The 57,671-nt window shown below is 39.1% G+C and carries 47 protein-coding genes, 1 tRNA gene and 1 pseudogene (1 of these 49 running past the window's edge); 23 read left to right on the forward strand and 26 right to left on the reverse strand.

Annotated features, from left to right (window positions below; all coding sequences use genetic code 11):
- Window positions 1–238 precede the first annotated feature (238 nt).
- The 3 genes from HVN35_05510 to HVN35_05520 all read right to left on the reverse strand — a co-directional run bounded on the left by HVN35_05510 (window position 239) and on the right by HVN35_05520 (window position 3,031).
- On the reverse strand, window positions 239–493 hold the full coding sequence (locus HVN35_05510; GenBank protein NYB51995.1) for a UPF0147 family protein: 255 nt from the start codon (window positions 491–493) through the stop codon (window positions 239–241).
- A 203-nt stretch (window positions 494–696) separates the two neighbouring features.
- Complete coding sequence (locus HVN35_05515; protein NYB51996.1) at window positions 697–1,698, reverse strand: cobalt-precorrin 5A hydrolase; 1,002 nt, start codon at window positions 1,696–1,698, stop codon at window positions 697–699.
- A 280-nt stretch (window positions 1,699–1,978) separates the two neighbouring features.
- On the reverse strand, window positions 1,979–3,031 hold the full coding sequence (locus HVN35_05520) for a cobalamin biosynthesis protein (protein NYB51997.1): 1,053 nt from the start codon (window positions 3,029–3,031) through the stop codon (window positions 1,979–1,981).
- A gap of 1,343 nt (window positions 3,032–4,374) precedes the next feature.
- On the opposite strand from HVN35_05520, the gene HVN35_05525 reads away from it, so the two are divergent.
- Window positions 4,375–5,523: an AAA family ATPase gene (locus HVN35_05525; GenBank protein ID NYB51998.1), complete on the forward strand. Its 1,149-nt coding sequence runs from the start codon at window positions 4,375–4,377 to the stop codon at window positions 5,521–5,523.
- Between the two features lie 192 nt (window positions 5,524–5,715).
- On the opposite strand, the gene pyrB is transcribed toward HVN35_05525, so the two are convergent.
- The 4 genes from pyrB to HVN35_05545 form a co-directional block, all read right to left on the reverse strand.
- Window positions 5,716–6,627: an aspartate carbamoyltransferase gene (pyrB, locus tag HVN35_05530; GenBank protein NYB51999.1), complete on the reverse strand. Its 912-nt coding sequence runs from the start codon at window positions 6,625–6,627 to the stop codon at window positions 5,716–5,718.
- Between the two features lie 201 nt (window positions 6,628–6,828).
- On the reverse strand, window positions 6,829–7,557 hold the full coding sequence (locus HVN35_05535; GenBank protein NYB52000.1) for a tRNA (adenine-N1)-methyltransferase: 729 nt from the start codon (window positions 7,555–7,557) through the stop codon (window positions 6,829–6,831).
- Window positions 7,558–7,570: 13 nt separating this feature from the next.
- Entirely contained in the window at window positions 7,571–9,922 is a 2,352-nt protein-coding gene (locus HVN35_05540) for a DEAD/DEAH box helicase (protein ID NYB52001.1), read from the reverse strand.
- Between the two features lie 175 nt (window positions 9,923–10,097).
- A complete protein-coding gene (locus tag HVN35_05545; protein NYB52002.1) occupies window positions 10,098–10,250 on the reverse strand; it encodes a hypothetical protein in 153 nt (50 codons plus the stop codon).
- Window positions 10,251–10,703: 453 nt separating this feature from the next.
- On the opposite strand from HVN35_05545, the gene HVN35_05550 reads away from it, so the two are divergent.
- A complete protein-coding gene (locus HVN35_05550) occupies window positions 10,704–11,606 on the forward strand; it encodes a hypothetical protein (GenBank protein ID NYB52003.1) in 903 nt (300 codons plus the stop codon).
- Between the two features lie 102 nt (window positions 11,607–11,708).
- Here the strand turns inward: HVN35_05550 and HVN35_05555 are convergent, their stop codons facing one another.
- The 4 genes from HVN35_05555 to HVN35_05570 all read right to left on the reverse strand — a co-directional run bounded on the left by HVN35_05555 (window position 11,709) and on the right by HVN35_05570 (window position 15,463).
- Window positions 11,709–12,908, reverse strand: a complete 1,200-nt coding sequence (locus tag HVN35_05555; GenBank protein NYB52004.1) for an aconitase X catalytic domain-containing protein — start codon at window positions 12,906–12,908, stop codon at window positions 11,709–11,711.
- Between the two features lie 120 nt (window positions 12,909–13,028).
- Window positions 13,029–14,384: a DHH family phosphoesterase gene (locus HVN35_05560; protein ID NYB52005.1), complete on the reverse strand. Its 1,356-nt coding sequence runs from the start codon at window positions 14,382–14,384 to the stop codon at window positions 13,029–13,031.
- Entirely contained in the window at window positions 14,350–14,751 is a 402-nt protein-coding gene (locus tag HVN35_05565) for a 30S ribosomal protein S15 (GenBank protein ID NYB52006.1), read from the reverse strand. Before HVN35_05565 ends, HVN35_05560 begins: the two co-directional genes overlap by 35 nt.
- Window positions 14,752–14,899: 148 nt before the next feature.
- Window positions 14,900–15,463: an XTP/dITP diphosphatase gene (locus HVN35_05570; protein NYB52007.1), complete on the reverse strand. Its 564-nt coding sequence runs from the start codon at window positions 15,461–15,463 to the stop codon at window positions 14,900–14,902.
- Between the two features lie 276 nt (window positions 15,464–15,739).
- Between HVN35_05570 and acs the strand changes: the two genes are divergently transcribed.
- Complete coding sequence (gene acs / locus HVN35_05575) at window positions 15,740–17,641, forward strand: acetate--CoA ligase (GenBank protein ID NYB52008.1); 1,902 nt, start codon at window positions 15,740–15,742, stop codon at window positions 17,639–17,641.
- A gap of 168 nt (window positions 17,642–17,809) precedes the next feature.
- Here acs and HVN35_05580 read toward each other — a convergent pair whose 3' ends face one another.
- On the reverse strand, window positions 17,810–19,504 hold the full coding sequence (locus tag HVN35_05580) for a bifunctional N(6)-L-threonylcarbamoyladenine synthase/serine/threonine protein kinase (protein NYB52009.1): 1,695 nt from the start codon (window positions 19,502–19,504) through the stop codon (window positions 17,810–17,812).
- A 250-nt stretch (window positions 19,505–19,754) separates the two neighbouring features.
- On the opposite strand from HVN35_05580, the gene HVN35_05585 reads away from it, so the two are divergent.
- The 3 genes from HVN35_05585 to HVN35_05595 all read left to right on the forward strand — a co-directional run bounded on the left by HVN35_05585 (window position 19,755) and on the right by HVN35_05595 (window position 22,460).
- Window positions 19,755–20,822: a TIGR00303 family protein gene (locus tag HVN35_05585; GenBank protein ID NYB52010.1), complete on the forward strand. Its 1,068-nt coding sequence runs from the start codon at window positions 19,755–19,757 to the stop codon at window positions 20,820–20,822.
- A gap of 113 nt (window positions 20,823–20,935) precedes the next feature.
- The gene (locus tag HVN35_05590; GenBank protein NYB52011.1) at window positions 20,936–21,664 is read left to right on the forward strand and encodes a stage II sporulation protein M; all 729 of its coding nucleotides are present in this window, start codon (window positions 20,936–20,938) and stop codon (window positions 21,662–21,664) included.
- An 82-nt stretch (window positions 21,665–21,746) separates the two neighbouring features.
- Window positions 21,747–22,460, forward strand: a complete 714-nt coding sequence (locus HVN35_05595; GenBank protein NYB52012.1) for a cyclase family protein — start codon at window positions 21,747–21,749, stop codon at window positions 22,458–22,460.
- Window positions 22,461–22,518: 58 nt separating this feature from the next.
- Here the strand turns inward: HVN35_05595 and HVN35_05600 are convergent, their stop codons facing one another.
- Complete coding sequence (locus tag HVN35_05600; GenBank protein ID NYB52013.1) at window positions 22,519–23,358, reverse strand: undecaprenyl-diphosphate phosphatase; 840 nt, start codon at window positions 23,356–23,358, stop codon at window positions 22,519–22,521.
- Window positions 23,359–23,828: 470 nt separating this feature from the next.
- Window positions 23,829–24,749 (reverse strand): branched-chain-amino-acid transaminase, encoded by a 921-nt coding sequence (gene ilvE / locus HVN35_05605; protein NYB52014.1) that lies wholly within the window; start codon window positions 24,747–24,749, stop codon window positions 23,829–23,831.
- Window positions 24,750–24,958: 209 nt separating this feature from the next.
- Here ilvE and HVN35_05610 point away from each other — a divergent pair.
- A tRNA-Val gene (locus tag HVN35_05610) sits at window positions 24,959–25,030 on the forward strand.
- 270 nt (window positions 25,031–25,300) lie between these two features.
- Here the strand turns inward: HVN35_05610 and HVN35_05615 are convergent.
- Window positions 25,301–26,170 (reverse strand): annotated as a pseudogene (locus HVN35_05615) (restriction endonuclease).
- Window positions 26,171–26,283: 113 nt separating this feature from the next.
- Here HVN35_05615 and surE point away from each other — a divergent pair.
- The 3 genes from surE to HVN35_05630 all read left to right on the forward strand — a co-directional run bounded on the left by surE (window position 26,284) and on the right by HVN35_05630 (window position 27,779).
- The gene (gene surE / locus HVN35_05620; protein ID NYB52015.1) at window positions 26,284–27,057 is read left to right on the forward strand and encodes a 5'/3'-nucleotidase SurE; all 774 of its coding nucleotides are present in this window, start codon (window positions 26,284–26,286) and stop codon (window positions 27,055–27,057) included.
- Between the two features lie 124 nt (window positions 27,058–27,181).
- The gene (locus tag HVN35_05625) at window positions 27,182–27,421 is read left to right on the forward strand and encodes a hypothetical protein (GenBank protein NYB52016.1); all 240 of its coding nucleotides are present in this window, start codon (window positions 27,182–27,184) and stop codon (window positions 27,419–27,421) included.
- A gap of 49 nt (window positions 27,422–27,470) precedes the next feature.
- On the forward strand, window positions 27,471–27,779 hold the full coding sequence (locus HVN35_05630; protein NYB52017.1) for a DUF2098 family protein: 309 nt from the start codon (window positions 27,471–27,473) through the stop codon (window positions 27,777–27,779).
- Between the two features lie 316 nt (window positions 27,780–28,095).
- On the opposite strand, the gene HVN35_05635 is transcribed toward HVN35_05630, so the two are convergent.
- From HVN35_05635 to HVN35_05650, 4 genes are all read right to left on the reverse strand, one after another.
- The gene (locus HVN35_05635; GenBank protein ID NYB52018.1) at window positions 28,096–29,088 is read right to left on the reverse strand and encodes a methanogenesis marker 12 protein; all 993 of its coding nucleotides are present in this window, start codon (window positions 29,086–29,088) and stop codon (window positions 28,096–28,098) included.
- Window positions 29,089–29,173: 85 nt separating this feature from the next.
- Window positions 29,174–30,160 (reverse strand): ketol-acid reductoisomerase, encoded by a 987-nt coding sequence (ilvC, locus tag HVN35_05640; GenBank protein ID NYB52019.1) that lies wholly within the window; start codon window positions 30,158–30,160, stop codon window positions 29,174–29,176.
- Between the two features lie 268 nt (window positions 30,161–30,428).
- A complete protein-coding gene (gene ilvN / locus HVN35_05645; protein NYB52020.1) occupies window positions 30,429–30,929 on the reverse strand; it encodes an acetolactate synthase small subunit in 501 nt (166 codons plus the stop codon).
- Window position 30,930: 1 nt separating this feature from the next.
- The gene (locus HVN35_05650) at window positions 30,931–32,667 is read right to left on the reverse strand and encodes an acetolactate synthase large subunit (protein ID NYB52021.1); all 1,737 of its coding nucleotides are present in this window, start codon (window positions 32,665–32,667) and stop codon (window positions 30,931–30,933) included.
- Window positions 32,668–33,009: 342 nt separating this feature from the next.
- On the opposite strand from HVN35_05650, the gene purD reads away from it, so the two are divergent.
- The 3 genes from purD to argF all read left to right on the forward strand — a co-directional run bounded on the left by purD (window position 33,010) and on the right by argF (window position 36,117).
- Window positions 33,010–34,320, forward strand: a complete 1,311-nt coding sequence (gene purD / locus HVN35_05655; GenBank protein NYB52022.1) for a phosphoribosylamine--glycine ligase — start codon at window positions 33,010–33,012, stop codon at window positions 34,318–34,320.
- Window positions 34,321–34,378: 58 nt separating this feature from the next.
- Window positions 34,379–34,942 (forward strand): hypothetical protein, encoded by a 564-nt coding sequence (locus HVN35_05660; protein NYB52023.1) that lies wholly within the window; start codon window positions 34,379–34,381, stop codon window positions 34,940–34,942.
- 275 nt (window positions 34,943–35,217) lie between these two features.
- Entirely contained in the window at window positions 35,218–36,117 is a 900-nt protein-coding gene (gene argF / locus HVN35_05665) for an ornithine carbamoyltransferase (GenBank protein ID NYB52024.1), read from the forward strand.
- Window positions 36,118–36,291: 174 nt separating this feature from the next.
- Here argF and HVN35_05670 read toward each other — a convergent pair whose 3' ends face one another.
- The 4 genes from HVN35_05670 to ilvD all read right to left on the reverse strand — a co-directional run bounded on the left by HVN35_05670 (window position 36,292) and on the right by ilvD (window position 41,015).
- On the reverse strand, window positions 36,292–36,840 hold the full coding sequence (locus HVN35_05670) for a TetR/AcrR family transcriptional regulator (GenBank protein NYB52025.1): 549 nt from the start codon (window positions 36,838–36,840) through the stop codon (window positions 36,292–36,294).
- 251 nt (window positions 36,841–37,091) lie between these two features.
- Window positions 37,092–38,786 (reverse strand): arginine--tRNA ligase, encoded by a 1,695-nt coding sequence (locus tag HVN35_05675; GenBank protein NYB52026.1) that lies wholly within the window; start codon window positions 38,784–38,786, stop codon window positions 37,092–37,094.
- Window positions 38,787–38,859: 73 nt separating this feature from the next.
- Window positions 38,860–39,279 (reverse strand): signal peptidase I, encoded by a 420-nt coding sequence (locus HVN35_05680; GenBank protein ID NYB52027.1) that lies wholly within the window; start codon window positions 39,277–39,279, stop codon window positions 38,860–38,862.
- Between the two features lie 80 nt (window positions 39,280–39,359).
- Window positions 39,360–41,015 (reverse strand): dihydroxy-acid dehydratase, encoded by a 1,656-nt coding sequence (gene ilvD / locus HVN35_05685; protein ID NYB52028.1) that lies wholly within the window; start codon window positions 41,013–41,015, stop codon window positions 39,360–39,362.
- A 217-nt stretch (window positions 41,016–41,232) separates the two neighbouring features.
- Here ilvD and HVN35_05690 point away from each other — a divergent pair, with 217 nt between their 5' ends.
- The 5 genes from HVN35_05690 (at window position 41,233) to HVN35_05710 (ending at window position 47,582) form a co-directional block, all read left to right on the forward strand.
- Window positions 41,233–42,471, forward strand: a complete 1,239-nt coding sequence (locus tag HVN35_05690) for an MgtC/SapB family protein (protein NYB52029.1) — start codon at window positions 41,233–41,235, stop codon at window positions 42,469–42,471.
- A gap of 600 nt (window positions 42,472–43,071) precedes the next feature.
- The gene (locus HVN35_05695) at window positions 43,072–44,907 is read left to right on the forward strand and encodes a threonine--tRNA ligase (GenBank protein NYB52030.1); all 1,836 of its coding nucleotides are present in this window, start codon (window positions 43,072–43,074) and stop codon (window positions 44,905–44,907) included.
- Window positions 44,908–45,015: 108 nt separating this feature from the next.
- Complete coding sequence (locus tag HVN35_05700) at window positions 45,016–46,206, forward strand: aminopeptidase P family protein (protein NYB52031.1); 1,191 nt, start codon at window positions 45,016–45,018, stop codon at window positions 46,204–46,206.
- A gap of 165 nt (window positions 46,207–46,371) precedes the next feature.
- Complete coding sequence (locus HVN35_05705; protein ID NYB52032.1) at window positions 46,372–47,193, forward strand: ParA family protein; 822 nt, start codon at window positions 46,372–46,374, stop codon at window positions 47,191–47,193.
- Window positions 47,193–47,582: an AAA family ATPase gene (locus tag HVN35_05710; protein NYB52033.1), complete on the forward strand. Its 390-nt coding sequence runs from the start codon at window positions 47,193–47,195 to the stop codon at window positions 47,580–47,582. Before HVN35_05705 ends, HVN35_05710 begins: the two co-directional genes overlap by 1 nt.
- A 276-nt stretch (window positions 47,583–47,858) precedes the next feature.
- Here HVN35_05710 and HVN35_05715 read toward each other — a convergent pair whose 3' ends face one another.
- Window positions 47,859–48,983: a radical SAM protein gene (locus tag HVN35_05715; GenBank protein ID NYB52034.1), complete on the reverse strand. Its 1,125-nt coding sequence runs from the start codon at window positions 48,981–48,983 to the stop codon at window positions 47,859–47,861.
- Between the two features lie 237 nt (window positions 48,984–49,220).
- Between HVN35_05715 and cfbB the strand changes: the two genes are divergently transcribed.
- From cfbB to HVN35_05740, 5 genes are all read left to right on the forward strand, one after another.
- Complete coding sequence (gene cfbB / locus HVN35_05720; GenBank protein NYB52035.1) at window positions 49,221–50,573, forward strand: Ni-sirohydrochlorin a,c-diamide synthase; 1,353 nt, start codon at window positions 49,221–49,223, stop codon at window positions 50,571–50,573.
- A 512-nt stretch (window positions 50,574–51,085) separates the two neighbouring features.
- A complete protein-coding gene (locus HVN35_05725) occupies window positions 51,086–52,246 on the forward strand; it encodes an oligosaccharide repeat unit polymerase (protein NYB52036.1) in 1,161 nt (386 codons plus the stop codon).
- 289 nt (window positions 52,247–52,535) lie between these two features.
- Window positions 52,536–53,366, forward strand: coding sequence for a F420-dependent methylenetetrahydromethanopterin dehydrogenase (locus HVN35_05730; protein NYB52037.1), 831 nt, complete (start codon window positions 52,536–52,538; stop codon window positions 53,364–53,366).
- A 424-nt stretch (window positions 53,367–53,790) separates the two neighbouring features.
- Window positions 53,791–55,260: a PD40 domain-containing protein gene (locus HVN35_05735; GenBank protein ID NYB52038.1), complete on the forward strand. Its 1,470-nt coding sequence runs from the start codon at window positions 53,791–53,793 to the stop codon at window positions 55,258–55,260.
- Window positions 55,261–55,553: 293 nt separating this feature from the next.
- Window positions 55,554–56,750, forward strand: a complete 1,197-nt coding sequence (locus HVN35_05740) for an HD domain-containing protein (protein NYB52039.1) — start codon at window positions 55,554–55,556, stop codon at window positions 56,748–56,750.
- 25 nt (window positions 56,751–56,775) lie between these two features.
- On the opposite strand, the gene HVN35_05745 is transcribed toward HVN35_05740, so the two are convergent.
- Entirely contained in the window at window positions 56,776–57,261 is a 486-nt protein-coding gene (locus HVN35_05745; protein ID NYB52040.1) for a flavodoxin, read from the reverse strand.
- Window positions 57,262–57,350: 89 nt separating this feature from the next.
- Window positions 57,351–57,671, reverse strand: the final stretch of a protein-coding gene (locus tag HVN35_05750) for a DUF1211 domain-containing protein (GenBank protein ID NYB52041.1). It continues 339 nt past the right edge of the window; the window shows 321 of its 660 coding nt (coding positions 340–660); its start codon lies beyond the right edge, outside the window — the gene reads right to left on this strand; it ends in the stop codon at window positions 57,351–57,353.

Below are 57,671 nucleotides of genomic sequence, written 5' to 3' on the forward strand. Positions count from 1 at the left end.
CCTAAAAGTGTTAAGCGTTTAATGAAGATTAAAAAGGGAGTAATGTCACGTATAAATATCAGAATTGATATTTGGAACCAAAGAAAAGTTTTTGATGGTTATCCCCCAAGTTTTTGACAGTCCCAAATCTTTCTTGATATAAATCTTGATATAAAAAAAGGATTAAATAAATATAGTTTTTTTATAATTGAGAACCAGAAGTTGGTTTAAATAAAAAAAATATGACTAGATTTTTTTATTATTCACGAACTGATTCTAATTCGCTTAAAACATTCCAGATAAGAGTTCGGGCATGAATTGGAATATTCGGGTCGTTACTGATCTCATCTAAAATAGAAATAACCGTACTGGCCCGTACAGTAGGCTCATCATCATCCTGAGATAATAAATTCTTTGATTCCTCAGCAGCTCTTCTAATATTTCTAGGGACACTCGTATCCCCCATAATATGTTTTAAAATTTGATTACAACGTTCAAATGCTTCTGTGCTCATAATAGCGCCTCCGTTAATAAATTGTGCTTGTGATTTAGTTGTGCTTAAAATGGTAATTCATAAAAAGCCTTATCCAAATTTCTTTATGTTTTGAGCTTTAAAAAGGTTTTGATCGAAAATTCATGAAACAGAAGGAAAGGAATTTTTAAATCCTTTAAAGATGATTTAAGGAGTTAAAGGTAAAACCAAAATATTATATTTTTTTAAAGCTTTCTACTTCCACCTACGGCAAGCGCAACCGTAACTCCGTTGAATGCAGTTTTTTTCAAAATTAATTCAGCACCAACCCCCGCCTGAATAAGTGCTGTGGGTTCTGATACACCAACAACACCAAATTCACGTTGCACCAGTTCAGAAGGGGTGCAATCTGAATGCTCAAATTCTTTAATAGCTTTTAGAGGAACAATTTCTAAGGGCAGATCTGTTTTAACAGCAACGGCTTTGATACTTTCTTCATCTTTCTTCATCTCACCCGTGGCCAAGGCATCCAACCTTTCTAGGGGAATATGGATATGCTGCAAGGCAGAGCGCAGTGCAAAAAAAAGTTGATCCTCGTCAACACCTTTACGACTTCCAATACCTGCCACCATCTTTTTAGGATACATATCCAAAAAATAATCATCTAAAGTGGCTCTTAGGAATGATTCATCCCATAAATGAGTATTATATGACAAGCTGATCCTGGGATGATTTTCTAAAAACTTGAAACGTGAAGGTAAGTACAGATCTATTTTATCACCTTCAGCTAGATACTGGTTAAACATTTTTACCAGATGCTTCTGCTCTATTTCAAGCCACATATAATTTGCCAAGGTATCAAGGCCTATTTTGCCCTGTAAATCTGTTGCAGTGGTGATGACTGGGACTGCGCCAACAATACCTGCTATTTTAACAGCGAAAGCATTAGCTCCCCCCATATGTCCAGATAATAAACTAATCACGTGTTTACCATTCTCGTCCATAACCAGGACCGCAGGATCTTTGAATTTCGATTTGATTAGAGGACATATAGTTCTTACCATGATACCAGTGGCCATAATACCAACCCAGCAGTTATATTCATTGAAATGCGCGTTTAATGTTTCTTTAACGTTTTTATGAAAAACATCAACACCTAAAACAGTGGGATCGTTTTCAAGAATAGATACCATGTTACTGGCAATGTTTTTACCATTTTCAGTGACTGTTATTATCCCAAACTTCATGAAACCATTCCTAAACCCATTTCGAAAACTAATATTTAATGAAATGAATATCTGATTAAATTCTAATTAATGAATGAACATGTTTATCGTTTCTTTAAATTTTAAAAGAACTTGGATTAATGAATATGGATTTATGAATAATTTTGATTGATGATCTCTTTCGAAGATATTCTTATTAAGTTAGTGTTAATATTGAGAGATAATGCTTATTTTACTTCCTACGTTCTTGAATAAGTACAATGTTACTAACATTTATTTAAACATTTTTCCCGTAGAACAATTATGTGAAATATAAATAAATAAAGACCATAATTGATAAAATGATGATTAAATAAATAGCAATTGTGGTGATGGTGAGTTTTAAAGCTTCTATTATTTTTTCAAGTGTTAAATCATCATACTTTTCACCCAATGTATAAGTTCCAGGTTTTTCAAGTTGCACATTCAGAGCACCTGCTGCTGCAGCCATAGGATAACCGGAATTGGGGCTGGGTGTGTTATTAGCATCATTAATCATGACTTTCCATGAATTTCTATAGTTATATCTCAATAAAAAGGAAGAAATCACTATTAAAACACCAGTAAACCTGGCAGGGAAATAATTGAGAAAATCATCAACTCGAGCAGAGAACCATCCAATATCAATATTTTCTTCATCTTTATACCCAACCATAGCATCCAATGTATTTATCACCCGATAAGAAACCCCAGCCAGAATAGCTATTACAATGGGAAAATAATTCTGCATGAAAAATTTATTAAACGAAATATTAAACAATAAATTAGTATATAAAGCATTGAAGATTGTTATACTGCTAAAAACAATTGCTAAAAGACCAAAAATGAAAATATAAGTAAGGGGGGAGATAACTGAGTCGGTAATGTTTTCAGTAAGCGTTTCAATAGCTGCAGAAACCAAATCTTCTAAGGAAAGATTTTCAGTGTTCCTACTTACCAAGAAAGAAAGTTTTAACCTACCCTGATCTAAATCAAGCTTCATCTTATTGTAAACATCATAAACCGATTTTAAGAGAGATTTAATGGCAAATGTAGTTGATAATAAAATTGATGATACGATTAAGAATAAAATGTGGTTGAAATTAGAAAGCATCAATAAAAAAATAAATGAAAATCCGAAAATGAAAATCAATACAACAGGTAAAAAAATTCCAGAAATACGGTTTTTTATTGGTGAACTGCTTAAAACTTTTTTTTTAAATATAATAATGCATCTGCCCATTAAAGCAACAGGGTGAATAAAAGAGGGTAATTCGCCAAGAAGTAGATCTATTAATATAGACATGAAAAATACTATGAAAAATTCTAATAGCATAATTTTTCCCTCAGTTACCTCACTTTTACATCTACAAAAACATAATCTAAATTATTCCTATTAGGCTGTATTTTTCTTATTTTGTATATCAATTTGTTGATCCTCTGGTTTTTTAATGGAATTATTATTTCCATATCTTTATTTTCTTAAAATTATTGATTTTGATTGGATGTTGAATAATCAAGACTCATACCAATTAATTTCTAAATGATCAACAAGTGAGACCTTTATTGCAAGTGTAAAAGTATGGGAAAAATATGAAACTATCTGATTTTTTTTGGCTTGAAACTATAATGATGATATCAGCATGTCTGATTGCATAATTTATAATAGACTAAATAAAGAGTAAGACATGAATTACAAGTGTAAAAATGTAAAGTGGGAATGGAAAAAAGAAAAAATACTAGAGACAATAATTTCAAGTGTAATCATTTTTTTAAGTTCTTTGGTCCTGAAAAAATAAAAATCAATCTTAATAGTAAAAAGTGTATATTTAACATTGTGAGAGGTTTATTTCAAGTGTATTATTAATATATAATAATTAAAAAGTATGATTATAGAAATAACATTAATTATTTCTAAATTTTTATACTTATTTTTAAATATTTAATTTAAACCATTTTTTACCAAAAATAAAGATTTTCACTTATTAAAAAAAAAATTAAATGAGTTTGAATTTTTTAATACAAAAATTGATTTTCAACTTCTATTTCTAATCTTGAGATATAATTTTTCATAAACTGATGTTCAGATTAATCTTTATTTACATGAGACAATTGGAATTTTAATATTTTGTGTTTGCTTTTTTAATATGAAAGTATTTTTTTTCCTTTTTTATGTTAAATACTTATCAAATCCAATTTTTGTATTTACAGTGGAAATTGATCTCTCTATTATTAAAAACATTTTTTACAACATTTTTTCTATACAAGAATTTACACTGGAAATGGACCTCTCACCATATCATTAATATAGGATTAGTAACTTACACTTGAAATACAACTTATCTTCGTCAAAAGTTGCAATTTTACACTTGAAACATACCTCCGTTGGATATTTAATCTGTTGCCAAAAGTTCCAACAGGAATATAAAAACAAGGATATGCGAAATTTCTCTCTAATAATGTTTTTTGACGAAGTATAAGTTTGAATTTAACTGCAGCATTTATTTTGCTGTGTTTTCACTGTTAAATTTCCACTCTTAAAGTATTGTAAATCGATAAAACCATCACCACTCCATAAATACTATTATTTCGGAGTTTTATACTTTAATTGTGGCTATTATAAATAAAAAAATAAACTAGGGCGGGCTTTGGATATATTTTCGTTAGAGTGTGGTATTTATGAACATCTTTGAGGAATTGGGCGAGAAAAATTCGGTTTTCAAATGTAAAAAATTTTTGGATCATAGATTTTTACCGGATAATTTACCTCACCGTGAGGATCAGATTAAGGCTGTGGCTAAGTACTGGGTTGAGGCCTTGAAAAATGTAACTCCTCCAGATGTTACCATTTATGGGAAAACAGGCACTGGGAAAACAGCTGTTGCTAAATTTGCCAAAAAACAGCTCAGCGAAGTTTCTAAGGAAAAAAATGTGAACGTGCGGGTTGAGTATATTCGTTGCACAGATTTCACTACAGAATACCAAGTAATAGCTCGTTTGTGCCAGCAAATGGGTCAGGATGTGCCATATAGGGGTTGGACTAAGGCAGAGGTTATAAATGCTTTCCGAAACCTTTTTAAGAAGAATGTTTTTGGTAATAATTTGATTTTAATAATCATTCTTGATGAAATTGATATTCTCCTGAAAAATGACGGTGATGGTCTTCTTTATACTCTTACCCGAACAGATAATGTTTCCATAGCATCTATAAGTAACTTTGTAGATTTCAAACAATTCATCAAACCCCGAGTGAGGAGCAGTCTCAGGGACCGGGAAATTGTTTTCCCTCCTTACAATGCACAGCAACTGGTGGACATTCTAAATGAACGTTCAAAGTTGTCATTCAATGAAGGAGTACTGCATGATGAAGTCATCCCTTTATGCGCTGCTCTTGCTGCAAAGGAAGAAGGTGATGCCAGGTATGCGCTTGATCTACTTCGAACTTCTGGAGAAATAGCTGATGAGAAAGGCACAGAAATGGTTTATGAAGAATACGTACGTGAAGCCAAGGATCAGATTGAACACAACAAAGTAACTGATATTGTTATGACCTTACCCAGTCAGCAGCAGAAAGTACTGGAATCACTAATCTTTTTAACTAAACGAAAAGAAGAAATCACTTCCGGAAGACTCTACGATGTTTACAAAGATATAACTAAGGGCGATTCAGTTTCATACAGGCGAATTTTCGATTTTATCAATGAACTGGAAATGTTAGGATTAATATCAACAAAAACAGTATCACGCGGCAGGGGTAAAGGAAGAACAAATCTCATAACTTTACAGTGTGACATGGTACTTCTTGAAGATGCCATGTGGAATGGTTAAATGCCAAATTAAAACATTTAAACCATTATTTTACCAATTATTCATTTTCCTATTTCATCCATTTCATTAAACATACATTCTACAATAAAAGAACAGACAAAATTATAAAAAACTTATTTTAAAAAAAATTCTTTAATTAAAATCTTCATTTAAAAATGCACTGTTTTTAAATCACCATCAATAGATTTATTATCAGATTATTGATTTTAAAAGAGCCATACGCACTGGAACACCATAAAATGCTTGTTGGAAGTATCTTCCGTAGGGGGTGTTGTCTACATCGTGGGATATTTCATCAACCCTGGGGAGGGGATGCATGACTATGGCTTCACTACCCTTAAGAAGACGTGAGTCAATGGTATAAGCCCCTTTGATTTTTAAATACTCTTGTGGATCTGGGAATCTTTCTTTCTGGATCCGGGTAACATATAAAACATCAGCGTAGGGGAGAACATCATGGATATCTTCAGTTTCCTGCACATTGACTCCTGCTCTAGACAGATCATGCAGGATCTCCCTGGGCATCTTAAGTTCAGGTGGTGATACAAAACTCATTTTAGCCCCGAACATGGCCAGTGCATAGGAAAGGGAGTGCACAGTTCGCCCATATTTCAAGTCACCCACAAGTGCAACGTGCAGTTCTTTTATATTACCCAGCACACGTTTCATGGTGTAAAGGTCCAGGAGAGTCTGGGTAGGATGTTGTCCTGCTCCATCACCTGCATTGATCACAGGCACATCAACCATTTCCGATACATAACGGGCGGTTCCTTCCATATTATGCCGAATAACCAATGCATCAGTGTATTCAGCCACAATTCTCACAGTGTCGGTTAAATTTTCCCCCTTAGACGCTGAACTAGTTCCAGATTCAGCAAATCCAACTGTACTTCCACCTAAACGTTTCATTGCTGTTTCAAATGACAAACGGGTCCTGGTGGAAGCTTCATAAAAAAGCATTCCCAGGATAGATCCAGAGAGAATATTGGATTTTTCTTGGGATCTGGCAATGGGTTCCATTTCTTCTGCTAAATCCAGAATGTACTCAATATCTCCTTTGCTGAAATCCTTAATTGAAATTATATTTTTTAATTTGAAACCCATGTTCTTCACCATACATTGTTTATGTGGATGGTATTCCTTTAAATTATTACATTACCCTAATTTTTACCATTTTTTTTTTATTTTATTGACACAGTTGTTTGGTCTGGGCGAGGATTGGTTGAAATTATTTTTTATTTTTTCATTTTTTCCCCTTTTTCATTTTTCTCTCTACGAAATCTACTTGAATAATTGGTCATTAACTTAAATTTTCCTCCCAAAGCTTAAATAACCAGTGTGCCCAGTCATTCTTGTGCTGGGACGCACACCTTTATCTCTCACTTCAATTTCACGCACAAGACATTCTAAACTCTTAATATGGTTAAATTCACGTTTTTTAAGTATTCGGGTAAACAGTTTCACCTGGTCAATGTAAGGAGTATAGGCTACAAGGTATCCTCCTGGTTTAAGAGCAGCACGGGCATGTTCTATCACTTCCCAAGGTTTGGGAAGATCTAAAAACACCAGATTCACATCTTTTTCATCTATTCCTTCATTCACGTTCTTGCACTTTATTGTTACATTTTCAAGTCCCCATCCTTTAACATTTTTTTCTGCTATCTGGGAGAAGTCTTCCCGCAATTCATAAGTATAAACATGACCATTTTCTCCTACCATGTTTCCTAGGAATATAGTAGCAGCACCGGCCCCGGTTCCGGCTTCCACTACTCGCTGACCACTACCCAGTCCAGTGTAGGCTGCCATAACTCCCAGATCTTTAGGGAGTATTATAGAGCACCTTCGATCCATTAATTCAATGTAATCATTGATATTTGCTTCAACTACATGGAATTCATGGCCTAAGTGTGTTAGTAAAACATCCCCCGGGGAGCTTTTTTCTATATCATCGCTTTTTATGTAACCCTGGTCTGTATGCAAGTCATCTGAACCTGCCATGAATTTTTTTCCACGTTCACTTATGAGAATCTTCATTTAATATCATTTCCTATATTTTTTCATTTTCAATTTCACCTAACTTAAATTCTTTTCTAGGTTTATTTTTCCCTTTTGCCACGTTTTTCCCGTTGAAAAGTAGATTTTTCCCATCAGTAGAATCACTAGAGTTCTCAAGCCTCGTATCTGATGAATACTCTGATTCAACAACATTTCTAATGTTTTGAGCAATTTTTTCCCCAATTCCTTTCACACTTTTTAGTTCATCTAGATCTGCAGTGAAAACTTTTTCCACACTTTTAAATTTTTCTAACAAGTTTCTAGCGTTAACAGGACCAATATTGGGCAATGATTCTACTATGAAAAGCTGTTGTTCAGTTAGGGTTAATGGTTTCCGGTCTGTCTGTATCTGCATTTCTCTGGAACTTTTATCGGATTCTCGAATTGCCAGCCGGTGGATCATGGCTGCAGTGTCCTCTGGATTGCGAGTGGGAATGATTGGTAGGTTAAAATCCACAGCTAAACTGGCTAAAGCTCCCCTTATGGCATTGGGATGAATTCCACTGCTGTATAGATCATCTCCTTCTAGTATTATAAGGGGATGAGAAAAGTTTTCAACTAATGCCTGTGCCTGTTTATATAATCGTTTATCAATTAATGAGCTTACAAAATCTTTACTGCTTTTTCTTTCTATTGCAATATTAGGACTTACCATGTAATCTGCCACTGGAAGATTGGTTGATTCAATTTTAACTCCCAAGTTGCTTAATTCTCTGGTAACTCCTGATCTGGCTTCCCTATGATCAACATGCACGGTTATTTGTTCATCATTATCTGGTTTTTTCCTGCTAAGCAATTTCACATCTTTATCATCAGCAATGAGAGATTGTTCAAACCCATCATAACCTTTTAGTTCTTTTTTCATTCTCCGCTCTCGATTTATGCTGGAATAATAGAATGATTCGTCCCTAGTATTCTTAGTTATTAAAACGATCATACGGCCTTTGGTGGTTCTACCAGTTCTTCCCCTTCTCTGGATCATTCTAATTTCTGAGGGAACTGGCTCGTAAAGCACCACCAGATCCACGCTGGGAATATCTATACCCTCTTCTGCTACGCTGGTGGAAACCAGGACTTGGTAGGTTTTCATACGGAATGCTTTTATGATATTTTTTTGCTCTTTTTGACTCAGACCTTTCTCAGTCTCTCTGTTAGTCTGTCCAAAAAATTTCACTGCATTTATATCATTTTCCTGACATTTTTGGAAAATCTGGTTGACTGTATCCCGGTACTGGCTGAAAACAATAACCTGCTCTCCCTTGTTGGCAGATTTCTTAAGAATTTTCATTAGTTTTTCCAGTTTAGGATGTTCAATACCTTTATCAAAGGATTTTTTAGTTAAAAAAACTGCCTTTTTGAAGTTTTCGTCCATGAAAAGGCCTTGAGCAGCTTTAGTTTTTTTCTGGCGCATTCTTTGAAAGTAAGAGTTCAGATTACTCACTCCCTGAGTTTCCAGAAGTTCCATAGCATGCATCACACTAAAAACTGCAGTTAACATGGAAATGGCTAGAAGACAGTTTCTGGGAGGTTTAACACTTCTGGACATTCGGTTCTGGACCTTCCCACGTGCTCGTAAAATGTCCTTTTTACTGACCTGATGCACTGAGGAAATAACACCCATTTTTTTAAGGCCCTTAAGCCGGTTTTTAAGGACAGTGTCCAGATGTCTTTTAATGGCTAAATGTTCTTTTTTTAACTCAACTTTAATCCATTCAACTTCAATAGGGTTAAAGTAGGGTTTAACATCAGGGTCATCCTCATTTTTCACCACCACCTCTTTTATGAAAAGGTTCTGGCAAACTTGACTTATTCTCTCTTCATCACCACCAGGAGAAGCTGTTAATCCTAATATAAGGGGATTACTTGCTTCTTGGGTGTAACGGTTAGCTAGAAACACGTAAGAATAGGATCCTGTTCCACGATGGCATTCATCAAATATAAGGAGTGAAACATCCTTTAAAGAGTACCTGCCAGCAATAATATCCGATTCCACAGTTTGCGGTGTTGCAGAAATAATTTGTGAATTATTCCATCTTTTCACACGTTCTTCCACCTTAACCGCACCAGTTAAACTGCTAATAGTAGTTTTTATAAAATTTCTGAAACTTTCTTCGTGTTGTACTACCAGAGGTTTAGTAGGGGCCAAAATCAGTATTTTATCATCAGGATATTTTTTTATCCTCTCTGCAGCCACCAGTGCAGCTATAATAGTTTTCCCCAAGGCGGTAGGGGCCACTATCATAGTATTTCCCTTTTTAAGAACTTTAGCAGCCAGTAATTGCTGGTAAGAACGTGCTTCTATTTTTTCTGGGTGTATCAGAGGGTGTTGTATCCACCTAACCATAGTATTAAGTTTATAAAAGGATAGCATATAAAAATGATGATAGTTTAAGAAAGTAAATCGAGAAAAAAGGATATTATCCTGTAATTTTCTCTGAGTAAATCCGTAAATTTTTCATTAAATTCAGAAACTCACTTTTTTATTCAAATGAAGTGCAATACCAGACATTTTAATTAATCTATTTTATTTTACCCTCTTCCTTTAAATATTCATATAAGTGTTTTCCAGTTGATAAGATGAATTTTAAAGCTTCCTCATCATCTTTAAATCCTTCATACTCCCAATGGAAATCTTTCTCATCAATGATCTCTAAAACAACTTTTCTACGCATTTTAAAATCACTCTTTTAATTTTTAATTTACTTTTATTTGTATTACAAATTTTTGTTCAAAATTGTTTTGAATCCTTATAAACATCATTATATGGTTAAAAGTGCTAAACTTTGCAAATAACACAAAATCTATAGTGTAACCTATGTTTTAACTCCATGAACTCCCGGTTTTCATAAAAAAATCATGCCTTAAGGTTATTCATAAGCAATATACTCTATTCCTTTAAATGTAATTCTAGATTCTAGATTTCAATATAGATTTCAATAAATTACTTGTTAAATTATTTATGGAAATAAAATGGATTTTTAACCTTTTCGAGAAATTATTATTTAGTGGCAGCATGGATTTTTCAAGAGTTTTTCACTTGACTTGGAATGCAACCCTTACTAAAAAACTAAAATATATTAATACATAAAAATAATTTTTTATTACTAATAATGGGTTGTGGGTTTATGATTGGTCACCAAGAAAATCAGAGCCAAGTTGATTTAATAAATATTTACAGGGATTTTAATAAAGAATACGGTCATATTGAAGGTGTTTTCGAAGTTTTAGAACAGTTCCTGTGTTTGTGGGAGAAAGAATACTGGGAATCATTATTTAAAGTTCATAGAGACTGGGCTAAAAACTTGCAAGCGCTTTCACTATATATTGATAAACAAACTCAAGTGATTCCACATAGTTTAGTTCTGATGCAAGCTATTAAAAATGGAATATGCCCTGGACAACATTCTATGGGACATTCAGTTAATTTCCATTGTTTTAGAGATTTGAATATTTTCTTGGAGAAAATTCACTCACTCTACATTGGTGGTGCTCTAGTTGAAGATGATTTATGGGCTTTACATAAAAGCGACCTGGCTGAGAGAGTTTTAGGAGTGCTGGATCAGTTTGATGTTTTTAAGGGAAATATATTTTTAAAAGATGATTTTTTCAACTGCTTAAAGAAAGTTTCATGGAACTCAGAAGCTAAATCCTTTTTTATAAAAATTCATAATTTATTCACTTCTTTTCTATTTGAAAAACAGGGAAATCATGAAAATAGTTTTAATCAGGAGTTAAAAAATGTGCTAGTTCTCCTGGCACACTGCAGTGCGGTGTGGTCGGACAGCACAGAAATTCACACGCAGCATGTTATAAGAGCTTATAAAACCTTGTTCAAGATAATCACAACTGATATCACTCTTTTAGTGGATAAAAGTTACTACACAGGACGACTGCTTTGTGAGAAGTGCAAACAATCTTATGAGTTACTGGAAGATGAGGCACCCTATGATTTCAGTCAATGCAGTTGTGGGGGTGATTTATATTATGTTAACTCACCTAAAAGCAGTAATAAAAATATAAATGATTAATATTCTTTTAAATTTCTTTCTGAATCTTTATTAGTTAAAAAAATGTAAATATTTGGCTTAAAAATCTTTGTTGGTAATTAGGGGGTTTTATAATTTCATTTATTATTTTAAAATTATCAAATTCTCCCAGGAATCAAAAACCACGTCTAATCCGCACATACTGGGCACGTAATTAGCTGCTTTGGCTGAATCTACACCTATTACTTTAAAACCCATCTCTTCGATGGGGGCCACCACCATACAAGTATCGCAAACCACATGTCCTCCCGCTTTTTCTATGATTTCAGTGTATCCCATTCGGTCTGAGGCAGCTTTAACAGAAATCGAGGTGCACACCCATAGTTGATTGACCAGCTTCTCCCCTTTGAGTTTCAAAGCCACCTCTTTAATTTCTTCTAAAGAAGCATGTGGACATCCTAAACACACCAAGTCTGGTGTTTGACTGGATATGGAGAGCTTTTCTCTGGTTTCTATTATATCTCCCATGGTTACTTGTATTGCATCCATATTTTCAGTATCTTTCATCACCTTGAGGTATTCAGGAGTGGTGTTTTCAACATGGTAAAGTGCCACGGATCCTGAGGATGCTAAAGCTGCACCCAAGGACTTCAATTCATTAACATTAGGCTTATTATGAAGATTATTATTTAATTTGAAGTAGGGAACTCCACTACCAACTTCTTTGCCAACCATATATCCCAGTGCACCGTAATCTGAACCTTTTAATTCTGCTTCTACATCCACCAGTAGATTAGGAATTCTTCCCTCATCTAGGTGATAGCCATGATTGGGAGTTCGTCCACATATAGCTGCTGATAAAGCACCAGGACCTCCTTCACGGTTAGTACGAGCCCCTAGAACAGAATTAGCATAACAAACAGCTGATGACTCTGACCAAGCTACATGACTACCTAAGGTGGGTACATTGCCCACAAGATAAGGTGTACAAGTGCACGTGGTGTTGATTCCCATTTTACGATAGGCTTCTACTATAAGCTTCTGTTTCTGGGCGAATTCTTCTGGAAAACCGAGGATTTTCCACTGATCCAAGTCCACACCTGCAGGGTTCAGGGTGCTGGGCACCTTAACTCGCGCTCCTTCGCGGACCAAATCTTCCAAGTACTCTAAACCAGCCTCTCCTATGGTTTTGTAGGAAACCCCTGATATCTGAGCCGACTCAATCTCCACCATACCGTCTGCTCCGTAAATATCTCCCAGGGCAACCAGTATTTCCATTGATTTTCTAATTGCAGGACCATATTCGCCCTGATACATTTTTTCCTCTTCTCGGGTAAGATACATGAAAATACCTCAGATTAAAGATTATAAATATAAAGTCGAATTTTTAAAGGAGCGCTATGAATTAATTTCCAAGTCTTGTAGCCATTATTATTGAGTAGTATTAAACTTAAAAATCTTTATTCAGCTAATCTGGGAGGCTACAATATCATTCACCAAGTTTTTGAAGTTTTCAAGTTCTCTGTATGGGAAAACTGCACCCGCCGCTATAGCATGCCCTCCTCCAGCACCGTTAAAGCTTTTAGCAGCCTGTTCAAGTGCAAAGCCAAGATTAACTCCCCTGGAAGTCATTTCCATGGTGGTCCGACCAGAAACCTTTACCTGGTCATGCATACGGGACAGGGTTATAACTGGTTTTCCAGGGTCTAATATATGTAAATCAATACCCAGACTTGCTAATGTGCCCATTATCTTCTTTTTTTCCTTATCTTCAGTGTACAAATACTGCACATATTCCATTTCCTGTGCACCTTCTTTCCTAACCCAAGTAATACCTTTTATCAGGGATTCACGGTACTTATCCAATAATTTAACTCCTTCTTCTACTGCTGATTTCCGGTCTCCCAGGCAGATGCTCAAGCCAACACCTTGCTGTTTATTTTTACCGCAAGCGTCAAGAATTTCTGCATAATTTTCCAAGTTCCTTAGTGCAGATTCTTCATTGGGCATGCTGTAAACTTCACCAAAAATTCTGGGATTTAAATTGCTAAGATGCTCTTTAAGGAAGTCTTTTTCTTCATTGGCCAGGTCCCTGAATTTAATACCATAAGAAATTCCTAATTTCTCCAAAAATACCTGACTTGCCTCCAAATCTCCAGATATTCCTGGCAGTGCGGGTTGGAAGGTGTGGGCCAGGGCTTTGAAAAGTGGTTCATCTTTTGATGATATCTTCAAGTCTTCGTGTTGTTCAACCACTCCTGATTCAGTTGCTTCACTCAGTATGGTTTGGTTGACTCCCTGAAAACCATCACTGTATTGCATGTCTCCAAATGCACCCACCAGTGCCAGACCAGATAAGCTAAACTTTTCCAGAGGCCTTACAGTAAGGTAAGCTACTCCAGATCCACTCACATCCTTGGTTCCATCCAGTCCGAATAAATGAGGGTTCACATGTAAAAGGTTCTCTACTTCATCTCCAGTGGTGTCCATGGTCTGATGGTGGTCTGCTATTATGGCCTGACCTTTTAACTTAGCAATTTGTTCAACATAACCACTTCCCATGTCACAGAAAAAGAAAAGTTTATATTTCTCCTGGGAAAGCCGATGCAGGACCTGTTCCTTGAGACGGGGGACCATGGTAACATGGAATTTACCCCCTTCCTGGGAGATGGCATTACATATAACCCCGGCTGCTGATATTCCATCTGAATCATTGTGGGAGATAACTCTCACCACATGATCCTTGTTTAAATGCTCCTTCAGGAGCAAACCTGCTTCTTCAGCTCTATTTAACAAGTAGTGCTGCTTTTTTTGGTTCATATCTCCATCCTTCAGGGAGCACTCCTTCCCGGGTGTAGTACTTAACCAGTCTTCTGATTCTGGATTCTACCAGCTGCAAACCACGTTTAGTGTGGAGGTCTTTAGGGTTTTCCTTCAGGTGGTCCCGGATGTTCACTGCCTTACGGATGAGGTTCATCAGGTCTTCAGGGTACTCTTCAATCTGACCATGTTTTTCCAGAATTTGGGTTATTTTCATACCAGTAACGCTTTTAACATCTGGAATTCCGTACTGGTCTCTGAGGATTACTCCAATTACACTGGTGGATTTTCCTTCTTTTCTCAATTTTAAAATTATTTCTTCAATTTCTTCGGTTGAATATTCAACCCATTCAGGATTAGATGTCATTTAATCACCTCGATTATCTTATATGGTCTTAATATGCTTTGATTCAACCAGTTTTTTTATTTAATCTGATTTAAGCTTTTAATTCTATTCCATCATATTTCAAATTATATTATTTCCTGGTTTGGTTTTTAAAATTCTGCTGCCAGGCTTATTCCTGGTTGGTTGTAAAATCTTTATACCATTGGGCGAATTTTTCCAGGGAACGACGGCGATGGGAGAACTCATTTTTTTCTACTCTTGTGAGTTCACCGAAGGTCTTAGAGTATCCTTCGGGTATGAAAAGCGGATCATATGCAAAGCCATGCTTTCCTTTTTCCTGATGTGCGATTTGTCCACCGACTACACCTAAAAAAATCTCGGGCTCGGTTTTGGGCGTTGCAAACCCAACCACCGACCTGAACTCAGCGTAACGGTCCTGGACATTTTCCATCAGCTTTAAAATGCCCTTATTACCCAGGGTATCTTGAACATAGGATGAATAGGTGCCTGGAAACCATTCAAGGACACGAATAAAGAGACCCGCGTCTTCTACAATGACTGGTTTGCCCAATCTATTTGCAGCATGTTTTGCTCCGTAGAGTGCAACGTCTCGTAGTTCTCCCTGGATTTCTGGGTAACCCAAGTCCGCGTGTTCCAGTTCTATATTGAACTTTTCAAAGATTCCTTGAGCTTCTTTTACTTTGTGTTGGTTACCTGTTATAAAGGTTATCATTGTATGATACATTGCGATTTTGAACATAAAAACATACTACTTAGATGAAAACCGTGCGAAAATTTTACATGGGAACGCTTTATAAGAATTTTGAACAATCTGTAAGATAATGCTCAGTTATTTCAGCTGATGCAAAACTTTTTTATCCAGTGATTTCATAACCATTAAATCTAATAGTAACTGTTCATGAAAAATTATTATTTTAATGAATTTTCGATATTAATAGTAACTTTAGCGATTATTTTTTTGAAAAAAACAAGCAGAAGGTGATTTTAAATGATTAAGAACAATTTCAGTTTGAATGATAAAAAAATATTTAAAGCAAACTATAAGTTGGTGGAAGAAGCCCATGTAAAGAACTGGGAGGCAGAAATTGAAAAGGGGAAAGACTTGGAAAAATACTGGTCTGAAAAGGCAGAGCAATTTGTATGGTTCTCTAAATGGGACAAAGTTCTGGATGAAAGTCAGAAACCATTCTTTAAGTGGTTTACCAATGCTAAGATCAATCTAGCCTACAATGCAGTGGACAGATGGATACACACCGATAAAAGGAATCAGGTCGCTATTCTCTATGCTAATGAAAGGGGTGAGGAGAGGAAACTCACTTATTTCGAGCTCTACCGTGAAGTGAATAAAATGGCCAATGCCCTTAAAAATTTAGGGATAGAAAAGGGAGACACAGTTGCTATGTATCTGCCTATGTGTCCGGAATTACTGGTCTGTATGCTGGCCTGTACTAAAATAGGAGCAGTTCATAATGTGGTTTATTCAGGATTGAGTGTGGGTGCCTTTGTAGAGAGGATGAATGATTCCAAAGCTAAGGTCCTCATAACAGCTGATGGAACCTATCGCCGGGGTAAAACTATAGATCTTAAGAAAATCGTCGATGAGGCCCTCCTAAAATGTCCCACTATTGAAACCACTATCGTGGTGAAGCACACGGGAAATCCCATAAGCATATCTGAATTGAGTGGTAAGGAAATCTTTTATGAAACGCTCATTGAAGGAGAGTCTGATGAATGTACAGTGGAGGAAATGGATTCAGAAGACCCCTTATTCATACTTTACACTTCTGGAAGCACAGGGAAACCCAAAGCAGTTCTCCATACCACAGCTGGATATATGGTGGGAGTGGCCACCACCTTGAAAATTGTATTTGACATACATGATGGTGATCTGTGGTGGTGCACTGGGGACATAGGATGGATCACTGGTCACAGCTATCTGATCTACGGACCCCTCCTTTTGGGAACCACTACCTTGGTTTATGAAGGGGCGCCTGACTATCCAGATCCTGGGGTATGGTGGAAAATAGTGGAGAAATACGGAGTAACCAAACTCTACACCTCACCCACCGCTGTAAGACACCTTATGAGATACGGAAATAAATACCCTTCCCTATACAATCTCTCTTCACTGAAGATAATGGGTAGTGTGGGCGAGCCAATGAATCCCGCAGCGTGGATGTGGCTGTATAAAAATATTGGCCGTGAAAAAACACCCATAATGGACACTTGGTGGCAGACTGAAACTGGTATGCACATGATTGCCCCATTACCTATTTCTCCTCTAAAACCAGGCACACCTACTCTCCCATTGCCAGGGGTTGATGCTGATGTGGTGGATGAAAACGGAGACCCGGTTCCAGTGGGTGAAGATGGATATCTGGTGATTAAAAGACCATGGCCTGCCATGTTCCGAACCCTTTACCGAGATGAAAAGAGATTCTTGGATGTTTACTGGAAAGATACACCTGAAGGGGTTTACTTTGCAGGTGACATGGCTCGAAAAGATGAAGATGGCTATATATGGATTCAGGGCCGTTCTGATGATGTTTTAAAAATTGCGGGGCACCGGGTGGGGACTTCAGAAGTGGAATCAGCATTTTCCTCCCACCCTGCTGTGGCTGAAGCAGCAGTTATTGGAAAGTCAGACCCTATAAAAGGACAGGTAATTAAAGCCTTTGTTATCCTGAAGGAGGATTTCCAGTTAACCACAGACCTGATAGAAGATCTTCAGAAACATGTCCGCTATGAACTGGGGCCGGTGGCAGTGCTGGGTGAAATAGCTCAGGTTGAAAAACTACCCAAAACCAGAAGTGGAAAGATTATGCGTCGTTTACTGCGTGCTCAGGAAGAAGATAAAGATTTGGGGGATTTATCTACTTTAGAAGAATGATCGTGGTTGGAGATGGAAAATATTAAAAATAGAAAAATTAGATTAATCAACTAACTAGTTTTCATTTATTTTTTCTTTAAACCAAATGAAAAACCCCATAAACTAAAAACTTATAACTTATAACTTAGATCTTATAACACATGATTTCCAGATATGATTATAGCTCTTTTAGTCAGTGTAACGGCCCCTTCTTTCAATTTCATTAATTTTATTCACTATTTGCTGGTAATCCTCAGCTTTTCGGTAACCTTTTAAAATGGAATCAAAGCAAAGCTGACTGATATCATGATGAATCCCACTGATGGCCTTTTTAAATACTAAAAGGTCCACACCCTTATCTTCAACTAGATTGGATATTTTTCCCAAGCCAAAGTCTATGAATACCAGTTCATATTCTTGATTTTTATCTTTATTGACATTTTCTTCATATTTCTTTAAAATTATGTTACTGGTGGTGAGATCTCCATGTATAATGCCACAGTTATGGAGGCAAGCCACCTTCTCACCAATCTTTTCGCAAATAGCAACTATTTCTTCCATGTCCTTATCCAAGGAGTTGGGTTCACCAAAGCTGCTAAGTATTTCCTTGACTTCTTTCCCTGCAATCTTTTCCATGGTTATGGTGCTTTCTTTTTGATCCACATCATAAACCAGGGGGGTAACAACTCCACAACGCTTTGCTTCTGCCAGGAGTTTGGCCTCTTTTTTGGTTCGGCTCTTGCGTAACTGATGGTCAATCTCTTCTATTCTATATCCTTTGGGAATTCTAATTTTTAGGAGGACTTCCTCGCCAAGATATTGATGGGGGCAGATGTTGGCCTCGGCACCCTTAGCCATTAGTTCTGGTGGTAATTCTAGCTTAAGAGAAGATTTTCTCATCCAGGGAACATCCACCTCATCGGTACGATAACGCTGGATAACCTTAGTATCTCCAATGGTTTGTTTAACACCATAATCCCATGACAAAAGGCCCAACCAGGCGATCATAGCCCCATTATCTCCACAGTATTTCATCTCTGGCAGGTGAAAGTCAGCGTAATGTTCAGTGGTCATAACCTCCAGCATCTCTCGCAGGCGCTGGTTAGCAGCCACACCACCCACCAGCAACACTTCAGACTTTTTGGCATGGGCCAATGCCCTTTCAGTCACCTCCACCAGCATAGAAAAAGCAGTTTCCTGCAGACTGTAACAAACATCTTCTAAGCAAGATCCAGATTCATATTTACGGATGGCAGCAGTGAGCAACCCGGAAAAGGATAAATCCATACCCTTCACCGTATAAGGTAATTCAAGGTAGTTTTTAGATTTCCGGGCTAGTTCTTCTACTCTGGGACCTCCAGGATGTCCAAGTCCAACTTCGCGGGCGAACTGGTCCAAGCAGTTGCCAATGGCAATATCCAGGGTCTCTCCAAAGATCTGGTAACCACCAGCATCAAAGGCAATCACCTGGGTGTTGCCACCACTAACATAAAGTGTCAAAGGATCCTGGCAGCCAGTAGTCAGTCTTCCAATTTCTATATGCCCTATACAGTGGTTCACACCCACAATGGGCACATCCAGTGAGAGGGCCAGGCTGCGGGCTGCGGTGGCTACAGTGCGAAGTGCAGGTCCCAGTCCAGGGCCACGGGAGAAGGCCACCAGATCGATATCTGTAAGTTCTAGATCTGCTTCTTCAAGGGATAGATGAATAAGGGGAATCAGATTTTCTGCGTGGTGTTCGGCTGCTTCACGGGGATGTATGCCTCCTTTTTCTGGTATAAGGGCCTTGCCCTCTGAAGCCAGGATATTTCCTTCAGAATCTACAATTCCCACACCTGTTTTTTCTGCTGTTCCCTCTAATCCTATGCATATCAAATGGATCACACTCTAAAAAATCACTAAATACTTCTATAAGATAACGTGAAGTTCAATTAGATTTAATCTGCAAATGGCTATTTGGTGGAATCTTTTGAGTTGATGCAGTTTACTACATATTTTTTATGAGTCACAATTAAAGAACTTACTGCAATCCTCATGGTCTTAATTTTTATTTTGAAGATTTTATTTTTATATATCACCTAACCCCATCCTTTATTAAGTAAGATAGTAAGTAGTTGATAGTTGGAATGATAAAATGGTTAAGGCTGTTAAGAGTTTCGGATCACCAGATATGCTAAGTAGATTGCAGGATAAAGATTCATTATTTTTGTGCGTTATTGCTTCCACATTAACCTCACGCATACCTGAAATAACAGGTGCAGGGGCTTCACCGGAACTCACAGATTACACTCCAGCAGCGGATGTGGAACTGATAATCCATGGTGAACCAAAATGTCTTCAGAACATACCTCAAACAGTAGTGGAAGGTCAGGCGGCACCCACCCCAGCTGTTATAACCAAAGCATCTCTTCAAATGGCTGATATTCCTTTCCTGGTTGCTGATGCGGGTTCAGCTATTAAACCGGACATCCCTTATGTTAAAATAAATGATGAACCTGGCCAGAACATTTTAACGGGCAAAGCAGTTGAAAATCCCCTGGAAATATACAAGAAGGGTAAAATATTAGGAGAAACTCTTTCTCAGTTGACTGATCATCTCATTATTGGTGAAAGCACCCCCGCAGGCACCACCACAGCTCTAGGGGTTCTGGAGGCCATGGGTTACGATGCTTGGGGAAAAGTCAGTGGGAGCACCCCAGAAAACCCCCACACTCTCAAACGTCAAACTGTGGAAAAAGGACTGGAATCTGCAGGTTTTATGGATGAAATTCCCCTTGATCCATTCCAGGCAGTAGAGGCAGTGGGTGATCCTATGATCCCTGCAGTAGCCGGCATCACAGCAGGAAGCACGGTACCAGTGACTCTGGCAGGCGGTACACAGATGACTGCAGTGTGTGCTTTTTTAAAGGAGGCTATAGATGGTTTCAACTTTGAGGATGTTTCCATTGCCACCACCATTTTCGTGGCCAAGGATGAAACTTCTGATATCAACTACCTAGCCCGTCAAATCGCTCCACTGAACATATTTGCTGTTGATCCTGGTTTTGAAAAATCAGATAACCCCGGACTTGTGAATTACACCAAAGGAGTGGTTAAAGAGGGGGTAGGTGCCGGCGGTGCCATGCTAGCTGCCATTCTTAAGGGGATCTCGGTGGAGGATATCCGGTTAAAAACAGAGGAACTCTGCAGAGAAATCTTCTAATCTAGAATAACTCTTCGATCTGTTTCCTATAATTTATATCTCAATTTTTGTAATACTATAAATGATTTGAGATGTTGAAAGATTCCAAAGAATAAATCTAATATTAACGGAAGATGAGAAAGAAGATGCCCTCCTGGATGAATGTGTCAATGAATAATGGGAAGAGGTTAAAGTCATTTTTGATGGGATTTGCACCTTCCAAGTATTCTTCTTTTATTTTTATGCTCTTTTTCCTTGGAGGATTCCTATATGCATTTCTAGATCCTGTTAGGGCCCAGTCCACTTTCTATGGGGGCTTCTTTTTGAATGAGTTAACAGCTCAAATTTTTCCACCTTCTGAGTTTTCTTTTCAGTACCTCCTTAATCAGTTTGTATTTTTCCTGGGAAAAACTAGTTGGGGTATTTTTTTCAACAACCTGATGGTTTCCTTGGAGTGCATATTTTCAGGGTTCTTGATCATCCCCATTATCCTTATAGACCTCTTTGGATTTCTTGGTTCGGTTTTTTACCTTCTCATAATGAAATGGGGGATTGTTAAAGGAGTTTTTTTATTTGCAGGTTCATTTCATCTTATATTCGAAGTTTTGGCAGCTATTCTGGTGATAGATGCGTTCATTAGTTTTTATGGTACTATAATCAACTCGGTAAGAAAAAAATCCTTAAAAACATTCACTGGAGGTGTTTTGAATAAGTTCGTCCCTTTAATGTTGAGAATAATTATTTTATTATTTATAGCAGCCCTTTTGGAAGTTTTTTGGAGTACATGGTGGGTTTACATCTTAACCCATCCTTATATTCCCTGGATAGACTTCTACATTGGTGTGTATTCTTGTGTGTATTAATAGGCCATTAAAAATTTTTCGAAAGGATGAAATAATTAATTAGACATAATAAATCCAAAGGAATTGCTGGGAATGATATTTTATGGATGGAAAAATTGAAACTTCTCTAAAGAATCCAAAGTACATAAGACTTTCATACACTCTTGGTAAGGCCAGTCCAGTTCATATTGGTCTGCCGCAGCCAGATATAAAACCCATTAACCAGATTAGTAAGGGTGATAACTATAACACTTCTCTTTTAACAGTTGAAAACCATTGCGGCACCCACATCGATGCCCCTGCACACTTTATTCAAGGTGGGAGATTAATATCTGATTACGGTCCTGATGAACTTACCTTTAGCCATCCTTTGGTGTTAGATTGCCCTAAAAGTCCAGGTGAACTAGTGGACATAGAGGATGTTTCTAAGATTTCTTATGAGAACATTGATTGCCTGCTCCTTTGCACAGGTTTCTATCAATACCATGATACAGACTGGGAAAAGTATCTTGAACAAAACCCTGGTCTTTCTCCAGGGGCAGTTCACTATTTAAGGGAAAAATTTCCTAATTTGCGTTGTGTTGGAATTGACACAATTTCCATGTCCCGTTACGGTCATGCAGAAGAAGCAGTTAAGGTACACCAGACAGGATTCATGGAAAAAGAAGGTTTTGGAAAGCCACTATTATTTGTGGAAGATTTGGATCTATCGGCACTAGATGGAAAGGTTGAGTTAGAACAAGTCCTGGTGGTGCCCTGGCAAGTGGATGGCCTGGATGGTGCACCATGCACAGTGCTGGCCAGGATCAAAACATAATAAATGACACGGAATGGAAAATTGGGAGATAAATAAAATCAATTTTATATATAATCCATTATTTCCAGATAAACGTTAGAATCAGGGTCAGTACACCTACTATCCAGCAGTAAATGGCAAATATTTTAAGGCTGTGCTTTTGAATATAGCCCATCATAAATTTAACAGCTAAGTAGCTGAATAGAGCCGCTGATAAGAACCCAGCAATCATCACTTCTAAGTTGGCATCAAAACTAACAATATCTTTGGTTTGTATCAATGCAGCACCCAGGATGGCTGGTATGGAGAGCAGGAAACTGTAACGAGCTGCTAACTTTCTTTCCAATCCTGAGAATAATGCAGCAGCTATGGTGGATCCGGAACGCGATATTCCAGGGGCAATGGCGAATCCCTGGAAAAGACCAATAACCAGTGAATTGACGAAGGTCACTTGTTTAACATCTTTACCTTTCTTTTCACGGTTTCTTTTGGCAATCCATTCAGAACCCCACAGTATAAACCCGGTCACGATTAGGAAAAAACCTACTGATGCCACTGAACTGAATAAGCTTTCAAATTCACTTTTAAACAGTACTCCCATCAGACCTGCAGGGATGGTACCAACCAAAACCAGCCAGGCCAATCTTTTGAAGGGGTCTTCCCTCACACCTGCATTGAACTTTCCCTGTGGTATATCAAGCAAACTGGATACGAATGCTTTTATCATGGATAGGATATCCTTCCAGAAGTAGGTTACCACTGCTACCAGTGTACCTACATGTAGAAGGGTGTCAAAGGCTAAAGTTGATTGTGCTCCTATTATTTCTGGTATGAAAACTAAATGTGCTGAGCTGCTTATGGGGAGAAATTCTGTTAAACCCTGCACTGCGCCCATGATTATTGCTTGAAAAATGTCCATAGATATTGTCTCCAATCCTTATAATTAAATTTTGTTCTTAAACTGACAATTTAGTTCCTAATTTCCACAGATTTTTGGAATCAGCACGTTTCTCTGTCCCTAGAACACGTGCTTATAACTTCTGAGTTATAACTTATAAGTTATAATATCTAATATTAACTTGCTCTACTTAAATCCGCTTGTTCCTTATCTTCACTTTAATTCTATTGCATTCAAATTATATCTGGAATAATAATTCAATCAATGCAATTAAATAGTTTAACTATAAAATAAACTTTTTCCAAAATTTAAATCTTTTTTTTATTTCCTACTACCCAATATTTACACCTATATTCATATAATTTCAAGTATTTATCTTATTATTTCCTACTTCACCATACTTTAACCCACATCCTAAACATATAGCAATTTACATGCGGGTTTGAAAAATCAATGGGATCAAAGGGAAAAATGAGTAAGTGGGTTGGTGATTAAATGAAAGTCAGCCAGTCGTATTCATCCTCGCTTTCACCTTCAATAATGGCAAAGAAACGTTCCTGTAATTTTTTGGTGATCTCTCCTCTTGAGCCATTGCCCACCACTATTCGGTCAACGGATCTGATGGGAGTCACTTCCGCAGCAGTGCCGGTGAAAAAGAGTTCATCAGCAATGTAAAGCATTTCTCGGGGGATTTCTTCTTCTTTAACTTCTAAATCCATCTCCCGGGCCAGTGTTATTATGGAATTCCGGGTGATACCATCCAGCAAGGAAGAAGCACGGGGAGGTGTGTGCAAGATTCCATCTTTTACAATGAATATGTTTTCTCCACTTCCTTCACTCACCATTCCATGGTAGTCCAGCATTAGAGCTTCATCATAGCCATTGGCCACTGCTTCCATCTTAGCCAGCTGACTGTTCATGTAGTTGGAACCTGCCTTGGCCATGTTGGGCATGGTGTTAGGAGCCATTCTTCGCCAGGTGGACACTCCAATATCCACCCCCTGCTCCAACGCCTCTTCTCCCAAATATTTTCCCCAAGCCCAGACAGCAATCAAAGACTCTACAGGACAGTTTAGAGGATATACTCCCAGTTCAGCGTATCCTCGGAAGATAGCTGGCCGGATATAGCATTCCTCAAGTTCATTGATTTTAACGGTGTCAATAATGGCTTGACTGAAATCTTCCTGAGAGTAGGGGATTTCCATCCGGTATATTTTAGCTGAATTGTAGAGCCGCTCCACGTGTTCAGCTAACCGGAACACTGCCGGACCTTTTTTGGTTTTATAACACCGTATTCCTTCAAATACGCTGGATCCGTAGTGGATTACATGTGATAGTGCATGCACATTTGCTTCTTTCCAGTCAACGAATTCTCCATTGAACCATATTTTTCCTGACTCATCAAAGGCCATGATATCCCTCAGAATAATAAATGATCTTTAAAAATCTTCAGAATCTATTAGGTTAAACAGGTTATTAAATTGTTTTTTATAAGAGTGTTTGAGATACTAAAATATTTAACTTGGTCTTATTAATACAATGTTAAGTTAGAAAATCTGTCCTCAGGTAGATTGCCTGGCTATCCTCCCGCACCACTTTCTGGTCATCTTTAAAACCCAGGGGGCCGGTGGTCTAGGGGTATGATATCTCGCTCACACCGAGATGATCAGGAGTTCGAATCTCCTCCGGCCCACTCAACATTTTTGTAACGATTTTCAAGGAAACTTCCACCAAGTTGCAGTTCCTGTTGATATAAATGGCAATGAATGTGTGCATTGATCAAATAATAGAACCTTTTTTGAAGATTCTTGGGTGTAGAAGGGAGTATTTTTTTAATCGATGTCTTTCCCAAACTCGGAAAATAAACAAAATAAGGAATTGATAAAAAAAATAGCATAATATGCTCTATTTATTTTTTATCCAAAATTCAATCTAAAAATGGTTTTTAGTGGAAACTTAGAATTTAGAAGACAATTATCATCACGACATAGATTAGTAGGGATACAAAGAATACTATGGTTCCTTTACTAAGTGTCTTGGAAATATCTTTTTCAATAGCCAGTACCAGCCCGTAAGATAGCACGGCTGAGATTACAATTTTGGATATTCCTAAAATAGCAGTGTTCGTATAGCCGGTGCTGATGATATAGGTTATAAGGGATGAAATGGCGAACACGATAATAATAAGGGATATGGTATTGGTTAAGAGGGGTTTGAGTCCTGGTGCCTCAGGCATGGAAAAGGAACGGGATCTTTTCGCCCGATCCAAACTTCCCCTTCCTCTGCTGAAGAAACCACCCGAAGATGAGGATGTTTTGGGGAAAGACGAGGCTGTGCTTGAGGAGGGAGTGTACTCTTCTGTAACCTCAGGGGGTTCTATTTCATTTTCTGAATCGTATACTTCTACTCCTCCTCCGTAATCTCCTCTGTTAGCGGAAAATTTTTTGGCCAGCACCATCAGTCCGTCTTTATCAATAGTTTTAATATTCCTGCGGCTGGCATAATTCTCTGCACTTTTGGTGAAGTAGGAGGTGGTCACTACCACGATCTTGGAGGCCTTCAGGGTTTTTCCAACCATTTCCATCTCTTTCAAAACGTCAAGTCCAACTTCCCAGCGGTCATCATAGTTTTTGCAAGCTACTACCACTCCGATGTCGCCAAGAACGGTGGGAAGAACTCCGTAGATATCTATGATATGTCGGGAGGTTTGGAAGTTTCGGTAAACTTTGAAACCAGATTCTTCCATTACCTTTGCCATGAACTTTATTAATCTATTTTTATCCAATTACCCCACCTTCGAGAGATGATGATTTTCATCAACTATTAATTTCATAATATATTTGGTGATAGTATTTGTTTTTTATTTCTTTATACTTAAAACTGTTCCCTTCCTTAACAGTAACCATCACGCAAACTATTTAGAGGTGGAACAATAAATTTGCCTCTATGACCATTCTCATCACTAATGATGATGGGGTAAACTCATCAGGCATCATGGCAGCTAAAAAGGCAGCGGAAAATTTGGGTGAAACTCTTGTCGTAGCACCCGCTACACAGCAAAGTGGAATTGGACATGCTTTAACCCTTTTTGAGCCCGTCAGGGTCACTTGTACCAACATGGCTGATGGCACTGAGGCCCACATGGTTTCAGGAACCCCTACTGATGCAGTTATTATTGGAATATTTCAAATAGCTGATGAAAAACCTGATTTAATCATTTCAGGCATTAATATTGGGGAAAATCTGGGTAAATCAGAATTAACCACTTCTGGAACGATCGGCGCAGCTATGGAGGCAGCAGTTCATGGAATTCCAGCCCTATCAGTGTCTCTCCAAGTTACTAGGGGGGATATTAAGTTTCATGACGGTCAGGTGGATATTGACTTTTCCCATGCCATTAAAATGACTGAAAGAGTGGCCAGTATGATCCTGGAGAAGGGTTTACCACCGGGTGTTGATTTTTTGAACCTCAACATACCTTCACATCCCAAAACTGACGAGATCAAGTTAACCCGTTTAGGTGAGCGAATGTACAAGATACACATCAAAGAACGCCTTGATCCTCGTGGAAGACCTTATTACTGGATTGATGGAGATTCTGTGGAAGATGATCAGCATGGTACTGACGTGCATACTTTAAAACGTGAAGGATGTGCTACCTTAACTCCGATTTCTCTGGATGCAACATCTTCATTGGATCTAATGGAGGATTGGCTTTAAACCATATTTTTAATCCCATATTGCTTAGTTTTTATTTCATAAACTATATTTCATATGCCACTCATAAAGTAATCTGTTCTACAATACTAAGCATTCCCTACCCAAAAACTTCCCAGGTGATTTGGTGGAAAAATATGATTTTGCTTTGATTATTATCATATTATTTGTGGCTTCTGCCGCAGCAGGATATTACTATCTTTCAGTAACTGGCCAAATATGTCCTTTAAGCTCCCCCTTTTCTAATTCCAATGCTTTAAAAAAATCTAACTCCTCATCTACAAGTCAGCACTGCAAGATAAATTCTACCAGTAACTCCACTAAATGCGGGATAACTATTGAAAACAACCAAACCGTTAATAATTGACAACAATTGAATGACAAATTTGAAGTTCATTTAATGAAAAAGTGATTTAATGGATGCCAAAGATTTAAGGGAAAAGATCATAGAGAAAGGTTCTATTGTGAGGTATATTGGCACTAATACCATAGGTAAGGCTGATAAAATTCTTGAAAAAGATTCTCAAATCTGGATTCGTATTGATTCTTCCGGGCTTTTTTATCGTTCGGATTACTTGGAGCTATTGAAGGAGGAGGAATTACCTCAAAAGAAATCATTCCAAAAGAGTATTAAAGAGAAGGTTTTAATTTCTAAAAACCTGAAAAGGGTAGCTCCCACTCAAATATCCGATCATGGTGATGGTCCGGGGTATGGTGGGGGTTGATTTTATTTTGGATCAATTTTGATTAATCTTAGTTTGTTTATAAGAGTATGGGTCCGTATTATTTTCATTTTTTCCCGAATATACTCTTTTACTGATCCTTTACCAACTTCTACCGTAGAAAAATTAGTTGATTCCTTGGATTATTTTTTAAGAAAGATCAATACAATTGTTTCTACTGTAGAACAAATTTATTGGAATCCATGAGGGTAGTTCTCAATAATTGTTCTACCGTAGACTCAATTATGCAAAATTAAGCCATATTTTAATAAGGCCCTAGTAGGTTCTAAATCGAATCTAACCTTAAAAAAAACTTAATTTAGAATACTTCAATTCCCAGGATGTTTTTTTTACCATTGAAGACATCCATGGCAATCTGTGCACTTCCCATTGATCCTGAGGTGGGTGGGAGCATCACTACTTCGCCAATATCTGCAATTTTTTCTTTCAGTGCACTGTAAAAATCAAATGGTTCCTGCATGGAACCCACCGAACCAGTAAGCACCACTCCTTCCACCTCTTCCTGTGCTATCTTTGAAAGGCCCCAGATTTCCATTACTATGGTCATGAGCATGGTCTCCAGGGCTAGTTCCGCTCTGCTGTCCCCTGCCAAGTATTTCTCCAGTAGCACGTCTTTGGCATGGGCCACTTTTTCGTCTATCCCTGCCACTTTGACTGCCCCTGCACGGGAGAAACATTGGTTAGCAGTGCGCAGACCTTCATCAATATCACGGATCATCTCCAGATCAAGCGGCCCGTGAACAATGCCCATAGAACCCAGGCAGGCATCAACAGCACCTCTAATTTTACCATTCTCCAGTAGAATGCTGACTGTGTTGGAACTGATGTCGGATACAATGAAATTCTCAAAACCAGTTTCTAGATGGGCATTATAACATATACTCACCTTTTCAGCACTTGCATGATGGGAATAAGCTGCCCGAAAGCATGGATCCATGGAGGGGGTGTTTTTATGCAGTCCAGGAATCAATACAGTGGGAATTTTAGAGTTTTCAATCTCCTGGTATACTGCGGTACCTCCCCCTGTAACCTTACCTGCTCCTTCAATGGAGAGAATTCCACGATCTTTAACCTTATCTAAAGGTGTTATTTTGCTGATACCATCACCCATGGCATAGGTGATGGCCATTAACTGAACAGAATCCAGTTCAACCCTTTTTGAAAGTTCTTCCAGGGCGGAGACACGTCCTGATGAGAGTTCATCTCTACCAATCTTGAAATGAACAGATTTATCATTTAAAACTGTAAAGGAAACACCGGTTGTACCATGATCCATGCCAACGAATACCATTTTTTTACTCACCAGGGTATGAAACTTTTAGCACACAAGTTAAGAATTAAAAACTACAGATAAAATGAAAAGAAAAAAAAATGTTTTATTTTTCTAAACCGCATAGTTTACGTAATTTTTTCCCCTGTTTTTCAATTTTAAGTTCGTTTTCAATGGAACGCATTCTATTGAGTTGTGGTTGTCCAGCCTGGTTTTCCAAAGCCCATTCTTTGGCGAATTTACCTGTTTGAATCTCCTTCAGGATCTGTTTCATTTCTTTGCGGGATTCTTCGGTTATAATCCTATCTCTGCGGGTCAGACCTCCGAATTCTGCAGTGTTACTAACATCATTCCACATTCCAGCGAATCCTTTCTGGTAGATCAGGTCAACGATTAGTTTTAGTTCATGACAGGTTTCAAAGTAAGCCAGTTCAGGCTGGTAACCAGCTTCTACCAGAGTCTGAAAACCTGCTTTAATCAGTTCGGTAGCTCCTCCACATAGCACTGCCTGTTCACCAAATAAATCTGTTTCAGTTTCTTCTTTAAAGGTTGTTTCCAAAACTCCGGCTCGGGTCAGGCCGCTTCCCTGTCCCATGGCCAGTGCAATCTGGAGAGCGTTACCTGTGTAATCCTGTTCTACAGCAACCAGTCCGGGAACTCCAAACCCATCCACGTACTGCTGGCGCACGGTTGAACCAGGTCCTTTAGGGGCAATCATGGTAACGTTAACGTTTTTTGGTGGAATTATATACCGGAAGTGGATGTTGTACCCATGGGAGAAGCTTAGGGTGTTTCCTTCTTTAAGATTATCCTTTATGGATTTTTCATAAACTTGGGCCTGTATCTCATCCGGGATGAGTATGTGAACCACATCTGCTTCTTTAGCAGCTTCTTCCACAGTCATCACAGTCATATCATGATCTATAGCTGTTTCCCATGAATCTCCACCTTTTCTGAGACCAACAATAACGTCTAATCCACTATCAGCCATATTTCTGGATTGAGCCATCCCTTGGCTTCCGTATCCTATGACAGCAACGGTTTTATCCTTAAGTACATCCATGTCCACATCTTTTTCATAGTAAATCTTCATATGAGGTCACCTCTTTTAAAATTGAAAAGAAATACCACTCAAGGGTATAATAAAGAAAATTATGCCTTGGTATAATCTCTATGTCTTATAATTATGAAGTTATATTAATATAGTTTGCCCTGAGTAAAAGAGTAAAATTAGCCATATAAGCCCATAAATATAGAAAAAACGGCTTTGGATGGAATAATTCATAGTATAAGGGTTCAGATTGATTTTAATAGTACGAGAATTTTCAATAAAATTCAAAGAGGGTTTGTTATTAAACCCCTTATATGGTTTTTGAACCTCTTGATATGGCTGTGGGTCCAGTTCTGGCTATTTCTTTTATTCCGAAACCTTTAAGCAGGTCGATGAGGGCATCGATTTTATCAGGTGTTCCGGTGATCTCCAAGGTAAGGTTTTCCGGTCCAACATCAACGATTCTGCCTCGGAAAATATTGGCATACTGAATGATCTCTGAACGGGCTCTTTCTGATGTGGCGTGGGTCTTGATAAGGCACAATTCTCGGATTACAGTTCCCTCTGCATTTAGGTCACGAACTTTCACCACTTCAATGATCTTGTTCAGTTGTTTGGTAATCTGCTCCAGTACTCTGTCATCACCATGGGAGATGATGGTCATACGGGCCAGCCCGTCCTGTTCAGAAGGACCAACAGTTATACTATCAATATTAAATCCTCTACGGGTGAATAATCCCGCAACGCGCTGCAGCACTCCAGGTTGATGCATTACAATAGCACTTATGATGTGACTTCGCTGCTCATCCATTCTATTCACCTCCAGTTTCCTGGGCTGGGTGTCTGTAGGGTATTTCATCTGGATTTTCCCTTTCCACTTTATATTCACCTACAATCTCGGTTAATCCACACCCCGGTGGGACCATGGGGAGAATTTCGTTAGGATCAATCATTACATCTATTAGGCTAGGTTCTCCGGATTTCAATGCATCTTGCAGTGTTTCTTTCATCTCACCCGGACGTTCAACTCGATAAGCGTTCACTCCAAATGCTTCAGCCAGTTTAACAAAGTCCGGCATGGCTTTGAGTTTGGTCTGAGAGATTCTCTCATCATAGAACAGTTTCTGCCACTGGAAAACCATTCCCAGGTACCGGTTATCCAGAATACAAACTACTACGGGAATATCGTATTCTTTAACTGTTGCCAGGTCCTGGCAGACCATTAAAAAGCCCCCGTCTCCACAAACAGCCACCACATCATTCTCTGGCATGGCTACTTTGGCTCCCATGGCTGATGGGAATCCGAATCCCATGGTTCCCAGACCTCCTGATGATATGAACCTTCTAGGATTTCGGGAGGTGAAATAATGGGCCATCCACATCTGGTTCTGACCAACGTCAGTGGTGATGATGGTGTCATCAGTAACTGCCTCTGAAATCTCTTTAATTACTTGCTGAGGTTTCAGGGGTGTTTCATCAAATGAAAGGCGTGGCATACAACTGGCACGAAAACTACTAACATAATCCACCCATTCATGGCTTCGGGTGCTTTTAGTTTGAGAAATAACCCTTAAGAGATGAGAGAGAATGATCTTAGCATCTCCCACAATGGGTAAGTCCACAGTAACGTTCTTCCCTATCTCTGCGGGGTCTACATCGATATGGATAATCTTAGCATTAGGGGCGAACTTATTAACATCACCTGTAGTTCGATCTGAGAAGCGACAGCCCACAGCAATAAGGCAGTCACATTCATCCACTATCATGTTGGAGGCTTTCCGTCCGTGCATTCCTAGCATTCCCAGTGATAATGGATTATCCTCTGGGAAACAACCTTTGCCCATCAGGGTAGTGGTAACTGGAGCTCCAATTAATTCTGATAGGTGTTGCAGTTCTTCTGATGAATTGGAGTGTATTACTCCTCCACCGGCAAGGATAACTGGCTTTTTAGAATTCAATATGAGTTCAGATGCTTTTTTAACCTGCAGGGGATGGCCTTTTTTGGTGGGTTTGTATCCGGGTAAGTTGATGGTTATTTTTTCAGGATAATCCAGCTCTCCTTCCTGAACATCTTTGGGAAGATCCACCACTACCGGACCCGGTCTTCCAGTTCGGGCAATGTAAAATGATGATCTTATCATGGGGGGTATTTCGGAGGGGTTCATGGCCTGGTAGCTATGTTTGCTAATGGGCATGGTAATTCCGATTGTATCCACTTCCTGAAAGGCGTCATTACCAATCAGAGGGGTTCCTACCTGCCCGGCCAGGGCTACAATGGGGGAGGAGTCCATGTAAGCAGTGGCGATCCCGGTTACCAGGTTGGTGGCACCAGGACCAGAGGTACCTATGCAGACACCTACTTTGCCGGAAGCCCGAGCATATCCATCTGCGGCATGGGCTGCGCACTGCTCGTGTCTTACCAGTATATGTTTAAGGTCTGAGTCGTAGATTACATCGTACAGGGGGAGTAAGACTCCTCCAGGGTATCCGAAGACTACGTCCACTCCCTCATCGGTTAGTGACTTGATTATGGCTTGACTGCCCTTCATGTTTAACACCTAATTGTGCATATTTTCCAAAAATATCTTCCACAGTAAAGATATCTTCCATAATGAAAATCATGGTAATTTAGAAAAAATCCATGACTTGATATAACATATCCCGATTTTACTTTTCATGGTATATGTATTTGTTTGCTTGATCATTATCAGCAAATTGCAGACAACCATGATGATTTGAAATAGTATTAATAAATAATTTGAGAAAAATCAATTATTTAAGAGGAATTATTTGATGGAATTTTTAGGATGAATATTCCGGGCTTATGCCATAGGGAGAAATTATAAAGTGTGAAGTTAAAGATGTTTACTTAGCATTCATGGAGGATTAATATGAAGATACTGGTGGTAGGAACTGGAGCAAGAGAACACGCCATCTGTCAGGCGTTGTATGAAGAAGCTGATCTTTATTCCATAATGAGCAATAAAAACCCTGGGATTGCCCGTATCACCCAGTTTAAAATTGGTAGTGAGATGGATATTGAAGGAGTAAAAAAATATGCTCAGGATATAGGTGCAGAAATGGCTGTGATCGGACCGGAAGCCCCTCTAGAACATGGTATTGTTGACGCACTCCAGGAAGCAGGGATCCCCTGTGTGGGTCCCACTCAACAGGCTGCTCGGATTGAAACTGACAAAGCATTCATGCGAGACCTTTTTGTTAAATACAAAATATCCGGTTCTATAGCTTATGGGGTTTTTGATACGGTTAGAGATGCTGTAGAATTCATGGATGACTTCGGTGAAGATATAGTGGTTAAGCCTGTAGGATTAACAGGTGGTAAGGGTGTTAAAATAATGGGAGAGCATCTTAAAGATGCTGAAGAAGCAAAAAATTATGTTAAAGAAATTATTGATAATAAGATAGGTGGACATGCCAGTGTGGTCCTGGAAGAGCGGTTGATTGGGGAGGAATTTACAGTGCAAGCCATGGTGGATGGGGATAATCTGGTGCCCATGCCTGCTGTTCAGGACCATCCTCATGCCTATGAAGGAGACCAGGGGCCTATCACTGGTGGAATGGGGTCTTACTCTGGCAGTAACGGTCTTTTACCCTTCATGGATCAGAAGGATTATGATGCATCGGTTAAGGTTATGGAGGAAACCATTAAGGCAGTTAAAAAAGAAGTAGGTCCTTACAGGGGTGTTCTCTATGGGCAGTTCATGTTATGTCGTGACGGTCCCCGTCTGGTGGAGTATAATGCGCGTTTTGGAGATCCGGAAGCCATGAATGTTCTACCTCTCCTTGAAACCAGTATGGTGGAACTTTGTGAGGGAGTTGTTGATGGTAACCTTAAAAAAGCACAATTCAGGCCACAAGCCACAGTTTGTAAGTACTTGGTACCCAACGGCTACCCGGAAAGTGGGAAAGCAGGTCAACCCATCCAAGTGGATGAGGAAAAGATAGCTGCTGAGGGTGGAATGGTATTTTACGCTGCAGTAAACCAGAAAGATGGGGAGATTTTAACCACAGCTTCCCGTGCTCTGGCAGTGGTAACTGCTGATGAGACCATTAAAGATGCAGAAGAGAGATGTGAAAGAGCCACAAAACATGTGAAGGGCGATCTTTATCACCGCAGAGATGTAGGCACTCGTCAGCTTATTGAAAAGCGTATAGGTCATATGAAGGAGATTAAGGGATAATCAACCCTTACTTTCCTTATTAATATTGTATTGATCAGCTATCTGTTGGTAGAGGACAATGACCAGATCTAGAAGATACTTGAACAGCCTTCCCAATATTGAAAAAATTAAGGAAATTTCAAGGGAAATACTGGATTATGAGTTGAAACTGGATAAGGCCACCCGAAATAAAGACGGCATTAAAAAAGATATCTTTGAACTGGAAAATAAAAAGGAACATCTTGAAACAGTTGAAAGCCCTAAAAAGATGGAAAGCACACGCAAAAAACTGGAAAACTTATCTTCTGATCTTCTAGCTAAAGATAAAGAAATTAATGAAATAAAAAAACATATTTTAGACTTGCAGTTAATTGTTGATAAAGAAATAACCGAAGGCCTATCAATTTTATATCATCAGGCTAAATCCAGTCTGGATGAGGCAGAAAAAAACATTTTAAAACATCAGAAACTGGTAGATGAGTCTCAAAAAAACTTCATCAATGCTTCCACTCAAGAGGTGGAAAAGTATCGTCATGAATGGATAATTAACGTGGAAAAGGTAATTAAACACAAAGAAAAGGCCAAAATATATGAGGAAGAAATAGAAAACATTAAAAGAGTTTATAAACGTGAGTTTGGTTGAACACGTGATTTTTTCGAGGATTTAATTTATTGGGGGAGGAGGGGAGCGATATTTGCAAAGAATTTTTGCCTTAATTTGTCTTTCTATGGTAAAAAACATCTTAAATGAATTTGAAATTTTGATGAACATTCCCACACCCTTAAGTTTACAGTCCACATTTTTTCATAAACTTTAAGTAAAATAATCTTTAGATAAACTAACTTCAATAAAAACATGTTATTTATAGTATCATTTGGTAGAAAAATAAAATCGCTTAATTGAAATTAGGAATGAGTGTGATGCACCTTTTGTCGGCTTTAGATGCTCGTGAATATGTATGGGATATACTGGAAAACTCAGAGGAGTTTAAAAAAGGGAGGGGTCCTGAAAAACCTTTAAAGGGCAAATCCCTCGCTATGATTTTTGAAAAAGCCTCAACCCGTACTCGAGTATCATTTGAGGTGGGTATGTACCAGTTGGGTGGGCAGCCATTATATTTATCCGCATCTGACCTTCAACTGGGTCGGGGTGAAATAATTGAGGACACTGCACGGGTAATGAGCCGTTACGTTGATGGGGTAATCATTAGGGCTCGTGAACATGATGATGTGCTCCAGTTTGCCCGATACTCAGATATTCCGGTTATCAATGCCTTAACTAACCTGGAACATCCCTGCCAGGCATACACTGATATTTTCACCATCAGGGAATGGAAAAATACTTTAGACCTTCATATGGTGTTTTTGGGTGATGGAAATAATGTCTGCAACTCTTTATTACTGGCTACAGCTCTGGTAGGCATGGACTTCACTGTGGCCTGTCCTCCCCAATATGAACCTGACCCTATAATTTTAAAAGAAGCCCAAAAGATCGCCAGGAAATCCAATTGCACCATCGAAGTAACTGATGATGTTCAAGAAGCTGTAAGTGGAGCAGACGTGCTTTACACTGATGTATGGGTGAGTATGGGTGATGAAGCTGAGGAGTCTCAGAGATTAAGAGATTTACAAGATTATCAGCTTAACCAGGATATTTTGAATATGGCTGACTCTGAGGCCATGGTTATGCACTGTCTTCCTGCTATCCGTGGCCAGGAAATAACTGAAGAAGTTTTAAACGGTCCACAATCCGCGGTCTGGGATGAGGCAGAAAATAGATTGCATGTGCAAAAATCAATAATGCACCTATTACTTTAAGATAAATCAATACAGATTAAGATTAAACACGCTAATAGTAAAATCCAGATAGATTAAATTTAAATCTGCTTTAAATAGACTACCTCAAATTTTTCAAACCTTATTCACTTAAAGGGCAGCCTATTGTGAGTTGAACTTTTTTTTGGATAATCATATGAGTAAGGTAAGGAAAATTCACAGTCGCAGACAGGTTGAATTATAGGCTATAAATTCTTCAACAGCACTTTTCACATCAAAAAAGTCGTCTCCCCTTTTTTGGTTAAAGGTAATGAAGTAGAGGAAACTTAAAATATTGAAGGATAGCACATAGTGGTCTACTTTTATTTGAGGGAACATTTTTTCCAAATACTCTGCCAGACGGAATATGAATTTTTTGGTAATGGAATGAGGGATTCTTTCTCTTTCGTATATCAATATATTCACGTATTCAAAGTTTTTATCCATTAAATCCACAATTTTCATTATCAAATTCCTGAAACATTCCTTCGGTTCTTCAATTAGACTTAGATCCAGCAAAGAATACACATCTTTCATAATTCTTTCCTGATTTTTCACTATAACTTGGTTGAAGAGATTCTCTTTGGTTTCAAACTTTCTAAAGAGAGTCATTTCTGTGAAACCAGATTTTTTAGCGATAACACGTGTTCTAGCTCCATTATAGCCATTTTTGGAGAAAACTTGCAAAGCAGCATCTAATATTCTTTCTTCAGTATCTGCAGCCATCTAATAACATCCCAAAAAACTGTTTTTCTGTGAAATATTTTATTTAATTATCAATTACTTTATATTTAAGCACCAAATGGATAATAAACCCATTTCTGCTAATATTCATTATGTTAATATTGCTTGATAAATCTTTAATATTCTCAAATTCATAAAACATTATTATTTTTTTATTACTAATCGGTATCTAAAAAATTGATTTGTTGTCTTGATTGATTAATCTTACGGAAACTGTTACATTATTTCAGATCCTACATGGAAACTGGTGCCTCAATTCCCAGAAGGTCCAGACAATTTCTAATTGTAATCCTGGATTTATCTACTAAAATAAGCCTTAAAAGTTCTTTATCGGATCCAATAACTGGTACAGATTTATAGAACTTGTTAAATGCTCCAGCTAATTCAAGGGCATACTGGGCCACCGGATGAACCCTCAAATCATGTGCTGAGTTTTCAATGACCATACTGAATCGGGCAATGGTTTTCAAGAGCTCAACTTCAAGTGTATCCATATCCTGAAAGTTCAAATCATCGATATTTACTTGTGACAAATCCTTTGCACCAGTTTTTTCCAGCAATTTACATGCTCGTGCATGAGCATATTGTATTGAAGCGCATCCTCTTTCAAAACTAAGTGCTTCATCCCATTTGAAAACCAAATGCTTTTCTGGGGAAAGGCGTGCGATGAAATAACGTATAGCACCTATACCAATCATTTCAGCGATCTTTTTTTTCTCTGATGGGCTTAATTCAGGCCTTCTTGTATCCAATTCTTTCAATGCTCTGTGGAAGGCTTCATCCATTAACTGATCCACACTGATGAACACTCCTCTTCGGGTGGACATGGATCCCTCCGGTAGGGTGATGAATTCGTAGAAGATAACTTCAGGACTTTTCTCCCCTAATAGATCCAGGGCGATTTTCAGCTGGTCAATGGCCAGTTTATGGTCAGAACCCAGAACATCAACCACCAGATCGGATTCTTCAGATTTTTGCATGTGGTAGGCCAGGTCCCGGGTGGTGTAGAGGGATGTCCCGTCGGAACGGGTTAAAATCAGTTCTTTTTCAATACCATAATCGGTCAAATCAAGGTAAAGAACATCATTCTGGGTGGTGTAATCCTTAAGGGATTCCAGGATTTTCTCAACTGTTCCATCCCTCACAAATTGACTTTCCCATACAAAACGGTCGTGGGTGATGTGCAGGCGGTTAGATGTATCCTCCACTCCTTCCAAGCATTTTCCAACCACTCCCTTAAACTTTGCTTCCAAATCAGCCTGGTTTTCTTCTTCATAATTTTTGAGAATAGAGCTTACTTCATCCTTTATTTCTGGATTTTCCTTCAACTTCTGGTTAACCTGGAAATAAAGTTTTCCAATCTCAACATCTGGCTTTTCATGGGGGTTCATCTGGTAGTCCAGGTTTTCCAGTCCCCATACTATCATGGCAATCTGCCGGCCCATGTCATTAACATAATACTGAGTTTCTACCTGAAAACCTGCTGCTCTGAGAACACGTGCCAGGGAGTCTCCTATGATGGCGTTTCGAATATGGCCGATATGTAATGGGCCGTTGGGATTGGCAGAGGTATGTTCTAATATTACTCTCTCCTTTTTCTTATCCAAACAACCGTAATCTTCCCCCACCATCTCCAGAACCATTTTAGAAAATTTTTCATAATCCAGGAAAAAATTCAGGTAGGGGCCAGTGGATTGCACTCTCTCAAAGGGTGCTGTGATTTCTATAACTTCTTTGATCCTATTTGAAATCTCTACAGGTGATTTTTTCACCTGACCTGCAAGTTGGAATGCAATGGAAGTGGCCAGATCTCCCATTTTAGGATTCGGAGGTTCTTCAAATTTAATTTCCTTTACTTCACCCCATCCCAATGATTTAATGGCCTTTTCGGTTGATTCTGCTGCGACTTTTTCCAGTATTCTGTACATGAATTCACCTTTATGAACTTGAGTGTAGTGATAATGTAGTATATTGAAACTTAAAATAAGAAAATTCCGTGGATTATAGTCCACGAATCCAGAGGGTGATAAATCCAATTTTTGGTATCACCAGAGGTTGATTCCCCAGACTAATTACTTTGGCCTGAACCTGTTCTGCTGAAACCAGGCTGGGATCCGGACGGGGATTGTTATCTCCTTTGGTCACATAATATGTTTTCCCATCTGATCCTTTCTGAATACTAATTATGCGGTGTATAACTGGCTCTGGAAACCAATTAGCTTGGTAAATTATAATGTCTCCCACTTTAAGGTTGGATGGGTTTATCTCCTGAATGCCAAGGAAGTTACTTTTCTCAATTACCACCACATCGCCCCGGTAGAAGACGGGTTCCATGCTTCCGGACACTACTACATTCAAATGCTGGGCCAGCACAATCCCCACCAGTATTATAATCACATAACTGATTATTTCCCGGCCCATTCCTGATTCTTTTTCCTCAACCGGCGGAGTAGTAGTTTTAGTTTTTTTCCTTTTTTTCGGACTCTTACCCATTAAACCACCTATTTTAGAACAGCTCCCTGGTCTGCAGAGGTTGCTAGTTTACTGTATCGAGCCAGCCAACCTTTAAGATGCTTTTCAGGGTGCTTGACATTTCGGAGCCTTCTTTCAATTTCATCTGTTTCCACCAGCAATTCTAATTTCCTTTGAGGAATATCGATCTTTATTATATCCCCATCATTTACAACAGCTATGGGTCCGTTAGCCATGGCTTCTGGAGAAACATGTCCTATGCAGGGGCCTCTGGTACCTCCAGAGAATCTTCCATCGGTTATCAGGGCTACTGATTCAAGACCTATTCCAGATATGGCTGAGGTGGGATTCAGCATTTCTCTCATACCCGGACCTCCCCGGGGACCTTCGTAACGGATAACCAGCACATCCCCTTCCTGGATTTTACCCTGGAAGATGGCTTCAACACATTCTTCTTCACTGTTGAAGACTTTGGCTGGGCCTTCATGGGTTAAAATATCTTCCTTAACTGCAGCCTGTTTCACCACAGAACCATCAGGAGCTAAACTACCCTTCAGGATTGCTATTCCACCTTCCTGGTGAACGGGATTGTTCAGGGGCCTTATAACTGTACTGTCCCTTACAGGGGATGAGGCTATGTTCTCCTGTAGAGTGTTACCCGTACAGGTCAGGGCGTCTCCCATGATCTTATCTCCCAAAACCTTCAAAACCGCAGGAATTCCTCCAGCATTGTCCAGATCAAGCATGGAATGTTTTCCTGAAGGACTGATAGAGGCAAGGTGGGGTATTTCCTTGCTCAACTTGTCAAAAAGGTCCAGGCTAACTTCAACTCCTTTATCTTTAAGTTCGTGGGCAATGGCTGGCAAGTGCAGTGCAGTGTTGGTGGATCCTCCCAGTGCCAGATCCACCACCACGGCATTAGAGAAGGCTTCCTGGGTCATAATCATGGAGGGAGTGATATCTTTCTCCAACAGTTCCATAATTTTACCACCGGATTCCCGGGCTAAATGTATTTTTTTGGAGTCCACAGCATGGGTGGTAGCACAGTAGGGTAGGCTCATCCCCATGGCCTCAGTTAAGCAGGCCATACTGTTGGCAGTGAAAAGTCCGGCACATGATCCTGCACCAGGGCAGGCGCAGCGTTCCAGCTCACCTAATTCTTCTTCACTCATCTTACCAGCAGAAACTTTCCCCACTGCTTCGAAAACATTTATAAGATCAACTGCCTCGCCCTTGTACTCTCCGGGAAGCATTGGTCCACCAGTTACCATAATGGATGGTATGTCCAGTCTGGCAGCTGCCATCAGCATCCCAGGCACGATTTTATCACAAGTGGGTATGAGTACCAGTGCATCCAGGCTGTGGGCCTGTACCATGCTCTCTACAGTGTCCGCTACCAGTTCACGGCTGGCCAATGAATAACGCATTCCCTCATGATTCATGGCAATTCCATCGCAGATAGCCATGGTATTGAACTCGAAAGGAACACCTCCTGCCTGACTTATCCCCAGTTTAACGGCCTCTGCAATCTGTTTCAAATGAATATGTCCGGGTACTATGTCTGTAAAGCTGTTGGCCACCCCTATAAATGGCCTTCCCATTTCAGCATCGGTCACACCGCAAGCCCTTAGAAGGGAACGATGAGGGGCTCTTTGCATCCCTTTTTTGATTTTATCACTTCTCATCTCATCACCTGTGATTTTAAAATAAGAGTTTTAAACATAACTGAAAATGATATTAGTATAATGGTATGTTCTCACATCTTTTAAATGCTATCTCTTTTTTCGGGGCAACGTCAAAAACTGGGGGGATGGTTATCAAGTTTTTTATAAACAAAAATTTCCATTAATACATGTAAATCATGAAAATTTTCATATACTATCAGACATAAATAATAAGAACATGGACAGTCTTTTTCTATTGAAGTTTCTAATCTCCCTGGCACTGGGGGCTTTAATTGGGATTGAAAGGGAAAGAAAACAGGAAGGCGCTGAATTTGCCGGCATGAGAACCTTCATTTTTATAGCCATATTGGGCACAATTTCGGCTTATGTTTCCCAATTTTTCCCCTATTTCTGGATAGTGGCCTTTGCCGGGTTGGTGGTTCTGGTGGGTTTGAGTTACTTGGTGACAACTCGTAAAGATGGGGATGTGGGTATAACCACCGAGGTAGTTGCATTATTAACCTTTGGATTGGGTGTTATCTGTTTCACAGATGAAGGTCTTCAAATAGCTCCCATTTTTGCCATTATTATCACTGCTTTACTGGCATTCAAACCACAACTACACAAATTCGCCCATCGTATAAGTGAAAAAGAGCTTATTAACACCCTTAAATTTCTCATAATAGCCTTTGTAATATTACCTCTACTTCCCAATGAAGTTATAGGGCCTCTGGAAGTATTTAATCCCTACCAGATATGGTTGATGGTGGTTTTCATTTCCGCCATAAGTTTCACCGGTTACATACTCATGAAGTTTATAGGTCCTGAGAAGGGTTTAGGAGCAACTGGAATCATAGGGGGTTTGGTGTCAAGTACAGCAGTAGTAACATCTATGGCTGCAAGAGTGAAAGAATCTGAACTCTTGATGAAGGCCGCAGTATTCGCTGCGGTGGTTGCCAGTTCTATGATGTTTCTTAGAATGCTCTTTGAGGTTTCAGTTATCAACCCCTCCCTTTTAGTTGAATTATCTGCCCCAATGCTCTTGATGGGCATTCTGGGAATAATGCTGGGAATTATCATTTGGAAACGTGCTGATGTTAAGCACATGGATTCCAAAATCAAACTGGACAACCCCTTCTCTTTGAAACCTGCCCTGATATTCGGAGCCCTTTTCCTGGGAGTTCTCTTCTTATCGAAGGTAGCTAACATCTATCTGGGAAGTAGCGGTGTATACATTGCCAGTATAATTTCTGGAGTGGCTGATGTGGATGCTATTACCATCAGCATGGCCTTACTCGCTCCTGAAACCATTACAAACAACACAGCAGTGACTGCCATTACTCTGGCTGCCATGTCTAACACTGTTTTTAAGTTTTTCATAGCCCTCTTTTTAGGAAGCAGAAAATTCGCACGAAATGTGGGGTTGATTTTTTTAATCCTTATAATGGTAGGGGTAGTCGCCATCATATTTTTATAACAGGATTATCTTTTGCATCGAATTATCGGTGTTTTAAAGTCAGATTCAGCATCATGCACACCTTCTACATCGCATATTCATAATCCACATAATCCAAATATTTTTTGTCCAATTTCAGCACAATAATGTTGTATGAGATTAGAATGTAGAATGTTCTCCTTAGAGTGCCAAAGACAAGAGTTTAGATCAGTTTAAGAAAATTCACCGCAATGCTTGAATTTCCATCTACAAAGCAGGTAATCAGAAATAAGTTCTGGAATAAAATGGAATTTAAGACATTTATGAATTTAGTGAAACTTAAGTTATAGTATTGCGAATTTATCCCGGTATTAACCTCTTTTATCAATTCTCTAGCGATTCTTTCTTTACTAACCACTTCAACTAATAAGGATGGGGTCTTGGATTGATATGGTAATTGATATGGTGCCAAGCCTTTTAAAAGAAATAGCTTATAAATAACATCAAGACAGAATTTTATTTTAAGTCCACTAGTCTGACTACAAACACTAGCATGACTAGATGTAGTAATAATCATTTGAAGATATAATCATTTGAAGAATTCACTGAAGTTTCAAAGTTTCAATTATAAATGGTGATAGCATGCGCATACTTTTAATTCATTCTGATCATTTGAAATACCAGACCAAATCCAAAACAAGAATCGCAGAGGATATTAGCGACGAGAAGAAGAAAGGCGAATTTGAAAATGCCTTGGTGGTTTTCACTGCAGTGGAACAGGCCGATGAATCAAATCCAGATGCAGTGGTTGAAAACGCTGTAAAGGAAATAAAGGATGTTTCAGCCCAGGTTAAGGCAGATAACATTGTAATTTATCCATACGCTCATTTAAGCTCATCTTTAGGTTCACCTGACTCTGCAAAGGAGATTCTAGCCAAAATGGAATCTAAATTGGCTATGGAAGATTTAAATGTTAGTAGGGTGCCCTTTGGATGGTATAAATCCTTTGAAGTATCCTGCAAGGGACATCCTTTATCAGAACTGTCCCGTAGCATATCTCCAGAACCCGCTGAAGAAAAAGATTTGGAGGAAGTTTCAGAAGAAGAATCAGAATTTTATATCCTAAAAGATGGAGAACTTTTAGATATAGATAAATTCACTTTTGATAATGAGGATCTAAGAAAACTGGTGGATTATGAGCTGGGATGTGGTGAATCAACTGGGGAAGAACCTCCTCATGTGAAACTCATGAGAGAGAAGAAACTGGCAGATTATGAACCCTCTGCTGATGTGGGACACCTTCGATGGTATCCCAAAGGACGATTAATCCGTGATTTGCTGGCTGATTATGTTTACACCCTGGTCACTGATCAGGGGGCCATGCCAGTGGAAACCCCTATCATGTATGACTTGGCAGATGATGCCATACGGGTACATGCTGAGAAATTCGGAGAACGCCAGTACCGCATGGGCGGAGGTAAAAAAGACCTCATGCTCAGATACGCCTGTTGCTTTGGAGCATTCAGGGTGCTTTCAGACTCATTTTTAACCTGGAAAAACCTACCAGTCGGCATATACGAACTTTCAACCTACAGTTTCAGATTAGAGAAGAAAGGAGAAGTTGTTGGTCTTAAAAGGCTGCGAGGATTTACCATGCCTGACCTGCACACAGTTTGCGCTGATATTGACCAATCCCTGCAAGAGTTTGAAGGTCAGATAGAAATGTGCAAAAAGACTGGAGAAGACCTGGATGTAAACTATGAGGTAATATTCAGGGCCACCTCCGACTTCATGGAAGAGAACCGGGAATGGATAAACCGTGCCGCAGCCATGATTGGAAAACCAGTCCTCATGGAGATACTCCCGGAACGTAAACATTACTGGATATGTAAAATGGATTTCGCAGCCATAGATTATCTGGGAAGACCAATAGAGAATCCAACCATCCAGATAGATGTGGAAAGTGGGGAGAGATTCGGCATAACCTACATTGACCCGGATGAAAAGGAACATTACCCCATAATATTACACTGCAGCCCTACAGGTAGTATTGAAAGGGTTATTTGCAGTTTACTGGAAAAATCTGCCATGGATATGGATGAAAAACCACCCATGTTACCAGTCTGGCTGGCACCCATTCAGGTACGGGTTATACCCATTGCTGAAAGGCACCTGGAATTTGCCCTGAATCTGGCACACCTACTCCGGGATGCTCATATCCGGGTGGATGTGGATGACCGGCCGGAGACAGTTGGTAAGAAAATACGAAATGCTGGAGGAGAATGGGCTTCCTTTGTAGTTGTAATTGGAGATCGTGAAATGGAAGGCTCTGAACTCACAGTCTCTGTGCGTGAAACAGGTCAAAAAGTTTCCATGGGCGTGCAGGAACTCATAGATGTTATAAAACTCGAAACTAAAGGAATGCCCTTCAGACCCCTGCCTTTACCTCTGAAACTATCTAAAAGAGTTGCATTTTGAAGATAACTGAACCAATTTAATTAAACATTTCCTGTTTTTTTTATCCATTACCTGCATTCAACTTATTATTTATTTATGTGGATAAAAAAAGAAACTGAGGTTAAAAATATGGAAAAAACCCCATTTTCTGAGATTAAAAATAGGATGGCTCGTTTTAAGGATTTAATGTCATCATCTAATCCTGAATGGGACATGGCAGTTGTCTTCAGCAACATTAACCTTTTTTATTTCACCGGGACCATGCAGGATGGGATGCTGTTAATTCCACGGGATAAGGATGCCACATTCTGGGTGAGGCGGAGCTACCCGAGGGCTGTGGATGAATCTTTTTTTCCTGATATCAGGCCAATGAATAGCTTCAGGGATGCTGCCCAGAGCATGGATAATTGTCCGGATACAGTTTATCTTGAAACAGAAGTGTTGCCACTGGCTTTGTATCAAAGGTTTCATAAACACTTCCCTTTCAAAAATTTCAAACCCGTTGACTCATACATTTCAGCTTTAAGGGCAGTTAAAAGTAGATACGAGCTTTCTAAACTTCGTGAATCAGGCAGGATTCATCAGCATGTTTTGGAGGACGTAGCACCCGCTCTACTCTGTGAAGGGATCAGTGAAGCAGATCTGTCAGCAAAACTTTTTCAAGTCTTAATTGAGGAGGGTCATCATGGTTTAACCCGTTTTGGAATGTTTGACACTGAAATAGTGGTGGGACACGTTGGCTTTGGAGAAAATTCCCTATATCCAACTTATTTCGATGGTGCCAGTGGAAATCGCGGTTTAAGCCCTGCAGCACCTGTGCTGGGAAGCAGGCACAGGAAACTTAAAAAAGGAGACTTGGTGTTCATTGACATAGGCTGTGGGGTGGACGGTTACCATACCGATAAAACCATGACCTACATGTTTAAAAGTCCACTCCCTGAGCATGCTATTTACACCCATCAAAAATGTGTGGAAATACAAAACGAGATAGCAGCAATGTTAAAACCTGGCAATATACCCTCCGAAATCTACTCATCTATAATGAATAGCCTTGACGATGATTTCCTCCAAAATTTCATGGGTTTTGAAGATCGCACCGTAAAATTCCTGGGACATGGAATTGGTTTACAAATAGATGAACTTCCGGTGATTGCAGAAAGGTTTGATGAACCACTCCAGGAGGGGATGGTATTTGCAGTCGAACCCAAAAAAGGAATTAAAGGAATTGGAATGGTGGGAATAGAAAACACCTTCATTGTAACTCCTCAGGGAGGGCAATGCATCACCGGGAATAATCCAGGTTTAATCCCAGTATTTTGATGATACTTATTTTTAATTTTCATTAATTTCTATATTCTAAAACACTTTTACCGGGACAAAATTGGCTAAACTATAAATATTATAACTTATAACTTATACTTATAACTTATAATTTATAAGAAAACTCTCAAAAAAAATCTTCAAAAAAAATTTAGGAGAACCATTATGGCGGAAATAATTGCAATATTGAATCAGAAGGGAGGTTGTGGTAAAACTACCACTGCAGTCAACCTTTCAGCAGCACTAGCCCTTTTAGGGGAAAAAGTTCTGGTTATTGACATGGACCCACAGGCTAATGCCACCACAGCATTTGGAGTTGAAAAAAACGAAGAAAACTCCATATACCGGGTACTAACCGGGCAGGAAACACTGGATGATTCAGTTGTCTCCACTGATATCAAGGGTCTGGATCTGGTACCCAGCCATATTTCACTCAGTGGGGCTGAAATAGAGCTCAGTAAAGACATAGGATTCCCATTTATACTGAAGGAGGCTATGGATGGAATTGCAGAAAGCTACGATTACATCCTGGTGGATGTGCCCCCATCTCTGGGTATTTTAACCATCAACTCCCTGGTGGCAGCAGACAGTGTCATAATACCCATTCAGGCAGAATTTTATGCCCTGGAAGGAATGGCTGATTTACTGGATGCTATGAATCTCGTTGAAAGTCGTTTAAACAGCCCATCACCAATAAAGGGGATATTAATCACCTTATACGATTCCAGAACTCGTCTGGGTCGGGATGTGCTGCACAATGTTAGGCAATACTTTGGTGAAACTGAACACATTTTCAAAACCACCATTCCCCGTAATGTTAAACTGGCTGAGGCCCCCAGTCATGGTAAACCCTGCATTATCTATGATGAGGAATGCATTGGTAGTGAAGCATATCGGGATCTTGCTCTGGAAATACTGGAATTAAAAGATTCAGTTGCCCAGGAGAAGGTGGCTGAGAATAAATATACAGTGATGGAGGATAACTAATGCCTTCTCGAAAGGGTGAAAGTGCACTGGGTAAGGGATTGGATGCTCTTATCAAAGAGAAACCTAAGCTTGACGGTGGCACTGCAAAAGCACAGACTAAGGAAAAACCAACCAGGAAAGCTCCATCCAAACAATCCCAAAAAACTAAAAAAACAGCATCAAAACCCAAGGAAGATCCCTATAAGGTCATCCTGGATAATGTGGTTTTGGAGGTTCGCAAAAACCCGCGGATATCCTTGTGGTCAGCAAGATCAGCCGCAGTTTTAAGGTTCCTGAAGAACACCAAACCGGCCTTCAGTATCAGTAAGGAGGCATCATCCCTTATTGAAGAAGCAGTTCAGCAGAAGTATCCTGAGATATGGGAAATGTTTGAAGAGGAAGATTTTTAGCTTATTCGACATCATGGGAGGCGAAAAGTTATAAGTTATAACCAATGTTATAAGTTGTAACTTATAACTTATAATTTATTTTTAGGGATTTATCCTAGGAATTGGATTTGGAAAAAGTAATTGATTTAAAAAAAACTTTGTAAAAGGGTAAAACCAAATTATTTAGGATTCAGGGAAATTCATCTTTCTTTAATAATTCTTTATTATTTTTTTCTTTAATATCAGATGAATATGGATTGACTATTAAATTAATTCATAAAAATAAGATTTGTGATTCTAAAATTGCAGAGTTGTTTGATGGGCACGGTCTAGTTGAATAAAGGGTTCTGCTCTTTTAACCACCACTCCCAGTTTTTTTAGGTCATCATATTTGGTGAATTTTATTCCTTTTCTACGTGCTTCAATGATCTTTCTGGCAGATATTTTACCTATCCCTGGAACACGGATTAGTTCCTTGAAACCTGCTTCATTCACTTCTACTGGGAATAAATCCGGGTGTGATTTTGCCCATAACATTTTAGGATCATCTTCCAGGATTAGAAAACCATCATCATCAAATACCAATTCATCAGGTGAGAAACCATATGAATTCAGGAGGAACTGAGCCTGATAAAGTCGAGGAGTTCTATTATCTGCAGGTTTGTCATGATTTTTCAGAGGAGTATCTTTTAAAGGTTCAAAAGGACTTAAATAACTTAAATTTATATTAAGATGTTTGCAAAGCCATTCAGCCCGTTTTAAAATGTCTTGGTCTGTTTCTTCATTTGCACCAACTATTAACTGGGTGCTCTGACCGGAGGGTGCCATCTGGGGGTGGCGTTTTTTAAGTCGTCCAATCCATTTCATTCTCCGCAGGACATCGTTATGGTAATCCTTGGTACTGGTGAGTTCTCCGAATCCAGAGGAAGTTGCCGATTCCATATTAACACTCACCCGGTCAGCAAGGCTCATAGCCCTTTTTATCATATCATAAGAAGATCCTGGGATTATCTTAAGATGTATGTAGCCCTGATACTCATATTCTAATCTTAGTTTCCTGGCCACTTCAATCATTTTTTCCATGGCTACATCCGCATCCCCGGGCATACCCGAACTTAAAAACAGTCCTTCAGCAAAATGATTTTGATAATAATGGAGGAAGAGTGAAATCAGTTCTTCCGGTGTGAATTCAACTCTATGAAAACTATTGTAGCAATGGTTAATACAGTAGTTACAGTCATTGGTACAATGGTTGCTCATGAGAACCTTGAATAAGGGGACCTGGCAGCCACTACTTGTCCTAGCCTGGTAAATACCCGGGAGATTTTTAGAGGTGAAATTCTCCTTATTGAGACTCACATAATTACAGAGGTCGTACTGTGAGGCTTCACCAAGAATGCGCAGTTTCTCCAGTTCCATCAAACTTTTTTTATGTTGTTGATGGTTAATAAAAATTTCAAGACAGCCAGTGATAAGTATTCAATCTGTACTTATTTATCCAGTTAAACACTTTAAGCAGTTTTAAATGAATAAATGATGCCATTTTATAATATTCATATTTCACACAGCTAATTCCATTATCTAGTTAGCAGTTTTTCATGAAAGATAACTAGGGTTACCCTCCATCTTTTTAAACCATAGATTCTAAATCCATAGAATATGCGTGTTGTTTTAGCAGGAACCGGAAGTGCAGTGGGGAAGACCACCATCTCCACGGGAATAATGAAAGCCCTCTCTCAGGAGCAGAAAGTCCAACCCTTCAAAGTGGGTCCAGATTACATTGATCCCACCTATCACACCCTGGCCACAAGCAATACTAGCCGAAACCTGGATTCCTTTTTTATGACTGACGGCCAGATCAGGGAAGCATTCCAGAGGGGATTGAAAATATCCAACTCCCGGATGGGAATTATAGAAGGGGTGAGAGGTCTTTATGAAGGTATAAGTCCCATTGAAGATGTTGGAAACACAGCTTCCATTGCCAAGGCACTTAATTCACCAGTTATTCTAATCCTTAATGCTCGCAGCCTGGTTAAAAGTGCAGCTGCGGTGGTAATCGGTTTTAAAACCCTTGATCCCTCCATACGCATCGAAGGGGTTATCCTTAATCTGGTTAAAAACAGGAAACACTATCTTAAGGCTAAGCAATCGGTGGAAAAACTGGCCAATACACAAGTCATAGGGGGAATACCCCGGGATGATGCCATTTCTGTTGAACAGCGCCATCTGGGCCTTGTACCAGCAGTAGAAAGGGAAACCATTAAGGCAAATATCGATGATTGGGGACGGCTCATGGAGGAAAATCTTGACCTGGATGCCCTTATCAGCATAATGAAAGGCGCTGGTAAATTACCTGAAGGAAGAGAACCCCTCTTCCTACAGGAAAATTCTAGTAGGCTTAAATATGGTATTGCCAGGGATGAAGTATTCACCTTTTACTATCAGGACAATCTGGAGGCACTGGAGTCCAATAAAGCGGAACTAGTTTATTTCAGCCCCCTGCATGATGAGGAGGTGCCTGATGTGGATGGGATCTATATTGGTGGGGGATACCCGGAAATATTTGCCAGACAACTGGAAGCCAACCAGAGCATGTGCAAATCCATCAACCGTTTCCACCAGGATGAAAGGCCCATCTATGCTGAATGTGGTGGTCTCATGTATTTAACTCGATCAATTAACCAGCATAAGATGTGCAATGTTTTTCCCTATGATTCACACATGACCCAAAAGCCCCAGGCCTTGAGTTATGTTATTGCCAGGGCAGCCTGTGACAATCTAATCATAGGTGAGGGGGAGACTTTCCATGGTCATGAATTCCATTATTCCAAACTGGATCTGGAGGGTGGAAACCCCAAATTTGCATTTGAAATTCTACGGGGAAGGGGGGTAACTGGATCCCGGGATGGGCTTATGAGTAAGAATACTTTAGCCAGCTATGTGCATACCCATGTGGCAGCTTGCCCCAGTTTCGCCAGCAGGTTGGTTCAAAATGCTTTGGGGGATCATTAAATCCTTTATTTTTAGTAAAATCACATAATTCAAATCATAATTGGTAATAAATCATTAATGCCATACAAAATCATTTCTACTGTAGAAAAATTTTCATCCTTTATTGGGATCCTTTACTAAGAAAATCAAACTCGGATTTCTACAGTAGACTAGATCAAAGGCGATTTTTAGGGGTTAGGAATGTTCATTGGTCTACTGTAGAAAAAAATTTTGAGATTATCTAAGAAAGTCAATTAACCTCAAAGGCGATGAAAAGGAGAATTTAAGGATGAACTCCAATTTCAGTTTCAATCAATCCACTATCCATTTCAAGAGTTAAAAAAATTTATAAACATAATGTATAAAGGAATGGACAATAAAGGAATTGACTGAAGAAGAAATTGTGTAATTGTTAATTCATAAACATAATTAATTCATGAACATAAATGTACTGACAATCAAAAAATTTAATTTAAGTTTCTAAAATTTATGCGGGGTCCTTGATTAATTGGAGGATTTTTAGGAGAACAACTATGAAATTTGAAAAAGTGGATCTATTCTCACCTTACATACTGGTAGTGGTGATTGCCCTGTACCTAAGCTTGGCATTAATTGCCTACCAGGAACATCTAGAAGAGCTTCAATGGATTTCATCCCTAACCCTCTTATACGTTTTAATTGGAACTATTTTCTTCATTGCAGGAGTATTTATTCCTAAAATAATCTACAATCATAATCAAAAACTTCAAATTCTTTTGGGAGGCAGAGTAACTAAAGAAAACTCTGCTCCATGGTACAATAAAATACTAATTCTACTTGATGAACGGGTGTTAATGGTAGTGGTGTTAATAGCCTTGTTTTTACAGGTTGTGAACCTGTACCTTTTAGGAGGCATACCCATCTTAAGCGGCTACTTAAAATTCAAGGCCACCACCGACTTATGGAGAATAGCTTATCCTCTATTCTTACCAGCAATTACAATTTTACTGGCCAAATATCCTAGAAGATGGAATTATGTCCTTTTCATTATTGGATTGGTGGTGTTCGCCATAAACGGGTACCGAACCACAACCATGGCCATTCTCATCAGCGGTTTTATAACCCTCTACTACACCCGGAAAATTAAAACCAGCTACATTCTTGTTTCGCTATTTATAATAGCTTTAGTTGGAATTATTGCAGGATATATCGCTGTGAAATCTATACAGTGGCAGCAATGGACTTTAAATCCCCTGGAACTTGTTTCATACCGTGCAGGGTTTACTCTGATGGTCTTTGATAAGATCGTGCACATGGCTGGGGCCACAGGAGGGGATTTATTCCATCAGGCATTCACAACCGGACACCCTAGAGTAACAGTGGGCCAAGTGGTGTTGGGTTACCCCACTACAGGAGACACACCCACCACCAGCATCACATCCACCATATTCGGACCAGCAGTACTGGACTTTGGACTTTATGCCATGATCATACAAATGTTCCTAATAGGAGTTGCATTAAAAATAGCACACGCAACACAAATAAAGGCTAACGGAGCATTCACCGCATTATATGCAATAATACTCACTCATACTATGATATGGGTGGAAACAGGCCCTACAGATAGCGTAGTGTACTTATTCTATCTACTGACATTCATTGCCACGGTCCTGTACGTAATTCAGCTTATTAGAATTCCTAAAAAGGCAGTTTAAGATGATAAAGTCTTTTAAAGGTTCAATAAACCATTTCATTTATTTATTCATTATTTTATATTGACCACTAATTTTTTTACACTTGAAACCCATGTCCTTTAGGTTTAGTACTCACTTAATTAATGTTGTTTTAATTTATTATTACTGGTGACTTGTAACTAATTTTTTCGAACCATAATCTTTTAAATCAATTTTTCCACCAACTGAAATCCACTATATAAACCTTCCCCAAAAAATCAAATGAAAAAATACTTAAGTCGATCTTTTAAAATAGCAAACCGGTGATAATATGGTTGTAAAAATAGGAGTTATTAAATGCGGTAACATCGGTACCTCTCCTGTCCTAGATTTAGTTTTAGACGAGAGGGCTGACAGACCTAACATAGATGTAAGAGGCGTGGGTTCCGGAGCAAAGATGAACCCAGAACAAATCGAAGAAGTCGTACCAAAAATTGCAGACTTCGACCCTGATTTTGTAATCTTTATCAGCCCAAACCCAGGTGCTCCTGGACCAGCCAGAGCCCGAGAACTATTATCCGAAATGGATGTCCCAGCATTGATCATTGGGGACGCTCCAGGAATGGGTAAAAGGGAAGAAATGGATGAACAGGAATTAGGATACATTGTTGTACTGGGCGACCCCATGATTGGAGCTCGAAGAGAATTCCTGGACCCAACTGAAATGGCCTCATTCAACGCCGATGTAATAAAAGTACTGGCTGCCACCGGAGCCTACCGGGTGGTGCAGGAAACCATCGACGGAATGATCGCAGAAGCCGAAGCTGGAAAAGAAATCACACTACCTAAAGTGGTCATTGACGCTGCTAAAGCAACTGACGCTGCAGGATTCTCCAGCCCATACGCTAAAGCCAAAGCAATGGCTGCCTATGAAATGGCTGCCAAAGTAGGGGACATCGACCTCAAAGGCTGTTTCATGGTTAAAGAAATGGAAAAATACGTGCCAATCGTGGCTTCCGCACACGAACTCATCTCTGCAGCTGCTAAACTAGCAACTGAAGCACGTGAGATAGAAAAAGCCAATGACACCGTACTGCGTAAACCACACGGTGCACAGGGTCAGACTCTATCCAAAACCGCATTAATTTCCAAACCAGAATAAATGATTTAAACGCAGTCCTTTTCGGCTGCACATACTTCCTTTTTTTGGATTTTTTGATATTTTTTATATGGTTCTAGATATATTTAGGCAAATTTTTTCTCTAGACATTAATGGTTGCCATGGTTAATTTTCACTCCAACATTAAATACGGTATTTAGCAAAAAAAATTGTTATAAACCATTTATTTTCAGAAAAACCAGACCCAAAACTTTTTTTAATATTATTAATAACATTAACCTTACCAATAACATCATTTGGATAAAGCAAACATTCAATCAATCCTCAGACTGTAGTTTATTCTCGATATAGGTATAGAAGGGGCGGGGATAAAACAATTTTCAACCATTTCTTTTCATCTCCTCAAAACTGCTTAAAAGTCTTATCCTATGAATATTGGGATAGAACTGTAAAAGGAGGTGAAAAGATGAGAAACCAGACAATCATCCTAATAGCCACCCTTATACTAGCAATCGCTCTCTCAGGTGCAGTCAGTGCAGCCGAAGGTGATACTATCATCGTAAGCAACGCACCCGGAAACACTCCCAGCAACGGAGACAGTGCCCATCCTAGTGTAAGTGATGATGGTGTTTGGGTTGCCTACTATTCTGACGCGTCCAATTTGGTGGCTGGTGACACTAACGACGGTATCAGGGATATTTTCCTGCACAATCGCATCACGGGTGTTACTACTAAGTTAACTTCCGGAAGCAATGGACTCAGTGGATCTCCCAGTATTAGTGGTGATGGTAATTGGGTTGCTTACATTTCGGAGGCTTATACTCTAGTGGATGGTGATAATCACGACTTGTATTCCGATGTTTTCTTGTATGATCGTGTCAGGAATGTTACTTCTAAGGTGACACCTTTATCGGGAAGCAATGGAAACAGCTTCTATCCAAGTGTGAGTGGTGATGGTAATTGGGTTGCCTATAGTTCATATGCTACTAATCTGGTGGCTGGTGATACTCCCGACTCCTATTCAGATATTTTCTTGTATGATCGTGTCACTGGTATTACTACCAAAGTGCCACCGTTATCAGGAAGCAATGGGGACAGATGGGCTCCTAGTATTAGTGCTGATGGTAATTGGGTTGCCTACGTATCATTTGCTACTAATCTGGTTGCTAATGATGCTGAAGACGGTCGTTCTGATATTTTCTTGTATGATCGTGTCAGGGATGTTACTTCTAAGGTGACACCGTTATCAGGAAGCAATGGCCACAGCGGTTATAATTGGGCTCCTAGTATTAGTGCTGATGGTGTTTGGGTTGCCTATACGTCATTGGCTTCTAATCTGGTGGCCAGTGATACTGCAGATACTATATGGGATATTTTCTTGTATAATAGTGTCACGGGTGTTACTTCTAAGGTGACACCTTTATCAGGAAGCAATGGCCACAGCTATTATGTGAGTGTTAGTGGTGATGGTAATTGGGTAGCCTTCTCCTCAGAGGCTTCTAATTTGGTTGCTAATGATGCTGAAGACGGTCATTCTGATATTTTCTTGTATGATCGTGTCAGGGATGTTACTTCTAAGGTGACACCGTTATCAGGAAGCAACGGAATCAGTGACGGTCCCAGTGTTAGTGGTGATGGTAATTGGGTTGCTTTCTACTCAGAGGCTTCTACTCTGGTGGCTGGCGATACTAACCAAGCATCTGATGTTTTCATGTACAATAACCCCCGTGTCATTGACAGGTCAGAAACACCAGAGAGAAACAACCCATCCAATTCCAATACAGTCAACACTAATGAGTTCAATCAACCAAACAACACTAATCTAGTCAATGCAGCCACTACTGTTGGAATGCAAACCACTGGAACACCACTAGGAGCACTGTTTTTAGGGCTCTTAACATCAATGGCAGCACTGTTAATTCCCAGAAAAAAATAATCCCTATGTAAAACAACATCAAAGGATTATTTTTTTATTCTTTTTTTTAATCCTAAGATTCAGTTATATAATAAATTTTTGTATCCTTTTATATCCTAAACTTTTTCTATTTCGTGATTTAAAGTCTTATGGGATTATTCTCTTTGATTTCGAAAATGGAGCAGAATCTCAATAATGCCATCATATAATCATACAATAATTCCTTATTTCCTTATTGCATAGAATTTATAACCAATGCAGTATCGTATACAAATTAATAAATTAATAAAGTATTTATTATCAAAGGTGTGCAGATGATAGAAAACCTTATAGAACGTTTATCAAAAGCAGCCAGCATGCAACGCTGGAATGACCACATCCGTCCAGTGGAATTCACCGAACTGGATAAACAAGCTCATAAAATGGTAATTGCCTATGTTATTGCCCGGTTTGAAGAAGACAGGCTGGGAACTGGTAGTGTGGACTGGATAGCACTTATTGAAGGGGGAATATTCGAATTTTTGCATCGCACTGTTCTAACCGACATAAAACCACCTGTTTTCCATCGTATGATGAAGGAAAAGGGGAATGAACTCAATAAACACGTTTTTGATAAATTAGAGAAGGATATGGAAGGTCTGGATGAAGGTTTCCAGGAACGTTTTAAAGACTACTATCTAAAACAACCCAACACACTGGAAAGGCGCATATTAAGGGCTGCCCATTACCTGGCCACACAATGGGAATTTAAAATAATATATCACACTGCACCATTCATCTATGGTATTGATAAAACCAAGGAAAATATTGAAAACCAGATTGAGGACCATTATGACTTGATAGGGGTTCAGAAGATCCTCCTGGGTAAGAAGTCCTTTGGATTCATAGATCTCTGTGGCCAGCTCCGCTTCCAGAAAAGATGGGCTCACATCCCACGCATACCAGAAACTTCGGTTCTGGGGCACATGTTCATAGTAGCTGCCACCAGCTATCTCTGCACCTTGGAAATGGGAGTCGAAGCCTGTTCCAAACGTTTCTATAACAATTTTTATGCGGGTCTGTTCCATGATTTGCCAGAAGTCCTCACCAAGGATATAATCTCACCAGTTAAAGGATCAGTGGAGGGTCTTAAGGAGATAATAAAAGATTATGAAGATTATCAAATGAAAGAAGAGCTTTTACCCCTCCTACCCCGCCCCTGGCATGAGGATATGAAGTATTTCTCTGAGTCTGAATTTGAAAACAAAATAATCCTGGAACAAAAAGTTAAAATGGGTGTCAGTTTCCAGGATTTGAACCAGAAATACAACGAAGATGTTTTTGCCCCGTTGGATGGTGAACTTCTCAGTGCAGTGGATAGGCTGGCAGCCTTTATTGAAGCTAAGCTATCCATTGATCATGGGATAAAATCCGATGAACTGGAACAAGCAGCCGAAAACATATACCAGGATTATAAGGGCCGGAAAATTTCAGGAATAGATTTTGGCCGCATTTTCGATTATTTCAAATAGATTTCAATCACTTTTTAAAATTCAATCACTCATTTTTTTTTAATTTTTTTAATTTTCCGGCGAAATCTTTTACCATACCTTCCCATGCACCGCTTTTTTGAGGGCTGCCTCCAATGGACATTTTAATGGTAAATTCCATTCCTTTGGCTTCCAGAGCTTCCCGTATTTGTGTAGTGGCTATCTGCGATCCATCCCCACCCATGGTTACCAGGGCGGCGCATTTTTTACCAGAGACATTCTGAACCTCTTCCAAGTACTGATTAACTCCGGGTGGGGTGCGGCTAGCCCAAACAGGACAGCAAACAATCAAACAATCATAATGACTAATATCAGTTGTACAGGGCTTTATGGGCCATTTTTTCTCCAGGTAAGCATGAATAGCTTTAATAAGGTACCATCTATCTTTAACGGGTTCAACACGTGTGAAATCAGCATTCATTTCTTCCTGTAATTTCTGGGCTACAGTAAGGGTGTTCCCTGAAAAGGAATAACAGGCAATCAAGGTTTTCATTTTTTTCATCTCCCTAATTTCATATTGAATTAGATCTTTACTTATAAAATCTTTATGCACAAAACTGTATGGAAAATTGGTAAAATAAACTATTTTCGTGATTTCTTTATTTTTATTCTTTGCTCTCTCTTTTTAACAACACCTCTGGACCATATCTTCCTACCCGCAATGAAAAGAAATGGAATCAGAAATAGAATCACCATACTCCATTGGGGACTTATAAAACTTAAAAGAATAGCTACCAAAATAATCATGGGCATTATTAAAAGGCTTCTTTTAATGTAGGGGTAGTAAGGTTCTACTTCTTTGGGAATAAGCTTGCTTGTTGCTGAATACCTCCAGATTAAATAAAAAAAGAGGCCTATGAAAAGGAGGTTGAAGTCAAATATAAGTTGTGCAATTTGGTGCTG

This window comes from Methanobacteriaceae archaeon (assembly GCA_013403005.1).
In the GTDB taxonomy this organism is placed as follows: Archaea; Methanobacteriota; Methanobacteria; order Methanobacteriales; family Methanobacteriaceae; genus Methanobacterium.

Coding starts and splice junctions, on each gene's coding strand:
- cfbB (NYB52035.1), top strand. CDS start 49,221: ATGCGTGTTGTTTTAGCAGGAACCGGAAGTGCAGTGGGGAAGACCACC.
- ilvE (NYB52014.1), bottom strand. CDS start 24,749: ATGGCCTTTGATGAGTCAGGAAAAATATGGTTCAATGGAGAATTCGTT.
- HVN35_05695 (NYB52030.1), top strand. CDS start 43,072: ATGCGCATACTTTTAATTCATTCTGATCATTTGAAATACCAGACCAAA.
- HVN35_05710 (NYB52033.1), top strand. CDS start 47,193: ATGCCTTCTCGAAAGGGTGAAAGTGCACTGGGTAAGGGATTGGATGCT.
- HVN35_05590 (NYB52011.1), top strand. CDS start 20,936: ATGAGAAAGAAGATGCCCTCCTGGATGAATGTGTCAATGAATAATGGG.
- HVN35_05725 (NYB52036.1), top strand. CDS start 51,086: ATGAAATTTGAAAAAGTGGATCTATTCTCACCTTACATACTGGTAGTG.
- HVN35_05585 (NYB52010.1), top strand. CDS start 19,755: ATGGTTAAGGCTGTTAAGAGTTTCGGATCACCAGATATGCTAAGTAGA.
- HVN35_05675 (NYB52026.1), bottom strand. CDS start 38,786: ATGTACAGAATACTGGAAAAAGTCGCAGCAGAATCAACCGAAAAGGCC.
- HVN35_05535 (NYB52000.1), bottom strand. CDS start 7,557: ATGAAGATTCTCATAAGTGAACGTGGAAAAAAATTCATGGCAGGTTCA.
- HVN35_05565 (NYB52006.1), bottom strand. CDS start 14,751: ATGACATCTAATCCTGAATGGGTTGAATATTCAACCGAAGAAATTGAA.
- HVN35_05550 (NYB52003.1), top strand. CDS start 10,704: ATGATTGGTCACCAAGAAAATCAGAGCCAAGTTGATTTAATAAATATT.
- HVN35_05515 (NYB51996.1), bottom strand. CDS start 1,698: ATGAAGTTTGGGATAATAACAGTCACTGAAAATGGTAAAAACATTGCC.
- HVN35_05705 (NYB52032.1), top strand. CDS start 46,372: ATGGCGGAAATAATTGCAATATTGAATCAGAAGGGAGGTTGTGGTAAA.
- pyrB (NYB51999.1), bottom strand. CDS start 6,627: ATGGGTTTCAAATTAAAAAATATAATTTCAATTAAGGATTTCAGCAAA.
- HVN35_05635 (NYB52018.1), bottom strand. CDS start 29,088: ATGGTATTCGTTGGCATGGATCATGGTACAACCGGTGTTTCCTTTACA.
- HVN35_05520 (NYB51997.1), bottom strand. CDS start 3,031: ATGCTATTAGAATTTTTCATAGTATTTTTCATGTCTATATTAATAGAT.
- HVN35_05745 (NYB52040.1), bottom strand. CDS start 57,261: ATGAAAACCTTGATTGCCTGTTATTCCTTTTCAGGGAACACCCTTACT.
- HVN35_05555 (NYB52004.1), bottom strand. CDS start 12,908: ATGTATCTTACCCGAGAAGAGGAAAAAATGTATCAGGGCGAATATGGT.
- HVN35_05595 (NYB52012.1), top strand. CDS start 21,747: ATGGATGGAAAAATTGAAACTTCTCTAAAGAATCCAAAGTACATAAGA.
- HVN35_05545 (NYB52002.1), bottom strand. CDS start 10,250: ATGCGTAGAAAAGTTGTTTTAGAGATCATTGATGAGAAAGATTTCCAT.
- HVN35_05660 (NYB52023.1), top strand. CDS start 34,379: ATGACCAGATCTAGAAGATACTTGAACAGCCTTCCCAATATTGAAAAA.
- HVN35_05510 (NYB51995.1), bottom strand. CDS start 493: ATGAGCACAGAAGCATTTGAACGTTGTAATCAAATTTTAAAACATATT.
- acs (NYB52008.1), top strand. CDS start 15,740: ATGATTAAGAACAATTTCAGTTTGAATGATAAAAAAATATTTAAAGCA.
- HVN35_05650 (NYB52021.1), bottom strand. CDS start 32,667: ATGAAGGGCAGTCAAGCCATAATCAAGTCACTAACCGATGAGGGAGTG.
- HVN35_05740 (NYB52039.1), top strand. CDS start 55,554: ATGATAGAAAACCTTATAGAACGTTTATCAAAAGCAGCCAGCATGCAA.
- HVN35_05600 (NYB52013.1), bottom strand. CDS start 23,358: ATGGACATTTTTCAAGCAATAATCATGGGCGCAGTGCAGGGTTTAACA.
- HVN35_05630 (NYB52017.1), top strand. CDS start 27,471: ATGGATGCCAAAGATTTAAGGGAAAAGATCATAGAGAAAGGTTCTATT.
- ilvD (NYB52028.1), bottom strand. CDS start 41,015: ATGAGAAGTGATAAAATCAAAAAAGGGATGCAAAGAGCCCCTCATCGT.
- ilvC (NYB52019.1), bottom strand. CDS start 30,160: ATGAAGATTTACTATGAAAAAGATGTGGACATGGATGTACTTAAGGAT.
- HVN35_05730 (NYB52037.1), top strand. CDS start 52,536: ATGGTTGTAAAAATAGGAGTTATTAAATGCGGTAACATCGGTACCTCT.
- purD (NYB52022.1), top strand. CDS start 33,010: ATGAAGATACTGGTGGTAGGAACTGGAGCAAGAGAACACGCCATCTGT.
- HVN35_05540 (NYB52001.1), bottom strand. CDS start 9,922: ATGGTTAGGTGGATACAACACCCTCTGATACACCCAGAAAAAATAGAA.
- HVN35_05525 (NYB51998.1), top strand. CDS start 4,375: ATGAACATCTTTGAGGAATTGGGCGAGAAAAATTCGGTTTTCAAATGT.
- HVN35_05670 (NYB52025.1), bottom strand. CDS start 36,840: ATGGCTGCAGATACTGAAGAAAGAATATTAGATGCTGCTTTGCAAGTT.
- HVN35_05735 (NYB52038.1), top strand. CDS start 53,791: ATGAGAAACCAGACAATCATCCTAATAGCCACCCTTATACTAGCAATC.
- HVN35_05690 (NYB52029.1), top strand. CDS start 41,233: ATGGACAGTCTTTTTCTATTGAAGTTTCTAATCTCCCTGGCACTGGGG.
- HVN35_05700 (NYB52031.1), top strand. CDS start 45,016: ATGGAAAAAACCCCATTTTCTGAGATTAAAAATAGGATGGCTCGTTTT.
- HVN35_05570 (NYB52007.1), bottom strand. CDS start 15,463: ATGATAACCTTTATAACAGGTAACCAACACAAAGTAAAAGAAGCTCAA.
- surE (NYB52015.1), top strand. CDS start 26,284: ATGACCATTCTCATCACTAATGATGATGGGGTAAACTCATCAGGCATC.
- ilvN (NYB52020.1), bottom strand. CDS start 30,929: ATGGATGAGCAGCGAAGTCACATCATAAGTGCTATTGTAATGCATCAA.
- HVN35_05560 (NYB52005.1), bottom strand. CDS start 14,384: ATGAACCAAAAAAAGCAGCACTACTTGTTAAATAGAGCTGAAGAAGCA.
- HVN35_05680 (NYB52027.1), bottom strand. CDS start 39,279: ATGGGCCGGGAAATAATCAGTTATGTGATTATAATACTGGTGGGGATT.